Origin of the sequence: Salegentibacter chungangensis, assembly GCF_042678405.1 — a bacterium.
GTDB classification, from domain to species: domain Bacteria; phylum Bacteroidota; class Bacteroidia; order Flavobacteriales; family Flavobacteriaceae; genus Salegentibacter_A; species Salegentibacter_A chungangensis.
The window spans coordinates 288,357-346,027 of sequence record NZ_JBHTLI010000002.1; the positions used below are offsets into that span (position 1 = coordinate 288,357).

Below are 57,671 nucleotides of genomic sequence, written 5' to 3' on the forward strand. Positions count from 1 at the left end.
GGTACTTTTGAACTCTACAGTGAAGTGGCCATTGCCGATGCTTACCTGAAAGGCTACATCAAGCCTATGTTCATCAACACCAAACTTATCGAAAAAAATGATGAAGGCGGGATCTTCAAAAAACTGTGGGAAGGCTTTGTAGGATTGTTCAAGTTCGTGCTTAAAAACCAGGGTACCGATACCCTGGCAACACGCGTACCTCTGGAAGGAGATCTTAACAACGTGAAATCCGGGGTCTTACCAACCATCTTTAATATTTTTGAAAATGCCTGGATTGATGCCTTCAGAGGAACAGTAGATAAAGACATAGAGTTTGAGGATGCTCAGAAACATTAATCTTTCACATATTGCCTTAAAACAACAACTCCCGCTAAATTGCGGGAGTTGTTGTTCCTGATCTGAATCAGGTTTATTTTCTGAGTTTCTTTTTTGCTGCCTTGGCCGCGCGCTTCTCTTTTAGACTTAATACCGGCTCTTTTTTAGCCGAATTCTTCGAAGGTGATTTTTCTTTTCCCATAATTTCCAAGTGTTAGGATTCAACTTCTAAAAGTAGTAAATGTTTCAGTATAAAAGTCAATTATTTACACCTATCCCGGAAAGGGATTTAAAGCCAATAATTTCGTATTTTTACTGGTCTCCTCCCGCTGTTCAATTTAAACTTACAGCTATGAGATCTTCATTATTTATTTCCGTTTTAATAGCAGCACTTCTTTTTTCCTGTAAAGATAAGCCGGAGCAGGAGGAAAAAGTTCTTGTTAAGAAGGCCCCGACTTCAAAGTATTCCTGTGTGCCTGCGGTTACCGACACCCTTTGGTACAGCCAGGACAGGAAAGCCCCGCTCTTTGACGGGCTTAACGCCGTGAATTTTCCGATAAGCACAAAAAACAAGGAAGTCCAAAGGTACTTTAACCAGGGACTTGTGCTGGCTTATGGCTTCAATCACGCCGAGGCAGCCCGGTCCTTTTACTATGCTACCAAACTGGATCCCGAATGTGCGATGTGTTACTGGGGGTACGCCTATGTACTGGGGCCAAACTATAACGCCGGAATGGAAGCCGGTAATTATGAAAGGGCCTACGATGCCATTCAAAAAGCCAGAAAATTATCGGCTAATACTACCAAAAAGGAGAAGGCACTTATAGAAGCTATGGCCAAAAGATACACCGAAGAAGCTCCCGAAGACCGTACTGACCTGGACCTCGCCTACAGCAAGGCTATGAAAAAGGTAAGTGATAATTTTCCAAATGATCCCGACATCTATGCAATGTATGTGGAGTCCCTGATGGATATGCATCCCTGGGACCTCTATGACAAGGAAGGCAGACCTAAAGAATGGACCCCGGAGATCGTAAACCTGCTTGAAAAAGCTATAGAAACGAATCCTAAGCATCCCGGGGCACACCATTTTTACATTCACGCGGTAGAAGCTTCAAACACCCCGGAGCGGGCCTATAAATCGGCAAAGGCATTCGATGATGACCTCGTGCCCGGAGCGGGGCACCTGGTACATATGCCTTCTCACGTATACATAAGAACCGGGGATTATCACAAAGGAACCCTGGCAAATATCAGGGCGGTTGAAGCCGACAGTAACTATGTAACGCTCTGCCACGCGCAAGGAGCCTATCCCCTCGCCTACTACCCGCATAACTATCATTTTATGGCCGCTACTGCCACCCTGGAAGGCAATAGGAAATATGCCGAACTCGGGGCCAATAAGGTTTCTGAGCTCGTACATCCGGACCTGATGAAAGAGCCCGGCTGGGGAACTCTTCAGCACTATTATGTGATCCCTTTATACGTAATGGTGAAACTGGGGGATTGGGACGGTATTCTGAATTCCGGAATGAAAACCTATGGTCTGCCTTATCCCGAAGCCGTAAAACACTATGCCCGCGGAATGGCCTATTTGGGTGAAAAGCAGCCTGAGAAGGCCAAAGCCGAATTAAAATCGCTGCAAAAGCTGGGCAAAGATGAAAGTCTAAAGGAAGTAAGCGTATGGGAGATCAATACCGTGGACAACCTGGTGCAGATCGCTTCAAAAGTCCTGAACGCTGAAATTCTCGCTTCAGAAAACAACTATCAAGAAAGCATTGCTCTGCTGAAAGAGGCGGTGGCCATTGAAGATGCCTTGAATTATGACGAACCGCCGGACTGGTTCTTTTCGGTAAGACACCATTTGGGAGCGGTTCAAAATGAAGCCGGAAAATATCAGGACGCCATAGCCACTTACAAAGAAGACCTCAAAAAATTACCGAAAAACGGATGGGCCTATACCGGGCTTAGAATGGCTTATCAAAAGCTTGGGGATAAAGAGAATCTTGCAAAAACCGAAAAGCTGCTGAAGGAAAGCTGGGCTTATTCAGATATAAAGATCAGCAACTCCAGGATCAAATAAAAAAGCCACGCAAGCGCGTGGCTTTTTTTTATATTCTATTACAGTACTTACACGTGTAAAGCCCTGTTATCGGTAGCGGCAAGTGCAGCTTCCTTAACAGCTTCAGCGTAAGTTGGGTGAGCGTGACTCATTCTTGCTATATCTTCAGCAGAAGCGCGGAATTCCATAGCGGTTACCGCTTCAGCAATAAGGTCGGCGGTACGGGCTCCTATCATATGCACGCCAAGAACCTCATCGGTCTTCTCATCGGCAAGGATCTTCACCATTCCGTCTATATCCCCGCTGGCTCTGGAACGACCTAAAGCACGCATCGGGAATTTTCCTTCTTTATATTTCACGCCTTCTTCCTTCAGTTGCTCTTCGGTCTTACCAACAGCGGCAACTTCAGGCCAGGTGTAAACAACACCCGGGATCAGGTTATAATCTATATGCGGTTTTTGTCCGGCGATGGTTTCAGCAACAAAAGTTCCTTCCTCTTCCGCCTTATGAGCAAGCATAGCTCCTTTCACCACATCTCCAATCGCATAGATATTCTCTACATTGGTCTGAAGGCTTCCATTCACCTTCACTCTGCCTTTATCGTCCAATTCCACTCCGGCAGCGTCGGCATTAAGCCCGTCGGTAAACGGACGACGTCCTACAGATACCAGGCAGTAATCTCCCTTGATCTCTATCTCCTTGTCTTTCTTATCATCAGCTTTTACAATGATCTCGTCTCCGTTGCGCTCAACAGATTTCACCTTAGTCTTGGTATGGATCTTCACGCCTTGCTTCTTAAGAACTTTCTGAAGTTCCTTAGAAAGCGCACTGTCCATCGTAGGGATGATCCTGTCCATAAACTCAACTACGGTAACCTCGGCTCCAAGACGACAGTAAACCTGGCCTAATTCCAGGCCGATTACCCCACCTCCAATAACTATCATATGCTTTGGCACTTCCTCCAGCTTTAGAGCTTCGGTAGAAGTGATCACTCTTTCCTTATCAAGTTCGATGAAAGGAAGGTTGGCAGGTTTGGAACCGGTTGCGATAATGGTCTTTTTCGCCTCTATGGTTTCGGTTTCGCCATCGTTCTTTTGTATGTTGATGTGAGTGGCGTCCTTAAAAGAACCAACCCCTTCATAAACATCAATCTTGTTCTTATCCATCAGGAATTTCACCCCGTCACAGGTCTGGCTCACCACAGAAGCCTTACGCTCCATCATTTTCTCAAGGTTAAGCTTCACCTCTCCCGGGATTTCGATCCCGTGATCTTCAAAATGCTTCACGGCATCGTGATAATGATGTGAAGAGTCAAGCAGAGCTTTACTCGGGATACAGCCTACGTTAAGGCAGGTACCTCCCAGAGTTGAATATTTTTCAATGATTGCAGTTTTCATTCCCAGTTGCGCGCAGCGTATGGCAGCCACGTAACCTCCGGGACCTGAACCTATAACTGCAACATCATATGTACTCATAATACTATGTTTTTATGTTGAATTTGTAACAAATTGGAGACAAAAGTACGACTATTCTATACAATGACCAATGTGATATTGAAGGCTTCATAATTTTTTAAGAAAGCAGGTTCACCGCCGAAGTATTCTTGACCTTGCTAATGATGAAAGTGCTTAAAGTACTGCCTATGTGGTCAAGATTGGTCAGTTTTGTGACCATAAATTCACGGTATTCCTCCATATCTTTTACCAGAACTTTCAAAATATAATCATATTCCCCGCTTACGTGATAACATTCCAACACCTCCGAAAGCCGGGTCACCTCCTCTTCAAATTTGGTGAGGTAAGATTTGGTATGCTGAATGAGTTTTATCTGGCAGAAGACCATAAAGCCTTTATCCACTTTCTCAGGATTGACAAGGGCCACATATTTGGAGATCACCCCTTCCCGCTCCAGTCGTTTTATGCGTTCGTAAACGGCTGTCACCGAAAGATCAAGCAGGTTAGACAATTCCTTATTGGTCATTTTACTGTCTTCCTGCAAGTGTTTCAGGATCTTAAGATCTAATTTATCAAGTTTCATAGCCGAATATTTTTCAGGTTACAATTTCAAAAATAGAACAAATCAGATTTAAAATCTGAATTAATCACTATTAATAGTTTTATTTTCTGAATATGACATTAATCATTGACTTTTATTCAGATACTCGCGTCATTTGGAATAATCAAACTCAAAAACTATACGTGATGAAATACAAACCGGCAGATAATATTCAGGATCTACAATACTTTGGAGAATTCGGGGGCGTAAACCCGTCAATTTCCGATTCTTCGACCTATACCTTCCTTTCGGCAAAAACGATGTTCGACACTTTTGAAGGCAATGCCGAAGGTTGTTACCTTTATTCAAGGCATTCCTCCCCGTCCAATCTTTACCTTGGAGAAGCCCTGGCCGCTATGGAAGGTACCGAGACCGCCAACGTGGCCGCCTCGGGAATGGGTGCCATTACCTCTACCCTGTTACAGCTTTGCAAGGCGGGAGACCATATTGTCTCAAGCCGTACTATCTATGGCGGGACCTATGCTTTTCTGAAGAATTTCGCTCCAAAATTCAATGTACAGACTACATTTGTGGATATCACCAAACCCGAACTTGTAGAAGCCGCGATCACCAAGAACACTAAAGTGCTTTATTGCGAATCTGTAAGCAATCCTTTGCTGGAGGTGGCCGACATCGAAGGCCTTTCCATAATTGCCAAAAATCACGGACTTACCTTGGTGGTGGATAATACTTTTTCTCCGCTTTCTTTAAGCCCGAAAAAACTTGGCGCCGATATCGTGATCCACAGCTTAACGAAATTCATCAACGGCAGCAGCGATACTGTTGGCGGAGTGACCTGCGGCACCCAGGAATTCATCAATGCCCAAAGGAACGTAAATGACGGCGCAGGAATGCTGCTTGGCCCAACTATGGACAGCCTGAGGTCTGCTTCAGTATTAAAGAACCTGAGAACGCTTCATATCAGGATGAAACAGCACAGCAGTAATGCGCTTTATTTAGCTGAAAAGTTTGAAGCAGACGGGTTCAGGACGGTTTATCCCGGGCTAAAATCCCATCCCGGTCATAAACTTTACAAGAAAATGATGAACGAGGATTATGGCTTCGGCGGAATCCTGACGCTTGATGTAGGCAGCCTTGATAAGGCCAATGAGCTTATGGAGCTTATGCAGGAAAAAAACCTTGGGTATCTTGCGGTAAGCCTAGGCTTTTACAAAACCCTTTTCAGTGCACCGGGAACTTCCACCTCGTCTGAGATTCCGGAAGAGGAACAACGGGAAATGGGATTAAGCGACGGGCTGATAAGGTTCTCCATAGGTTTGGATAACGATATAGAGCGCACCTATCAAAGAATGAAAGAATGTATGGTAAAAACAGGACTTCTTGAAGCTGAGCTTGTCTAATTCTTGCATACTTTTAAGTAAAATCGTAACATTACAAGCCAAAATAAATGAAATAATCAAGAATATATGATTCATAGAATGAACCTCGCAGAATAATTGACTGAAAAAACGGCAATTACCTGTGAGGTTTTCTTTTTCTATGAAATAACGAACCCACACCAGATAAATGGAGAACCAAGCCGATACCCATCAGGATGAGAAAATTGTAAGCAATAAAGAGTTAAATATCTGGGAAGCCCTGATTCCCGTTTTTTCCCTCATAGGGATGCTCGCCTTTAACGTATTTGTATTTGGAGATGATGCGCTAAGCGGTTCCAACCAGTTCATCCTGCTTATGGGTGGTGCTGTGGCCGCGATAGTAGGCTATTTCAACAAAGTAGAATACAATAAAATGATAGATGAGGTGGCCGGGAACATCCAGAGTACCGCCGGCGCCATCCTCATTCTTCTTATGGTTGGTGCTTTGGCAGGGACCTGGCTGGTGAGCGGCATTATCCCTACAATGATCTATTACGGACTTCAGATCCTGAACCCCACTATCTTTCTGGCTGCCTGTGTGATCATCTGCTCGGTGATCTCAGTAGCTACCGGAAGTAGCTGGACCACTTCGGCTACAGTTGGTATCGCATTAATAGGTATTGCCGAAGCCCTGGGCATCTCGGTAGGAATGACTGCCGGTGCCATCCTTTCAGGAGCTTATTTCGGGGATAAACTATCTCCTTTAAGTGATACCACTAACCTTGCTCCGGCTATGGCAGGAACCGACCTTTTCACCCACATCAGGTATATGACCCTTACCACCGTACCAACAATCATAATCACTATCCTGATCTTCGTGGTAATTGGTTTTAACCTTGATACCACAGGAACTACCGATACTTCGGCCATTCTGAAATCCATAGAAGCTTCTTTTAATATTACTCCCTGGCTCTTCCTGATCCCGTTGATCGTAATAGGCCTTATAGTGAAAAAAGTATCGCCACTTATCGCCCTTCTTTTAGGAACCTTACTGGGAGCTGCCGCAGCGCTTATCTTTCAGCCCGGAGTTATTGCCGATATAGCCGGTACTGAGAAACTTGATCTTGTTAGCGGATACAAAGGAATTATGAACGCCATCACGGTAGACACGGCTGTAGAAACAGACAATGAGAGCCTTAACGACCTTTTCTCTTCAGGAGGAATGGCCGGAATGCTCGGTACCATCTGGCTGATCATTTGCGCAATGGTGTTTGGTGGAATTATGGAAGCCATTGGAGCCCTTTCACGAATCAGCAAGGCACTATTGAATCTTTTTCACACCACATTCGGTCTTTTTGCGAGTACGGTATTTAGCTGTCTTGCATTGAATGCGACTGCTTCAGACCAGTATCTGGCCATCGTGGTACCAGGAAAAATGTTCTCAAAAGCCTATCGCGATAAAGGTCTTGCTCCAGAAAACCTTAGCCGTACGCTTGAAGATTCGGGTACGGTAACTTCAGTACTCGTGCCGTGGAATACCTGCGGGGCATACCACAGCGGAGTTCTGGGAGTACCGGTAGCCTCCTATTTCGGATATGCATTCTTCAACTATCTGAGTCCGTTTATGACGCTTTTATATGCGGCCTTCAGTATTAAAATCAAAGAGCTCAGCACAAAGGATACTGCACCACAGGCGGCTTAAGAAGACCAAATAGAACAATTCTATGAAGTTTTAAACCTAACATAGCTAAAATTTATACTTAGATAAATTTTAAAAATTTGAATGTGTTTAAAAACTGCATTCAATCTGTAAATTTGCACACGAATCAGAAGAAATAATAACTTTTAAAAACTAAAAATAATATGGCATTAGTAGGAAAAAAATTTCCAAACTTAAGCGTAGACGCGATGAACGAAATGGGAGACACTTTCAAGGTTAATGTCCTTGAAGAAGCTCAGAAAAACAATAAAAAAGTATTGTTGTTCTGGTACCCAAAAGATTTCACCTTTGTTTGCCCTACCGAACTTCACGCTTTTCAGGAAGCTATGGAAGAATTTGAAAAAAGAAACGTTATGGTAATCGGCGCTTCTTGTGACACTCCTGAAGTTCATTTCGCCTGGTTAAACACTCCAAAAGATAACGGAGGTATTGAAGGCGTTAAATACCCAATCTTAGCCGATTCTAACAGAAACCTAAGTTCAAGACTTGGTATCCTTGATATCACTGCAGAGCACTACGATGAGGAAACCGGAGAAGTTACTCTTGAAGGAGATAACGTAACTTACCGTGCCACTTACCTTATCGACGAGGAAGGAACCATCTTCCACGAAGGTGTGAACCATATGCCACTTGGACGTAACGTAAAAGAATTTTTACGCTTAATCGATGCTTACACCCACGTACAGGAAAAAGGTGAAGTATGTCCTGCAAACTGGGAAGAAGGTAAGCAGGCTATGAATGCAGACCGTGACGGTGTTGCTTCATACTTAAGCTTAAACTAAAAAAAGGAAAAGACTTGTTATGGTAAAAGAATTAGAAAAAGATAATTTAAGCGAAATCGTAGAAAGTAATGATACCGTTGTGGTTCAGTATATGGCCGGATGGTGTGGTAACTGCAGACTGATGAAGCCTAAGTTCAAAAAACTTGCTTCTGAAAATGAAGATGCTACTTTCCTGATGGTTGATGCTGAAAAATATCCGGAATCAAGAAAGCTGGCTAAGGTAGATAACCTTCCGACTTTCGCGACTTTCAAGAACGGAGATTTCGTTAACCAGGTTCAAACCAACAAGTTTGACCCGCTAAAAGACTTAGTAAATGAAGTTACCAGTAATTAAGCATTTACAGCGTAATAATGATGCTGAGAAACTTCAGCACGCCATTGAAGTACTGGAAAGCTTTACCGAGCACAGATCCGTAACCGAAGAGGAAATGGATGTGGTAGGAGAGCTTATCACCAACCTTTGCGGGGCGGTGGAAGTACAGAAAATGGTAGATGAGGGTATGAAAGATACCGACGCTGCAAATACATTTGTGAAAAAAGTGTTAGGATCTATAGATAAATAGGCCAGCATTTTATCACTGAAATCAAGTAACACAAGGCTGCTTTCGAGGAAAGCAGCCTTTTTTTGTTTTATGATAATTTTAGTAAATCTCAGTTAGTTTAATCCTAAATTTATCAGGTACGAACCAATTCTGAAAAACCGATGTCGCAAATAAAATTCGGAGGCCAAAAAGTTACTACTTACGGCGCCCTGCCGGAAAAAGATGAGAAAGCACCTCATTTTGAGCTCCTGAAAGCTGACTTCACCACCGCCACTCTTGAAGACTTCAAGGGTAAGCGCGTTATAATGAATATTTTCCCCAGTATAGACACCGGTGTTTGCGCTACTTCGGTCAGAAATTTCAGCAAAAAGGCCGCAGACCTTAAAAATACGGTTGTCCTTTGTATTTCACGCGATCTTCCGTTTGCCCAAAGCAGATTCCTTAATGAGGAACATTTGAAAAATGTGATCAATCTGTCCGATTTCAGAGAGCGGAATTTCGGGAAAGACTATGGGGTTGAAATGATCGATGGTCCCTGGGAAGGCCTGCTTTCCCGTGTGGTGATCGTACTTGATGAATCGGGGAAAGTGATCCATAGTCAGCAGGTAGCAGATATTGACGATGAACCTGATTATCTTGCGGCTCTAAAAACACTTTTATAATGAGAGACAGTTTCCTCGGAAAACGCATAAGAGGAGGAGGCTATGCAATTAAAGGCGCCTGGTTGTTGCTAAAGCACGAACCCAGTATCCAGGTGCAATTTGCTATTGCCATCTTCGTAAGTATTGCCGGGTGGTTCTTTGAAATCACAAAAACCGAATGGCTTTTTCAGTTTACCGCCATAGGCCTTGTGATGGCTGCCGAAGGGCTCAATACCGCCATAGAAGCGATGGCCGACTTTGTTCACCCCGATTTCCACAGCAAGATTGGCCATATTAAAGATATCGCTGCAGGAGCAGTATTTATCACAGCCGTTACCGCGGTAATCATTGCTGCCTTCATCTATCTGCCTTATATTTTCCCAGATCTGTAGCTAAGATTTAATTCCATACAAAATAAGCGCAAAAAACTCCCGTTTTGGTCTAAAACAAACAGGTTTCTAAATTGAATTTTATTTTACTTATTTTAGAAGTACCTAATTTGTATTTTTGCCCAAATCACAAAAGCATATATGGCCAAAAAGAAGACCTCAACTAAAAAAACCACATCTAAGAAGTTAAAAAAACCTTCTTTAAAGCTTAACCGGCAACAGAAAGTGGTTTTGGGTAGTTTCCTGATGCTTTTCGGCCTTGCTCTTATCGTCGCCTTTATCTCTTTTCTCTTTAACTGGCAGGCAGACCAGAGTACACTTAACCAGTTTGCAGAAAGACAAGTGGAAGCACGCAACTGGCTTAGTAAGTTTGGAGCTTTGGTAAGCGACTTCTTTATTTATGATGGTTTTGGGGTTGCCTCTTTTATCCTTGCTTTTTTAGTAGCCTTTAGCGGGGTTCATCTTTTCTTCGGAATAAATTCCAAAAGCCTTAAGAACATCTGGTTCTGGGGGGTGTTGGTAATGATATGGCTTTCCGTATTTTTTGGCTTCTTCAGTGGAAGCAATGCGCTGCTGGGAGGAAAGGTTGGTTTTGAACTGAATGATTACCTGCAGGATTACCTCGGATTTTTCGGCACAGCCCTGCTCCTGCTCTTCCTTTTTACAGCATATCTGGCCATAAGACTCAAGCTTACTCCTGAACTTATTGGCAGTTATATCAGAACCAGAAAAAAAGACATCGACGAAGAGTTTAAAGGAGGGGGCGAAAATATCACGGAGACCGAAGAGGAACTGTCCTGGAAAGAAAAGGCCCTGGTCAGGGAAGAAGAAAAAGCTGCTGAAATAGATTTTGACACCAAACCGGAACCAAAGAAAGAACCGGAGCCTAAAAAGAATATTTCAGTTGAAGTGAACAATCCACCGGAAGAACCGGAGTCTAAGGACGATGTGGCAATGGAGGTTGAAGCCGCGCCAGAGGAAGAAGAATATGAGGATAACCTCAGCAATAAACTTGTTAAGGATTTCGGCGAATTTGACCCGAAACTGGAGCTGGGCAATTATAAGTTCCCTACTCTCGAACTATTAAAAGACTATGGCGGCGGGATTACAGTAAACCAGGAAGAGCTGGAGGAGAATAAGAACCGTATTGTAGACACCCTCAAAAACTATAAGATCGAGATCGCGCAGATCAAGGCGACCGTTGGGCCAACGGTTACCCTTTACGAGATCGTGCCGGAAGCGGGTATCAGGATCTCCAAGATCAAGAACCTGGAAGATGATATCGCCCTTTCCTTATCGGCTTTAGGAATTCGTATCATCGCTCCTATCCCGGGACGCGGAACCATTGGTATTGAAGTTCCGAACAAGAATGCGACCATCGTTTCTATGAGATCGGTGATCGCATCGCAGAAATTCCAGAATGCCGAAATGGAACTGCCAATGGCCCTTGGTAAGACCATTTCTAACGAGACTTTTGTGGTAGACCTCGCAAAGATGCCGCATATGCTTATGGCCGGGGCTACCGGACAGGGGAAATCGGTAGGACTGAATGCCATCCTTACCTCTTTACTTTACAGCAAGCACCCGGCAGAAGTGAAATTCGTGCTGGTGGACCCTAAGAAAGTTGAGCTGACCCTTTTCAACAAGATAGAAAGACATTACCTGGCCAAGTTGCCGGATACCGAAGACGCTATTATTACCGACAATACCAAGGTGATCAACACCCTGAATTCACTTTGTATTGAAATGGACAATCGCTACGAACTGCTAAAGGATGCAATGGTTCGTAACATTAAAGAATACAATGTAAAATTCAAGGCCCGAAAACTGAACCCTGAGAACGGTCATAAATTCCTGCCTTATATCATACTGGTGGTAGATGAGTTTGCTGACCTTATTATGACAGCGGGGAAAGAAGTAGAAACCCCTATTGCCCGGCTTGCGCAGCTTGCAAGGGCCGTTGGAATTCACCTTATTATTGCCACACAAAGACCTTCGGTGAATGTAATTACCGGTATCATTAAAGCGAACTTCCCTGCCAGGATCGCTTTCAGGGTAACCTCCAAGATAGATTCAAGAACCATCCTGGATGGCCAGGGCGCAGATCAGCTTATTGGCCGCGGGGATATGCTGTTTACGCAGGGGAACGAGTTAAAACGACTGCAGTGTGCTTTTGTGGATACGCCTGAAGTAGACAAGATCACCGAGTTCATTGGTTCTCAAAAAGCCTATCCCGATGCCCACCAGTTACCGGCCTACGAAAGTGAGGAAAGTGGCACAGGAGTTGATATAGATGTGAGCGAGAGGGATAAACTCTTTCGTGAAGCCGCCGAAGTGATTGTAACGGCACAACAAGGATCGGCTTCGTTGCTACAACGTAAATTAAAACTGGGCTACAACCGTGCAGGACGTATTATTGACCAGCTGGAAGCAGCCGGAGTGGTAGGACCATTTGAAGGAAGTAAAGCCCGCCAGGTTTTAGTGACCGATTTAGCAGCCTTAGATCAGTTATTAAATGAAGAACCAAACAATTAAAAAATCAAAATGAAAAAATTAGCATTATTAGTATTCGCTTTTATAGGACTTACTGTTCAGGCACAGAATTCACAAAAGGCCGAAAAACTTCTGGATGAAGTCTCTTCCAAAGTTAAAGGTTATGACAATATGGTCATCGACTTCAAGTATGCCCTGGAAAATACTGCCGAGAACGTGAAACAGGAGACCCGCGGGGATGTGAGCATCAAAGGAGACAAATATGTACTGAACCTGATGGGAACCACCCAGATGTTTGACGGCGAAAAAATATACACCATTATCCCTGAAGATGAAGAGATCAACATCTCTACCTATGTTGAGGAAGACGACAACAGCATTACACCTTCTAAAATGTTCTCTTTTTATGAGGAAGGATATAACTACGAATGGGACATTACCCAGGATGTAAAAGGTCGCAAGATCCAGTATATAAAATTAACGCCTAAAGACAGCGAGGCCGAGGTGAAGAATATTCTCCTGGGAATAGACAGCCAGACCAAGCATATCTATAACCTAATCCAGACCCAGGATAACGGAACCAAGATCACCATTACGGTAAAAAGTTTCAAGACCAATCAGCCTATCGCAAAGAATCTGTTTACATTTAATGAAGACAGATACGAAGACTACTACATTAACCGCTTAGACTAAGTTGAAGATACTAGACAGGTACATATTAACAAGTTACCTAAAAACCTTTTTTACAGTTTTTATAATCCTGATGTTCATCTTTGTACTCCAGACCATCTGGCTGTACATAGGTGAACTTGCAGGAAAAGACCTCGATGCCGAGGTCATTTTTAAATTCCTGTTGTACTTCTCCCCTAAGCTGGTGCCACTGGTACTACCGCTTACCATTCTGCTCACCTCCATTATGACCTTCGGGAATTTTGCAGAGAATTATGAGTTTGCGGCTATGAAGTCCTCCGGAATTTCCCTTCAGCGGGCAATGCGGGGGCTTACTGTTTTTATCCTCTTCGTAAGTCTGACTGCTTTCTTTTTCGCCAATAATGTGATCCCGGCGGCCGAATATAAATCGATCAATCTTCGAAAAAATATCGCCAAGCTTAAGCCGGCGATGGCCATTACCGAAGGCGTTTTTAATGAGGTTGGGAATATTAACATTAAAGTTGAAGATAAAAGCGGTGACAACGGACAGTATCTTACCGACGTGATCATTCACCAGAAGACCGATCGTACAGGAAACTTCACCGTAATGAAGGCCAATAAAGGGGAACTGGTGGGAAGCACTAATTCTGATGTGCTTTCGCTCATTCTGAAGGACGGGAACTATTACGATGAGATCCAGCCTACAGATTACAGAAAAAAACCCAACAAGCCTTTTGCTAAAAGTTACTTCAGGGAGTACACTATAAATATGGATCTTTCCAACTTTAATAATGTGGACCTTGAAGATGAGAACTACAGCAATACCCAGGGAATGCTTAAGATCTCTGAACTAAACGAAAGTATAGACTCTTTCTCTACCGAATATAACAAGAAGGTAAAGGATTTCTCCAGCTATATGTATAAACGCAGCGGAGTCACCTCTATGGATATCAACCTGAATCCTTCAGACTCTGTACAGGAGATCAAAAACAGTATTCTTGAAAAATACGACACCTATCAGGCTCAGCAAATCGTTAACCTGGCATTGGGGTCGGTAAACGGAGCAATTTCGCACATTATCCTGAAAAAAAGCGAGTTTAAAAAAAGTGCTAAACAACTGAATAAATTCGAGATCGCACTGCACGAAAAATATGCTTTGGCAGTGGCCTGTATCGTGCTGTTCTTTGTAGGAGCACCTCTTGGAGCGATCATCAGAAAAGGCGGAATGGGACTACCTATGGTAGTTGCGATCCTGCTGTTCCTCACCTATCATTTTATAGGGATCTTTGCCAAGAACTCGGCTGAAGACGGGAGTATCAGTCCGTTCTGGGCAACCTGGCTTTCCACGATCATTATGTTACCCCTCGGGATATTCCTCACTTATCGCGCAACAACAGACCAGGGTCTGTTCGTATTCGACAACCTGATAAATCCTGTCAGGAAGGTACTTAAAAAAGCAGGCCTTATCAGGAAAAAAACGAAATAGATTAAATACCTTTGCAGCCTGAAATTACAGCAATTATGACCCAGAAAAGAACCAAAGAAGACATTATAAAACTTCACAGTATTACCGAAGCAATAGATGATATTCGCGCCGGTAAAGTTATTATTGTTGTTGACGATATAGACCGTGAAAATGAAGGAGATTTTGTGGCGGCAGCCGAAAAGGTAACCCCCGAAATGATCAACTTTATGGCCACTCACGGCCGCGGGCTTATTTGTGCTCCCATTACCGAAAGCAGGTGTGAAGACCTGAAACTGGAAATGATGGTAGGGAAGAATACAGATCCTATGGAGACGGCCTTCACCATTTCAGTAGACCTGCAGGGAAAAGGTGTGACTACGGGAATTTCAGCTGCAGACAGGGCAAAAACCATTCAGGCACTTATAGATCCTGAAACAAAATCTACCGACCTCAACCGCCCCGGGCATATTTTTCCGCTGAAAGCTAAGACCGGAGGAGTGCTTAGAAGAACGGGACATACCGAGGCCGCTATAGATTTTGCAAGGCTTGCAGGTTTTGAACCTGCCGGTGTTATCGTTGAGATAATGAATGAAGACGGGACTATGGCCCGCCTGCCCCAGTTGCTGGAAGTTGCAGAACGTTTTGACCTGAAAGTGGTTTCTATAGAAGACCTTGTTGCTTACAGAATGCAGCACGATTCACTTATAGAAAAAAAGGAAGATTTCGATATCAAGACACGTTTCGGGGATTTCAGACTAAGAGCTTATAAACAAACCACCAATAACCAGGTTCACCTGGCCCTTACCAAAGGTCAGTGGAAACCTGATGAAGAAATTATGGTTAGAGTGAACTCTACCCTTGTCAATAATGACATTTTGGGAACCCTGACCAATGATGCCGATAAAAAACTGGATAGTATGTTCCAGGCCATCAACGAAGAAGGCCGCGGCGCGATCGTTTTTATCAATCCGGCAACACAGTCCTTAAACCTGCTCACCCGATTGCACGAATTAAAGGAACGGCAAAAGAAAGGCGAAGTAAAAGCTCCGCCGGTGATTATGGACAATAAAGATTTTGGTATCGGGGCCCAGATCCTTCACGACCTGGAGATCCATAAGATCAAGCTGCTATCAAATACCCGACAGACCAAACGTGTGGGAATGATAGGTTACGGGCTTGAAATTACCGAATATGTAAACTACTAGTCTATTTCAATAATTACTTCTTCTAAAGGACGTCTCACTTTTTTAAAGCTGGAGAACATATCGTCTTTGGCCCTGTAGCCAACGGGAAGTGCCAGTACCGATTTCAGATTATATCGATCAAGATTAAGTAATTCATCATATTTTTCAGGTTCAAAACCTTCCATAGGGCAGGCATCTATCTCTTCGGTCGCGCAAACCGTAAGCAGGGTTCCAAGGCTCAAATATGCCTGATTCACAGCCCAGCGTGTGATCTCATCTTTAGGTTTAGCCTTAAAATCATCCATCAGGAAATTCTTGAATGGTTTCAGGACTTCTTCGGGAGTTTCCCTTATGTGTTTAACCCTTTTAAAATACTGTTCGATAAAGTCGGGATCTATTTTATCCTCAATACAAATAACAAGAAGATGTGAAGCCGTACTAACCTGATCCTGGTTATAAGAATGGGCTTTCAATCTCGCCTGTAATTCCTTATCGTGAACAACAACCATTTTTATAGGCTGCAGGCCGTACGAAGTAGCCGTTAAATTAAAGGCTTGCTTCAGCACCTCTAACTTATCTTTCGGTAGGATTTTTTCAGCATCAAATTTCTTGGTGGCATAACGCCATTCCAATGCTTTAATATTTCCCATAATCACTATCTTTTCATTTATTTTACAAATTTAAGCAATGTAAAAGGCAGTACCCGCGTTAAAGCATAAAAAGTACCAATACACCAAATTATATTAGTTATCTTAGATAAAGAAAATATTGGCGAATATGAAGCAGATCAAGAAGGCGATCCTCGCATTAAGCTTAAGCCTGATCGTGGCTATTTTAATAGCCCTCGGCCTGGAGGCCTATATTGAGCAGGATACCGCAGCACTTGTTTATGAGGAAATTGAAAATGTACCAGAGACCAACACCGCCATTATTCTTGGTGCCAGTGTTCATTCTGACGGCAAGCTCTCTCCTATTTTAAAAGATCGTGTAGATGCAGCGATCAGCCTTTATGAAAACAATAAAATAGACAGGTTTCTGGTAAGCGGAGACCACAGGCGCGACGATTATAATGAAGTGAGTGCAATGAGCAACTACCTTACCGAGAAAGGAATTCCCAAAGATCGTATTATCCTGGATCACGCCGGTATAGACACCTATGACAGTATGTACAGGTCTGGTGAAGTTTTTGGAATAGAAGACGGAATAATAGTTACCCAAAGATTCCACCTCCCAAGGGCGGTATTTATAGCCAAAAACCTGGGCCTTAATTACTCTGGTTATGCAGCCCCCGCCGGGGGATATCAGCCGGATAACCGCATTAAAAGAAGGGAGAAACTGGCCAATTTCAAGGCGGTATGGGAGATTCTGCTAAAAAAGAAACCGGGCAGTCTGGAAAAAAGGATCAGCAGTAACTGAAAAGCTTCTTATATTTAAACCTCCAACAAAACCTAAATTTATGTTCACCTGGCTTATTCACCTGGTCGTAGATGCACTTGTTTTACTGGCACTTGCCAATATTATGCCCAGTGTACGGCTAAAAGGCTTTAAAACAGCGCTGCTTATTGCCCTGCTGATCGGGATTTTAAGCTTCCTTTTAAGCTGGTTACTTACGGTAATTCTGAACATCGCAACTCTTGGGATCTTCTATTTCCTTGGGCTTGGCTTTATTATCAGGATCATCGCCTATGCCATCATAATCGAAATTGCAGATAAACTAAGTAAAGATTTCAAAACAGTGGGCTTTCTGCCTTCTGTGTGGCTTGCCGTTGCCCTGGCACTGGTCGGAGCTATTGTAGATAGTCTTTTGTTTTAAAATCCGGCATTCCCGATTTTCCTATAACCTGCCCTACTTGGGCCATAACTAAATTTGATCTTTATTTGACCTTCACAATGATCAAATCTTCTATATTTAACCTCTTAATATGAGAAGGAAGAATATGATCAAACTTATAGTAACCGATATGGACGGGACACTCCTGAATGATTCTCACGAGCTGCACCCCGATTTTTGGAAGATTGAAGAGAGCCTAACTAAAAAAGGGATAATGTTTTCGGTTGCCAGCGGAAGGCAATTCTACAACCTGGAATCTAAATTCGAACAGATCAAGCACCGAATGATGTTTTTTGCCGAGAACGGAACTTATGTATCGCATAAAGGGAAAGAACTATACGTAAACCCTATAGATCACCAGGCAGCGCTGGATTTCATCAAGATGGGGCGTAAACTGGAAGATACCAAACTGGTGCTCTGCGGAAAGAATTCGGCCTATGTTGAAGATAACGATAAAGATTTTATTGCTGAAATCTCGCAGTTCTATAAAAAGCTGGAAGTAGTTGAAGACCTTACCAGGGTAGAAGATGTGATCTTAAAGGTTACGCTTTGCAACTGGAATGGGGTTGAAGATCATACCTACCCGCATTTCGTGAACTATACCGACAGGTTTAAAGTGGCTATCGCGGCCAAGGTCTTTATAGATATTACCGCGCTTGATGCCAATAAAGGGAACGCCATTAAAGAACTTCAGAAGGAACTGAATATTTCTCCTGAAGAGACCCTGGTATTCGGGGATTATCTGAACGATCTTGAGATGATGAAAAATGCGAAGTATAGCTACGCTATGAAGAACGCACATCCCGAGATCAAGGAAGCCAGCAACTATATAACCGAATACACCAACAATGAGAATGGCGTCTTAAGGACCATTGAAGACCTGGGATTGCTCAACTAAGCCTACGGAATAACTAAAAAAGCCCCGGAAATTCCGGGGCTTTTTTTAGTTACTTAATAATGATATTGGTTCTATCCAGGCCGGTGTTTCCGGTTTCGGGATCATAAGCATAGACGGCTATTTCATACAAGCCCGGCTCGAGCTTCGTCTCTACCGAAAATGTGCTGGTTTTATCTGCAAACTTCAAAGGTACTTCCCTTACCTGCTTTCCTTCGCTGCTGATCATTGCATTCACTTCATATTGATCAGCGTCCCAGATGCCGCCGGGTGTTACCGGGCAGCCACACATCATCACCACATTGGCTCTTATTTCAATTGGCTTATCTGAAGTAATTCTTTCGTGGGTTTGTGGTGAAAGCAGGTCCACTACAAAACCGGGAACCTCAAGCACGATCCCGTCTCCCGAAATATCTTTCCCCGGGAGCAGCCACAGCTGCGTACTGCTAAGCACCCTGGCCTGCCTCTTGTTATTGGGCGCATATGCTTCAACGCTTACAAAAACAGGCTCCTCCAGCTCCAGCTCGGCTTCAAAACCCGCCGTATTTTCATCCGAAAGATCCTGCCCGCGTTTTTGAGGCTCCTTCATTATACGTTTGGTGTCCCCCGTGCTCCCTGCAGTAGTCCCTTCTGCAAGAATTTCTCCGGATTGTGCGTCCCTGATCAGTATTCTGGCTCCGCCTATGGAACTGCCTATAAATTTTGCGTCTTTCGCCTTAGCCCTTACCATTACTTTGGTCGTTTCCTGAGCACTCATAGGCTGAGTTCCGGAAAGTAGCAAAAACAGGCTAAAAAGAACTAAAAGGTTATTTTTAAATTTCATTTAATCAAGATTAGTGTAAAATTCAGTTTAATTTTTCAGGTATTCTTCGGGAATCGGCAGGTTTTCTTTCTCGCTATCCCATATCATAGAATGAATCAGCCACTTATCGTCCTTTTTAAGCAACTGATAACTAATAATTCCGCGCTCGGCAATGCTGTCTTCCGAATTGATCCTGGCTTCATAAGTACTAAGGTGGTGAGCTATATTCCCGAAGAATTCGGTCTTACTAAAGACCTGCCTTTCCTCCAGGGCCCTTAGATTACCCTGTTCCACGTTCTCTTGGTGAGATTTCAGATATTCGTCAACCGGTAAACTCATTAAGCTGTCCCCTCTTTTAAAGGCTACCTGTGCTGCCGAGGTGAACTTAGACCTAAGATCCTTATAATCGGGCTTACTTCCTTCCTTAAAACTGAAGGCACGATAACTTTCCAGAACCGCATCCTGAATGGCTTTCGGACTTCTTTTGATCTCTTGATCACGCTCCTTATTTATTTCACTAAGGCTCTTTTCGGTCTTTTCAGTTTTGTTATTATCGCAGGCAAAACCTGAGCCAAGCAAGATAAGGCAGAAAATTGCTTTTTTGAACATATTGATAGGTTTTAGTTCCCAACTAATATAATAAAAAGCTACAGGTTTGCGGGAATACGGGCCTAAACGATCATTTCAGCATCTTCTACCGCTTCCGGCTCTTCTCTGAAGTTCTTAGGATCATCCAAATACTGCTTTACGTAATCTTTTAATGTTTCCAGTTCTTCATCATTAAGGTCATTGGCTTTCATATCTTCGGGCAGTTTTTGCCAGGGCTTCATATTCTCAAAATCATAACTACCAAAGACCATAAAAGGGGTACCGTTTTTCTTAATCTGGCCTCTTTCAATTTCCCACATTTTAGCCCAGTTATAAATAAACTTGGCATCGTCCATATACATTCTCACGCAGGCGTGACTTGCGGGGTAGCCTGGCAGTGCATATTGATGTGTTCCCACCCCTTCAAAGTTCATAAAATTGAAATAATATGGCAAGATCCAGGAATCATTAACACTGCTCACTTTTCTTTTAGCTTTGTAGTTTGCATAGTGGAGCCCGTTTGGGGTTTGGGTTGTTCGTTTTCCGGAACTCACAGGACCCCATTTTATCAATTCCCCATTTTCATATAAAGCAAAAGCCTGGATGCGCTGTGCAATAAGCACCGCCTGTGGCAGGGAATCCAGGATCTCCAGTTCTTCGGGGAAAGGACTATAGGTCATAAGGTCATTTGACAGGGTATCGGGGATCACAAGGCTGGTATTTGGCCTCACCCTGTGTTTATCTATACGGTTCAAAGCATAGATGATCTTCCTGTTCTCTTCGGAATATCTATTATTAAAACTGTCAATTTTGGCTTTGGTAAGCAGGCTGTCTATACGGTAATTCACCTTAGGACGCATTTTCTTTGGTTCAGCCTTTTCCAGTCTGAAGGCCTCTTTTACAGAATCCTTGAGCTGTTCATTTTTAATATCGGGCTGTGCAGGCCCTTCCAGTTGTGTGGTACAGGAAGTGGTGAATGCAGTCAAAAAGATTCCACCTGCCATAAACAAACATTTTCCTATTGATAATCTTTGCTCAAAAAGCTGTTTCCTGAATAGTTTCAAACCGAGGGAGTTTTTAAAGTTTAAAACAAAATTAGGTTCAGATTAGTCCAATATGTGCCAAGGCTCAGTTAATAATTTGTTGAATTTGTTTTAAAAAAACATCTTACTAAAAGTATTTCTCCTTATTTATCTTAAATTCTGATAAAATTTCTTAAAAGTATTAAGTGACTTTGTTTTTCATTAATCCTTCCGGGTTTAATCAAACCTGATGCCCTTTGTCGGTTATTAATAACTGATTCCTGTCATACTGCTCTCATAAAACTTTGGAATTATGTGCATTTAAACGCTTATTGTCGTATTTTTAAAGTGCTTTACCCAATGTATTAGATATGATCCATACCTAAATCAAATCATTATGAAAAAGAAGGTACCAGTCTCCCAAATAATGACCAGAAACCTCATTAAACTACACCTTGAAGATGAGCTTTCGGTGGCAGAAAATCTTTTTAAAAAAAATAAAATAAGGCATCTGCCGGTGGTTGAAGGCGAACATATTGTAGGAATGCTTAGTTATAATGACCTGATGCGGATCTCATTTGCAGATGCCATAGATGATGATGGGGAAAGTATAGAGACCACCGTATATGATATGTTCTCCATAGAAAGTGTGATGACCAAGAAAGTGATAAGTATTTCTCCCGAAACCACGATTAAAGAGGTGGCAGAGATCTTTACAAAGCAGGATTTTCACGCATTACCGGTGGTGGATAACGACAACCTTGTAGGTATTGTCACTACTACAGATGTAATTCGGTACCTGCTGGAACAGTATTAACTTTTGAGTGCTCATCAAATAAAAAAAGCGGCAGAAATTCTGCCGCTTTTTTTATTTGTACTGAAATTCAGGTTAGAATTAAAGCTTCTTAAGTCCTTTCATTTCGTCTTTACCTGCAGCCATAATGCTTATGGCATATCCGCCACCGGGCATCGATTTCTGAGATAATTTAGACTTGCTGTCCACGATCACCTTGCGGATATCATAAGACTGCGGATTGGTTTTATAATGCGCGTCTTTTCCGTCTGAATAAATAGTCGCGATATATTTCTTTCCTTTTTCAAGGAAATCGAATTTTATCTTTGAAGTTCTCACCTCATTTCCGTTCACATTCCCAACAAACCAGTTCTCACTGTCTTTAGCCTTTCTGGCCACGGTAATATAATCTCCGGGCTCGGCCTCAAGATAAATACTCTTATCCCAGTCTACTGCCACATCCTTGATAAACTGAAAAGCATCAGGGAATCTTTTATAATTGGCAGGAAGATCGGCAGCCATCTGCAACGGGCTGTACATCGTTACATATAATGCAAGCTGATTGGCAATAGTACTGTTCACGTGTGAATTATTGTCCGGGTTCAGCTTACTGATATCCATTTCAAAGATCCCAGGTGTATAATCCATAGGCCCTCCAATAAGTCTGGTAAACGGAAGTACGGTAACGTGGTTTGGTTTTGAACCTCCAAAGGCCTGGTATTCGGTTCCTCTTGCAGACTCATTCGCAATAAGGTTAGGCCAGGTTCTGGCGAGTCCTGTTGGTCTTACGGCCTCGTGGGCATTCACCATAATTTCATATTCGGCAGCCTTTTCTATCGCATACTGGTAATGGTTTACCATCCACTGGCTGTAATGGTTTTCCCCTCTTGGAAGGATGTCTCCCACATATCCGCTTTTTACGGCATCGTAACCATACTTTTTCATAAACTGGTAAGCCGTGTCCAGGTGACGCTCATAATTTCTTACCGAAGAAGAGGTTTCGTGATGCATAATCATTTCCACTCCTTTGCTTTCGGCATACTCCTGGATCTCTTTCACATCAAAATCGGGGTATGGGGTCACAAAGTCAAAAACATAATCTTTAGAATGCCCGAACCAGTCTTCCCAACCAATATTCCAGCCTTCTACCAATACGCCGTCAAATCCGTGCTCGGATGCAAAATCTATATATTCCTTCACGTGCTTGGTATTTGCCGCGTGAGTGTCATTGGGCCTGGCAGCTTCAAAATCGGTCTCTCCCAGTCTTACCGCAGAAAATTCATCAGTATAATGCCAGGTGCTTTTCCCGGTGATCATTTCCCACCATACTCCCACATACTTCATAGGTTCTATCCAGGAAGTGTCTTCTATCTTAGATGGCTCGTTAAGGTTATAGGTTATTTTAGAGGCAAGTATATCACGGGCATCGTCACTTACTATTATGGTTCTCCACGGTGTATGCCTAGGGGCGATCATAAAAGCTCTGTCCCCGTTAACATCGGGCGTCAGCCAGGATTCAAAGATCATATTCTCATCGTCCAGGTTAAGGTGCATCACCGGATAATCCACAAGCGCTGCCTCGTGCAGGTTGATGTATAACCCATCATCAGACTTCATCATTAAAGAAGTCTGTACTCCTGTTGGAGAAAAGGAAGTCTGGGAAAGGTTTGCGGTAACCGCAGATTCCATCTTCTCCCTTATTTCGGAAAGTTTAGATTCGGTATAGTCATACTCCTGGGTATCATAGTCTCCTGCAATCCAGAAAGCAGTATGGTCTCCTGCCATTGCAAACTGGGTCTTTTCATCATCTATAACGAAATGCCCCAGCTTCTTTTGCTGTGGAAACTCATATCTCAAGCCAAGACCATCGTTAAAAAGGCGAAAACGAACGATCATTTCACGGCCTCCAGAATCTTTCTGTTTCAGCGTAACTGCAAGTTCATTATAATGATTGCGTATCTCTTTCTGCTCTCCCCAAACCGGGGTCCAGGTATTATCAAAACTGGAAGTTTTTGTATTTTTCACTTCAAAATTCGAAAGCAGGTCTGCCTCTTCTTTCAGGTCAAAGCCTAATATACTGGTCTTCACTACAGCTTTCCCCTTATAGTCCAGGCTATAGGCAGGGATACCATCTTCCTGCAGGGAAAAGTTCATTTCAAGGTTGCCATCGGGCGATTCAAGTTTTTGGGCAATGGCCATATTGTAGAGGCCAAGGCACAGGAACGAGAATAACAAGATTTTCTTCATCATATCAATTTTAAGTTGCTTTAGTTTCCGGGTAGAGTTTTAAGATTTCAGTGGTCACCGCAATCATCCGGATTTAATTTCGATCATTGCAAAGCTATCAATTTTATTATCATTCCCACTCACCCCAAATGCACCCAGACTTATAAATGAAACAAAGTTTATCTCAAAAACCATTAAATTTGAGTAATAATTATTCCTATGAAAAATCTAAAACAGACTATTCTTGGTGCCGGTGGGGCTATCGGAACCGAGCTGGCGAAAGCCTTAAGTGAATACACCAATGATATTCGCCTGGTAAGCAGGCACCCGAAAGCGGTAAATGAAAACGACGAACTTTTCCCCGCCGATCTTCAGAATACGGGAATGGTACAAAAGGCCGTGAAGGGTTCTGCCGTGGTCTATCTGTGCGCGGGGCTGGAATATAATTTTAAAATCTGGAAGAAAAGCTGGCCGAAAATAATGGCCAATGTGATAAGTGCCTGTATAGCAGAAAATGCCAGGTTAGTATTTTTTGATAATGTCTATATGTACGACAAGGGCGCAATGGGAAATATGACCGAAAACGCTCCCATAAATCCGCCCAGCAAAAAAGGAATGGTTCGGGCAGAGATTGCCCAAATGCTGATGCAGGAGGTAAAAGAAGGGAATCTGAAAGCACTTATTGCACGATCGGCAGATTTCTATGGTCCGGGGGTGAAAACCAGTATGCTCACCGAAACGGTCATCAAACCGATGATAAAAGGCAAAAAAGCGAACTGGCTTGGCGGAACACATTATAAGCACTCCTTCACCTATACGCCTGATGCTGCCCTGGCAGTAGCCCTGCTCGGGAACTCAGAAGAGGCTTACGATCAGGTGTGGCATCTTCCTACCGCTGGTGAGCCTCCAACAGGTAAGGAATGGACAGAAATGGTGGCAAATGAACTGAATACCAAAGCCAAAGTACAGGCCGTCCCGAAATGGATGGTAAAGATCATTGGCCTGTTTATTCCAATTATGAGAGAAATGCCCGAAATGATGTACCAGTACGACCGGGATTATATCTTTAGAAGTGATAAGTTTGAAAAGGCTTTCAGTTTTAAACCCACGCCTTATCGGGAGGGCGTAAAAAAAGTGGTCGAAGCTGAAATAGCCCGAGAAAAGATTTCCTGAAATGAAGCTTTTCTTTTATTGCTTTTAATTCCCTGAAATACTATTTTAATCCTCCAACCGAAGAAATTCCAAATGAAAATTCTACATACCGCCGACTGGCATATCGGCAAAAAACTTCAAAAACACGACCTCTACGCCGATTTTGACCTGTTTATAGGCTGGCTTTGCGAGACCATTGAAGAGGAAGAGATAGACCTCCTGCTTGTATCAGGAGATGTGTTCGACCTGGCAAATCCGTCTTCAGAAGCCAGGAGCCAGTATTACAGGTCCCTGATGGCCCTTCGAAAACTTGACTGCAAGATCATCCTCACCGGCGGGAACCACGATTCCCCGGCAATGCTGGATGCACCAAAAGAACTGCTTCGGGAGCTGGATATGCACGTAATTGGCGGGCTTCCTGAAAACCTGGAAGAAGTGATCATCCCTGTTCAGAATAAAAAAGGGAAGACGGAGATACTAATCGCCGCACTACCCTACCTTCGGGATGCCGACCTGCGCGGAGCCAGCGAAGGCATTACCTATGACGACAGAATTGAAGCGATCCGCCAGGGGATTCAAAACACCTTTGAGAGTGCCGGCGATATTTGTAAAAGAGAATATCCCGGAATTCCAGCCCTGGCAATGGGCCATTTGTATACCGCCGGCATTGAACCCTCGGAAAGCGAAAGGGATATCCAGATAGGAAACCAGGCCGCTTTTGAGGCTTCAAGATTCGGAGAATTCTTCAATTATATCGCCCTGGGCCATATTCACAAGCCTCAGCGGGTAAATGCAGCGGTTCCTGCATTTTACAGCGGCTCCCCTATTCCGTTATCCTTCAGTGAACGCAGTGACGAAAAACGAGTCTTGATCCTGGATACCGAAAAAGGCTGGGATCCCGAAAGTGTTGCTATTCCTCCTTTCCGAAGACTGTTGAAAGTAACCGGGAGTATTGGGCAATTGAAACACAAGCTGGAATTCCTGGAAGACGAAGGTCACCTGGATTCGCTAATCGAGGTTGAGCTTATTGAAGACCAGTATGACGCCCATAAGATCTATCAGCTGGACGAACTGGTCACCAATTTCCATAAGCCGGGATACGAGATCGTTAAACACAGGGCCAGTTTTAAGCAAAAACTAAGCGGGGCCTCTGAACTCTATGATGAACAACAGCAACTGGAAGATCTTAAACCGAAGGATGTCTTTACCGAACTTATTGCGGGGCACGAATATGACGAGGAGACCAAAAAAGAGATTATGAGTGCTTTCGATGAGATCCTGGAAGAAGTACAACATCAGCAAAATGCAGGTTAGGTTATGAAGATACTTAAGATAGAATTCAAGAATATCAATTCCCTGCGAGGGAAACACGAAATTGATTTCACCTCCGGGCCCTTCAGGGCCAGCTCCCTGTTCGCTATCACCGGTCCGACCGGAAGCGGAAAAAGTACCATCCTGGATGTGATCTCCCTGGCGTTATTTAATAAAATCCCTAGGCTTAGTAAAGTATCTAAAAATGAAATTGAGCAAACTGGTGCAATCCTAACTAGAAATCAAAAAGAAGCTTATGCCAAGGTCACTTATTTAACACCTTCTGGGAAATTCTCTTCAGTTTGGAGTATATCAACAAACCGAAACGGGAACCTTAGGGATCACGAGATGGATATTTTCAATGCGGATACAGGCGATTTGATAGAATCAAAAAAATCTGAAGTTCCCGGGAAGAATGAGAAACTCATAGGTCTTAATTATAATCAGTTCATAAAATCTGTAGTATTGGCTCAAGGTGAATTTGCTCAGTTTTTAAAAGCCTCAAAAGGTGAGAGGGGAGAACTGCTTGAAAAAATAACAGGAACCGGCATTTATAGACAATTAGGCAGCAAAGTGTATGAAAAAAATAAACTAGTAAATCAAGACATACAGAGAGAGCAGCAGGAATGTGAGATCATCGAAAAACAGCTTCTAAGCGAAGAAGAGCTGAAACAAACCAAAACCGATCTGAAAGAAAAGGAAACTTCAGAAAAGCTACTGGAAAAGGAAAAAGAAAGCCTTTCTAAAAGTCTTGAGCTGAAAAAAAATATCAAGGTCCAGTCAGCAAAGATCCACGAGCTGGAAGAAGAAAGCTCAAAGGCTGAAAAACTCCTGAAGGAATTTGAGGATGAGAACGGGGAAGCCTTAAAACAACACGAAAAAGTTCAGCCGTTTTCTGATGAGCTTCGCAAACACCAGCAGTTAATAGAGACCAGAGATGAGCTTATTAAGGAACTTGAAACGGCAGGAAAGAACAGGGAGCAGAATTCAAAACAGCAGCAGGAACTAATAGAAAAAGTTTCGGGTTTTATCCGAAAGGATATACATTCAGAAAACCTTGAAAATGAACTGCAACAGTTTGTAAACAAGGTGACTTCCCTGCAGGAGCAGCGAAAAGAGAAGGGCAATGAATATGCCCAAATCCGCACGCAGTTAAAAGCGGAATTAAGGGACAGCAATTTTCAACTGAATGAACACAACCTTGAAGCAGGAATAGCTGAACTGAAACAGCTTTCGACAGCCTCCTGGGAAAGGTTTGAAGATTTAAGCAATAAGCTCTCCCATTTCGAACTTGAAAACGCGACCGAGGAAAAGCAAAAGCTTCAGAAAAAACTAAGCCTGGCAAGAGAGGCCCTGCAGGAATCAGAAAAGCTGAACACACTTTCTGAGGAGCTGGATAAGAGAACACAGGAAGAGGCTGAAATTCGCAAAAAATCAGAAAGTCTTCCGGAGCTGATAGAAAAAACAGGAAATAAACTAAGCCATTCAAAAAAGGATCTCGACAACCTGGAGCTTAAAAAGCAAAACCAGATGCTAAGGGCCAGCCTGGAAGAACATCGTATGAATCTTAAAGATGGGGAAGCCTGTCCGCTTTGCGGATCGATTCACCATCCGTTTGCCGAAGACCTTCCGGAAAAAGATGATTCCCTTGAAAACCAGATCAAGAAGAAACAAAAAGAATACGAACTGCTCAATGAGCAGTATACAAGCGCCAAGACAAACCTGAAACATCAGCAGGATCGCCTGGAAGAGCTAAAAAAGGCAACTTCAGAGCTAAAGAATAAAGAGACCACAGGCAGAAAAGCTTTCAATGAAAAGTACGGTAAGCTCTATGAAACAGGAGAAACCCCGGACTGGAGATCACTTTGTTCCCGCTGGGAACAGGAGGTTACAGGGCTGGAAACTTTTGAAAAACAAAAAAACAGCCTGAAGGCCTTGAATTCCGGAATCCCTTTAATGGAGAAGCTTTTCGGGCTAATGCAAGAGGGGAAAAAAATAAGTGAGCAACTCTCCTCTGTTTACAAAGGACAGGGTATTCACCAGGACAGCAGGATGCTTCAGAATTCCTGGAACCGCCTTACCACTGAAGCAAAAACCATTTCAGAACGGGAAAAAGAACTTCAGGATAAGACCAAGAGCAGGAAAGAAGAAATCAGCAAACTTGAAGCAGAAACATTACCGAAGATCAGGGAACAGGGCTTTGAAGATTTGAAGGCGGCTTCGGCAGCATTAATGCCCGATGCCAGGTACAATACGCTTCGTACTCAACGTGAAACATTCCGCAGACAGATAGAAAACCACCAGGCTTCCATAAAGCTGCTGTCTTCACAATTAGGGGAGCTTAAAAAACAGGATTCCGAAAAAACCAAAGAGGAAGTGGAGGAATTACTGGATGCAAAACTTAAGGAATTCAATAGTATAAAATCTGCGTGCGAGGAGCTTCGCCGCAAGCTGAACAACCACAATGAAAACCTGCAGCGCCTGGAAAATATCCGGCTTGGAATTGCCGCAAAGGAGAAACAAACCCGGCGCTGGAGACTGCTGAATGAGCTGATAGGAGATTCGCAGGGTAAGAAGTTCAATGAATTTGCGCAGGACCTCACCCTTGGGCAATTGCTCATCCTTGCGAATAAGAGATTGCAGAGCCTCAGTGACCGTTATAAGATCGATAAGCCTGCAGAGGATGAAGATGACGGGCTTGTGGCTATAGATGAACATATGGGCGGCCAGAGAAGATCTGTAAAAACACTATCGGGAGGAGAGACCTTTATTCTAAGCCTTTCGATGGCTTTAGCATTGTCTGACCTGGCTTCCAAAAATGTGGAGATCAACAGTCTCTTTATTGACGAAGGTTTTGGTACGCTGGATCCCGAAACCCTGGACCAGACACTGGACACCCTGGAAAAACTACAGGCAGAATCCTCAAAAATGATAGGCATCATCAGCCACGTGGACTCTCTGAAGGAGCGCATTGCAACACAAATTCGATTGCAGCGCAACGGACAGGGTTACAGTCAGTTGGAAGTTAAAGGATAAAAAAAGGAGGCACTTGCCTCCTTTTTTGGTTTTATTCTTTCTCAATTCTGCTGAAATCGAGATCCTGGAAATCGAAACTGAAATCGGTTAGCGGTGAGACCGGCTCCATCCTGAAGCCTTTGGCCCTTCCCTCTTTATCAAGGCTAAAAATGGTAAAGGCATCGGCTTTAAGGGTGCGGTCATTCCATTTCACCACGAAGGTGATTCCTTTATAAAAGCTCATTTCTCCTTTAAAATCGGCGATATTTTCCGATTCAAAGTAAAGTTTGCCTTCCTTTTTAGTGATATTCACTTTTCCAAACCAAGGATCATTATAAACCCCTGTATAATTGTCAAGGTTAATCTTTTCGGTTTTCGTGGATTTTTGAGCTTTTTCAATATTTTCCCAAACCGCTGCTACCACAGAATCGGCTTTCTTTTCCCTTTTCAGCCTGGCATCATTATATTGGGTAATTCGGTCTTCGCCTTCAATACCAAAATAGGAATCTTTAATGGAGTTGGTGATGGATCTGAACGCTGAACCAGATTGCTGATTGGTAAGCACAATGATCCCAAGGTCCATTTCGGGGATCATTGTCACCTGGCTTACAATTCCAAGCAGACCACCGGTATGAGTAACCTGAAGATGTCCCTTCACATCGCTTAAAAACCAGCCCAGCCCGTATGCCGTAAAATGAGTATTATATGGACTTCTGCCCGCTCTTACAATGGTCTGCGGAGTCCACATCTCTTCATGTACCTTTTCGCTGAACAATTCCCTTTCAAGGTCTTCTCCATACTTCCCGTGATTAAGCTGGGCCTGTACCCATTTGCTCATATCTTCTACCGAAGAATAGATCCCGGCAGCAGCATTAGCCACTTTGGTAAAGCTCAGGCCCACTGGGATAAGTTCCCCGTCTACCGGCGCGTGACCATCAATTACATTTGAATAATCCTCTATCCTGTGCCAGGACATAGCCGTTCGCTCCATATTGAGCGGCTTCAGGAAGTTTTCTTTTATAAAGGTTTCATACTCCTGCCCGGAAACCCTTTCCACGACTTCGCCTGCAACAATATACAGCAGGTTATCATAATCGTATTTCGATCTGAAGGAAGACACAGGCTTCAAAAAACGCAAATTATGAATAACCTCATCCTTCTTCAGCACATTCGATGCCGGGAAAACCATCATATCTCCGGCACCAAGGCCAAGTCCGCTTCGGTGAGTAAGCAGGTCCCTAACCGTGAATTCACGGGTCACATAGGCATCATACAATTTGAATTCCGGAATAATATCGGTAACCGGGGTATCCCATTCCAGTTTTCCCTGGTCTATAAGCACCCCAAGGGCTGCACTGGTAAAGGCTTTGGTGTTGGAGGCCACTCCAAACAGCGTATGTTCATTCACTTTCCCTCCTTTTTCAAGAGAACGGGTACCGTAACCTTTTTTGTGCACCACCTTATTATCCTTGAGCACCGCAACTGCGATACCGGGAACATTAAAGGTTTTCATTGTCTTTTCGACCAGACTGTCTATCTGGCTTTCGCTAAGCCCCTGTTGAGCCGAAATAAACTGACTAAAGCTAAATAGCAAAATGCTCAACATAAGTGAGCGCAAATAGATTTTCTTCATAATTAAGATTGATAAAGGGCTCTAAAGTTATTAAAACTTTTCAATCTTAAAGGAGGTGAAAAACTAAGCTTTTACAAGGTTCAATTTAATTAATCGGTAACACGTAATAATAGATAGAAAGAAAGTGACAGAATGTTCCGAAAAGCACAAACATATGGAAGATCGCGTGATTGAATTTTATCCTATCAAGGCTGAACAATATAGCACCGATGGTATAGGAGATACCGCCTACAAAAAGCCAGGTCAGTCCCGCTGTAGGCAGATTCTCTGCAAGTGGTTTTATTGCAAGAATCACGATCCATCCCATTACGACATACATTAATGTTGAGATCCTTTGGTATCTTCCCGTATAGAATAATTTTAAAATAATCCCTGCCAGGGCCATTGCCCACACCACTCCGAACATCAGCCAACCAATTTCCCCGTTAAGGGTCACCAGAGCAAAAGGAGTATAAGTTCCGGCGATCAACACATAAATAGAAGCGTGATCCAGAATATTCAGGCTGTATCTCAGCTTATGGGTTTTCGCGCTGTGATAAAAGGTAGAGGCTGCGTATAAAAGAATCATACTGGCTCCAAAAATACTGAAGCTTACCATTGGAAGGATCTCTCCCAGTTCGTTTGCCCGCATCACCAGGAGTACCAACCCGATAATGCTGAGCACAAATCCAAACCCGTGAGAAAGCACGTTAAATCTTTCTTCTTCGGGAGGATAGAAATGATTGGGTAATTTTGTTTCCATATCGCATTTTTTTTTTGAGGTAAAGGAATTCCGGGAGATGAGTGCCTATTAAATTTACGAAAAAATCAAAAAATTTTAAAGACATTATTCCTCAAAAATACATACGAATACACATAAAAAACCCTGCCAAAGTTTCAACCAGGGCAGGGTTCAAAAACAAACGGAAGGAATTTACACTTTCTCTTCCAGGGATTTCCCTTTGGTCTCAGGAAAATATTTTAATACGAAAATCAGTTGCAGCACCATAGCAAAGGCAAAGAAACCGAATGCATAGGTCCCTCCATTGGTCAAGCTTGTTACCACCGGGAAGATCCAGGTTAAAATTGCAGCCCAGGCCCAGTGTACAAAAGTACCGAAAGACTGGCCGGAGGCTCTAACCTTGTTCGGGAAAACCTCTGAGATAAACACCCAGATCACGGCTCCCTGCGAAAAGGCGAAACTCGCTATAAAGACCAATATCGGAACAATTAAAAATGTAGAACCAACAGCTGAACTGTTTAGGAGATACGCGGTAGTCACCAAACTTAAGATCATCCCTATGGTTCCCAATAACATCAGCTTTTTACGCCCAACCTTATCGATATAATTCATCGCGAGGATGGTAAACAACATATTCACGAATCCTACCGAGGCAGCCTGTAAAAAGGCAGAATCTTCAGCAATACCGGACATTTCGAATATCCGGGGAGCATAATACATAATCGCATTGATCCCTGAACACTGATTGAATGTTGCCATCAGGAAGACCAGAATGATAGGTCGCAGATACTTTCGTTTAAATAGTCCTTCTTTATTGTTATTATCTTCCTCCAGCGACCTTCTGATATTTGCAAGGGTCTCTTTTGGAGAACTGTCCCCGATCTGGCGAAGCACCTCCTGTCCTTCTTCAAATCTCTTTTGCAGGATGAGCCATCTTGGGCTCCTTGGTATCTTAAAGATCAGCAGGAAGAATAAAAAAGCAGGAACAGCTTCTACTCCCAACATCCACCGCCAGGCGTCTGTTGGGATGTAGAGCTTTAGAAAATAATTGGAAAGGAAGGCCAGTAAAATTCCGAATACGATACTGAACTGGAACAGGCCTACCAATCTCCCCCTGTAATTTGAAGGAGATATTTCTGAAATGTACATAGGGGCGATCACTGAGGAGGCTCCTACTCCCAGGCCACCGAGAAAACGGTAAAACAGGAACAGTTCCCAGCTTTCGGTGTAGGCACAGCCGAGCGCCGAAAGTCCGAAAAATACTCCTATAACCAGCAAGGATTTCTTCCTACCCCATTTTTGTGCGGGCATAAAAGCCAGCAATGCACCTACAATAGTTCCTATTAATGCAATGGAATTTGTAAATCCGTGAGAGAAGGAGTCCAGGTCAAAATAAACCTTTAACCCCTGTTCGGCTCCCGAAATCACTGCGGTATCAAAACCAAATAAAAGCCCGCCTAAACTGGAGACTATAGCTCCGGTTAGTAACTTCTTTTTTAAAACCATTAAAATCTTAGATTGTGCAGACTACCAGCCTGTTATTGATCGTCTTCGTCTTTATCTTCTTCGTGGTCCTCTTTGTCTTCCTTATCTTCGGCTTTTACTACGCCAACCATACTATCGGCTGTACCATAGTACAGGTACCAGGCATCGTTGAAATGCACAAGGCCTTCAATAAAAGTAGTCCCGTCTTTGTACTGCCCCGATTTCTCAAAATCCAATTCCGGCTTAATGAATGGTTTATCGGCACGATCAAGGATCTTCCAGGGCTCATTGGCATCATATAAAGCCTGTCCTCCTGTATATATTCTATTTCCGAGTTCTTCCACACCAATGTTCTTTGAATTACCGGCATTGTAAAGTACTACGATCCCGTCTTCGGTAAGAATTGGCGGTGGTCCTGCTTCTACTAACCAGGAATCAAAATAGCCCGGACGCGGACTGAGCACCGGAGAGATATTTCCTTCATAATCTTCTACCGGCTCCCAGTTCACAAGGTCTGTTGAGCTTGCCAGCCAGATATGAGGCACTCCAAAATACATCCAGTACTTCCCGTTAATCTTGGTAGCAACCAGCTTCCCGTCTTCATTAAGTTTGCTTACAATAGCTCCGGATTTGGTACTCATATCATTGTACTTCCCGTCTTTGTAATCTTCGAAAGCCGGGCCGTGCTTCTCCCAGTTCTTCAGGTCATCTGAAGTTGCAACAGCCAAACGGGGAGTGTCCCTGTTCCACTGTGTGTAAGTCAATATATACTTCCCGTCTTCGGTCTCTACAATTCTTGGGTCTTCAGTTCCCCCGGTCCATTCATATTTTTTCTGATCGTCATTATCAGGATAAAAAACCGGCTTTTCTTTTCGGATGTAGGTTACACCATCTTCCGAAGTTGCCAGTCCCAGTCTTGAGGTATGGGTTCCTATACCATCTTCTCCCACTCTTTCTTCAGCTCTGTAAAACACATTTATCTTTCCGTCTTTAACAATGGCTGCAGGGTTAAAAGTTGCCATAGATTCCCAGTTCACTACTTTTCCTGTCATAGGATCGTTGAAAGTAGAAAGGGTGTCTTTTGAAATAATTGGTTTGCCCTGGGTGAATCGCTGGAACGGCCCCAGCATCCATTCTTTTTCTTTGGTTTCCTGCCCTACCATTTGAATGCCGCTAATACAAAACACATACAGTAAGGCTACACTTAATAAGCTAAATCTTTTCATATTTCTATATTTTTTCATTTTTCCGGCTACCCGAAGGCAGCCGGATTTATTGATTTTTTAGTATCCTGGATTCTGAGATATTTGTCCTCCAGACTTATCGATCTCCCCTTGTGGAATTGGGTACAGGTAATTGAAGTCCTGGAAGTTCTTCCCAAGATCGGTAAGCACTTCGTCTGCAATCTCCCATCTCTTAAGGTCCATAAATCTTTGGGATTCGAATCCTAATTCCACTCTTCTTTCGTGCATAAGTGCTGCCAGAGCCTCGGCCTGAGATAAGCCTTGCCCTGAATAAGGCGGTAAAGCACCGGCCGGAGTCTCACTTCCGTCTACAGTCTGAGTATTTCTGGCTCTTTCACGAATCTCATCTACAATGGCAAGCCCTTCTTCCACCTGCCCAAGCTGAATTAACGCTTCGGCTTTCCATAGCAATACGTCGGCATATCTTATGTAGATCTTGTTCCCGGGAGAATCTGCATTCCCTTTGAAAGCTCCATCGGTAGAACCTAACAGCTTATGTACCTCCTGAGCTTCCACATCTACGGTATATCCCAGACGCGGATCGTTCTCTTCAAATGCCGCCACAAAATCTTCGGAAGGAGCAACAAAACCCCATCCCATTAGAGCAGCAAGCCCGTTACCTTTACTTGGGTTCACACCCTGCTTATGGTCATAGGCAAAGATCACTTCATCTTCGCTGAATTCTTTGGTTACATCAAAAGAATCGAAATAATTATCATTCAGGGAATAGAAGCCCCAGGACTGAAGCTCATCAATATGAGAGATCACACTGTTCCATTCACCCTGATATAAAGCTACTTTTGCCTGCATAGCTTTGGCAGCTCCAATAGAAACCCTCCACGGCTCTGAAGCGCTTGAGTATTTTTGCTCCGGCAGCATAGAAACCGCCATTCCAAGGTCTGATTTTATAAATTCTACCACTTCGGCCTTTGGAGTTCTGGTAGTCACCTCGTAGGCTTCAGAAAAATTCTCCAGAGGCTCGGTCAACAATGGTACATCACCAAAGTTGTTCACCAGGTCGAAATAATAAAATGCTCTAAGGAAATAAGCTTCTCCAAGAAGCCGGTCTCTTGTAGCCGCATCCATATCTATATTTGCGATCACCTCATCCTGTTCAAGGATATTTATCGCCTGGTTTGCCCTGGCAATACCTTCGTAATCGTAACTCCACTGGCCATTAAAGGCCCCGTTCATAGAGGTGAAGTTAAAAGCCGCGATCTGATCCATCCAGGCCTGGTCTCCGTCAGGATTCCATTTCTTTTCCATATCTCCGGAAGCGATATCCTGAAGAATGAAATCGTTTCTCAAAACAGTAGCATCATCCCAGTTCCACTCCCCAATAATATTCAGGGTACTGGAAAGGGTTTGATAGGTTGAGTTTACACTGGAAGTAACCGAAGATGCGGTTGGTTCTGCATTTATTTGCTCTTGTGTGATAAGCCCTATCGGCTCTTTCTCCAGGTAGGAGTCACAGCCGCTGATCAAAACGGCTGAAGCAATTATTAATATTTTAGGAATATGTCTCATTATATTCAATTTTTTGTTTCTGATTAATTCGATTTAGAAGCGTGCATTTACACCGAACAATACGGTTAAAGACTGCGGATATGTTCCCATATCGATCAGGTCTGTAGATTCTGGATCAAGACCTGAGTAATCTGTAAATGTAAGCAGGTTCTGTCCCGAAACGTAGAATCTGATATTTCCGAGACCTGATAACTTATCGGCATCAAGGCTATACCCTAATTCCACATTCTTAAGGCGCAGGTAAGAGGCATCTTCCACAAAGATATCAGATACTTTACTGCTTCCGTTATCGCTAAAGCTCACTCTTGGGATGGTGTTGGTAGAGCCTTCTCCGTCCCACGCATCCAGTACTCTGTCTGAATAATTGAACGGACGCGTGTCATAATCAATGATCTTTTTAAGGTCGTTATACCTGTCTACATCTTCTACTCCCTGAAATAACATGCTAAAATCAAAAGCCTTGTAATTCAGGTTAAGGTTCATCCCGTAGGTTAACTTAGGATTAGGGTCTCCTATGAAATCACGGTCGTTATCGTTAATGATCCCATTCCCGTCAAGATCCTTAAACTTGATATCTCCCGGTTGTTGTGGTGGGTTAGCAGTTCCAGATAAATGTTGATCAACTTCAGCCTGGTTCTGATAGATCCCTTCCTGAACAAATCCGTAATATGCATTTAGCGGATGCCCGGCCTGAGTTCTTGTCACCCTTCCGTTAATATACGGCAGGTTTGAGTGTAAAGACTGTACCTCGTTCTTAAGGGTTGCCATATTTGCACTGATCTCGAACTTAAGAGGATTGTCAAAATTCCTGTAAGAAAGAGCGAATTCAAACCCACTGTTCTCCACTTCTCCCGCATTAAGGTAAGTTGGTGATACATCACCTACAAACTGAGGCAGGGAAATTGGTAACAGAATATCTGAAGTATTCTTCTTGAAGTAGTCTGCACTACCATAAATTCTGTTCTTTAGCAGTCCGAAATCGATACCCACGTTGGTTTGCGTGGTGGTCTCCCACTTAAGGTCAGGATTTCCATACCTGCTTATCAGGTACCTGTCGGCATCCCTTCTGTAAAGTGTAAGGTAAGCATAGTTTGGGATTTCCTGGTTACCCAGTTGCCCCCAGCTTCCTCTAAGCTTCAATTCTGAAAGCCAGTCGGTATCCTGCATAAACTCTTCTTCGGTGATCATCCACCCTGCAGAAAGCGACGGGAAATACCCCCATTTATTCTCTTCAGCAAAACGGGAAGAAGCATCTGCCCTTAGATTGGCCGTTAACATATACCTGTCGTCATACACATAAGTTGCTGAAGCGAAATATGAGAACAATGCCCATTCTTCAGCAAGACCACCATTCCAAAGATCACGGTCTGTACCTCCAAAATCAATATATCTGAAATTAGGGTCTGTAAAGTCATATCTTAACCTTGAAGCGCTTAGGTTAGCAGATTCATTCATAATAAATTCTGTACCTAAAAGAGCACTTATCGAATGCTGGTCAAATTCCTTATCAAAATGAAGGCTGTTGTTCCAGGTGATGGTAAAGTCCTGACCCCTTGCTTCAGATAATGAACTTGGACGATTTTGTCTTCCAAGCCCCTGGTCTATAGCCGCCCCGTTTCCGTCGTCATCTCCAAAGTTTCTGTTGAAGGCTTTGGAATGGAAAAAGTTAAGGTCTGCACCAAAGTTGGTCTTAAATCTTAGCGACTTGTCCTTCAGGACATCATATTCGGCAAAAACATTTCCGAAGGTCTTGAAAGTAGATGTTTTATCATCGGTAAAGTAAGCCAAAGCTATAGGGTTCTGGCTGTATTCATATTTACTGCTCTCATAACTGTCTGGTCCCTTGTAAAAAGGAAGGTCGGTAAAAGGATCTTCTTCAGAGTAAGTAGGGTCTGAAGGATCCTTGAATACCGGAATATTCGGTGGTCTTAAAAACGCGTGCCTGATGATCCCCGGGGCATCTCCCTTAGAGGAGATCCTGTCCTGAGTATTATAAGACACCTGTACGTTAGCTCCAACCTTTATACGGTCCAGCACCTGAGAACTGATATTAGTACGTAAATTCAATTTTCTGAATTTATCGTTCCCGTAAACTACTGTACCGTCCTGGCTGAAGTAACCTCCGGAGATCATGTAATTGGTTTTTTCATTTCCTCCTGAAGCCGAAACATTTACATTATGTGTTCTCCCCAGTTCGAAAAGTTCGTCAAGGTAATCTACATCACCAAAGTCTGAACGGCCAATGTCCTCGGTATAAGGATTGGTGCCGTCATAACCTGCATTATTCCAGGCCTGCTCAACGGTTTGCATATACTGGTCGGTATTAAGCATAGTAGGCAGGTTGATTACTTTCTGGATACCTCCGTAATAATCTACTTTAAACTGGCCGCCTTGCTTACCTTCCTTGGTCTTAATAACAATAACCCCACCGGCAGCTCTGGAACCATAAATGGAAGCCGCTGCGGCATCTTTAAGAACCGTCATCGACTGGATGTCTGTAGGATTAAGGAAAGATATCTCTCGGCTGGGAATCCCGTCAATAATATATAGCGGGTTGTTGTTCCCAATGGTTCCGTTACCCCTTATTCTTACTTCTATCTCATCTCCGGGAGCTCCGGTACTTTGGGTGATGTTCACCCCGGCCACCTGCCCCTGCAGGGCCTGTGTTACTTCTGAAACCCTTCTGGATTCCAGTTTACCAACATCTACAGAAGAAATAGCTCCGGTAATGGTAGACTCTTTCTGGGATTTATATCCTACCACCACAAGTTCATCAAGTTCTGCTATATCTTCCTTCAGGGTTACATCTATACTATTACGTCCGTTAACCGCTACTTCAAAGGTCTGGTATCCCACATAGGAATAAACCAAAACCGCATCACTGCCGGAAACTTCAATAGAATATTCCCCGTTAAAATCTGAAACGGTACCATTAGAGGTGCCTTTCTCCACAACCGAAACCCCGGGTAAAGCACCACTGGCGTCGGTAATCACCCCTGTAACCGTTTGCGCATAAACTGCGCCTCCCGTACATACAGCCCATATCATCAACAGGCTGAAAATCATATTTTTTTTCATCATAATAAACCTTTCAAAAGATTAGTAATAAAGTTGATTTTTGTCATGCTATTTATCGATTAAAAATTCTTATTAAACATTTTATTAGGTTTTCAGGTTAAACACTTCATAATTCCGTATTGCGCTGAAAATTCTTATCATTCTTCTTATTGCCCGTAATCGGGATCCATTTCCGGATCGCGAAGGCCGGCAAACTCATTAGCCATCAACACAAAAACGTTCCAACTCAGGCCTCTTGTAGAATCCCACCACTCGTCATAATCATTCCATTTGGTAGGAATAAATTCTTTGCTATAGGGCCAGTTCGGGTTGAGATGAATCTCTGCCCATAACCGATTCTTCATTCGTTTTTCGGCTTTTTCCCAACCGTGTTTAAGACCGGTAACATATGCGGTGTATTCGGCACGCAACCAGCTACCACCATTATAGTAATATCCGTCCCGGGCGTGGTTCCCGTAGTTATTTTCACCAAACTCCCCGAAAGGCTGATACTCGGCATCCATATAGGTATACCCATCATCTGTTAGCCTGATGCAAATAGGCGCTGTAGTTCCAATTTCGGGATAAGGAGCATTTTGGGTTTTGTTCAGGGCCGGGATTTGATCAAGGTGGTTTTGCACCATTTCGTCAGTCAGCATAGGTTCATCAAAAACCCAAAGGGACAGAAATTCAGGTATAAGATCGGTAAAACTTATCAGATCTGGATAGTCCTTATCAAATAATAAATGCTTTCGCTCCTCATCATAAAAATTCAGATATTCCTTTTCAGCCTTTGCAATATAACCTTCATCTATCGCTACTCCCAAAGCTTTAATGGTCTTCAGGGCAACAGCGAACATCCCCTGGTTGGCAGCCATTCTTTGCGTTTTCGGGTTGTAATCCATCACATCTATCTGGCTCATAGAAAAGTGAGAAGCACATATCCCATCACGATTTTCATCAAATTCATTGAGAATATAGTCAGCCGCAAGCTCAATCTTTTCCTGAGGCAGTTCTGCACCGAAACGTCTTTTATTCAACAATCCCCAAACAAGCCACTCTATAGTCGCCTCATTGTCCTTAGCTTCTATCGAGCCCATATAAGGAGTGATGATAGTGCCTATGGCGCCGCGAGGGGTCTGGGTTTTAGCCCATTGATCCCAAATAGAAAGATTGAGCTCCTTATTATGGGTTGAAATCACCGACCAAAATGAATCTCTGTTGTACATATCTGGCGAGTAATTCATATTAGGGACATTAAAAGGCGTAAAATCTTCAACCGAAGTAATCCAGGTCATCATCTGAAAATTTGCATAAAGCATCTTTTCAACTTCAGAGCCTTTAAAGCCCATTCCTTCAGCAAGCCTTGTCTTTGTTGATATTTTAAATTGTTTCTGATCTTTCCAGGGCTCCGAAAAAATATAGGTCACCTTTTCCACAGGCTCTCCTAAATTCAGCTTATTATAGGATTTTTCAAACGGTTGATTTTCGGCTATTTCAAGATCCTTTAGCTTTAATGTAACCTGTTGCGGATTATTTACACCTACGAACATCATAATACTGTCCTTCTCGATGTATGGAACAAGAACACTTCCTTTAAACCGGGTCCATTCCTCAGTATTTACAGGGAAATTATCAATATATTTGATCCCGTGTTCCAGTTCTTTGGTTCTTTTACCGTTTTTCACCCTGTATAATTTCAGGGAAACGGGAGCATTAGCTTTAGCGAGGAATGAAACAGTATACACCTTCTGGTCCCTCATAGGTGTCATTAGTTCAATCCCCGCTTTGCTATTGTCTTTAAATTTAAGTTCAGTTATACTGTCCTTTCTCTCAACTTCAAGATTCCCCACTTTTGAGAAGGTTTCCGGCAGCTCAAGCTTTTCAGCCGAGCCCCTGTCAAGAACATCCACACCCCCGAAAGTATACTGTATATAATCTTTTCCCGAGCCCTGCTCCTTTTGAGTGGCTACGGAAAGAAGACGGGCATCAGGAAGCACCCTCATCCCGATCATCCCGCCGCCACGGCCGGAGAATCTTCTTCGGGTTGTCCTTGTGAAGTGATTTTTATAGCCTGGGTCTGTTAAAAACCCAACCACATTTCCTTCAGGGGTTATAAATCCTGCCGAAGGATATAGTTCATGAACCAGGCCACCGGGAAAATCCTCGTGCTCAAAGGTCACGTAACGCTCCGGACTTATTGCCGGAACATTTTTCTGAATAAGACTGTAATAAAGAGCAGGTATTGAAGGCTGAAAAAGTTTCACGGTCTTCTTTATAAGATTTGAACTTACCTGATGGTACCTAACCTCTACCGATAAATTTGAATCAAATTCATCCAGATAAATATCCTTTTGAAGACTTATTCCTGTCTCTGTCTTCTTATATGAAGAAGCACGAAAATCTCTAATCTCATCCTCAACACTTAGATCAAGATTGGAAAGTTTCAATGAAAATTCTCCATCCCCGGACAACAGCGGTTTCCCAGCCTCCAGCACCTTTACATAATAACCCGACTCCTCATCTCCGGCAACTTCTAAATCCAGTTCCTGGGAAAAACCTGTAAATGGAACCCCCAAGATTGTCAGGATCAATAAAAACTGTAAAGTTCGGTAATTGGATGTCATAGTTAATTAGTGTTAAATTTTTCCTAAGCTCTTCATCAAACAAACTTCAAAATTCAGCTGCTCACTATATCGTTTTAGTGATGACGGGCATTAACAGCAGCCCGATCAATAAAACGTTTTAGTAAATCGTTTTACTAGGTAGCGAATATATACATCATGTTTCTATTTACCAAACTATTATGGCAGATGAAAGGCTATTTCTATTGAATGATGATTAAAAAGGAGAATTTAAATTGAATTATTCTCAGAAATAAGGTGAGATGAATTTCGTTCTATCAATCTACCCTTCAAAACTTTCTGAAATTTAACAGATTCTTTAAAATCTGACTTGAGTAAATTTAAGGTTCCTTTAATAAGTTCATTGGCCAGTTCGCTTACCGGCTGGGAAATTACACTGATAGATGGAGAGTAAAGCTCAAACAGGTCCCGGTCGTCAAAGGTTAGCACCGAGACATCATCGGGAATTCTAAGGGACTCCTCTTTTAATACCTTAAGCCCGCTTATCGCAAGGCTGTTGGTCGCAAAGAGTAAAGAATCAATTTGCGGATTTCTCTTAAGAAATTCGCGTATCATCTCTTTTCCTTCCGCGGTTTTTACATCATCAAAAGGTATTAAAACAGAACGATCCTTTTGACCATTGGCAGCAACCACATGCTGATACCCCTGCAATCTTTCCTGAGTTGGCGAAATATCAGATTTAAGTCCCACAAAGCCTACATTCTGATATCCGCTGTCAAGCAGATATCGTGTTGCGCGCTTCGAACTGTCCAGGTTATCCAACACCACATAATTATGCTCAAGATCGTTATAGTACCTGTCAAACACCATTACCACCTGTTTCTTTTCGTTAACGAGTTTTTCCATCTCATCTCTGAATCCTTCAGGAGGAGTGATAATGAAAGCATCTACCTGCCGGTCCTTGAAAAGGCTGAGCAATTCCAGGGCACGTTCCTTTTTATTTTCTGTACTGCAGTAAATGATCTTATACCCGTTTTCAAATGCAATTTCCTCCATCTCTTTTGCAATGGCTGAAAAAAACGGGTCAGAAATATCTTCAGCCATAAAGACTATGGTCTTGGATTTTCCGGTTCGCAAGGTCTGGGCAGTTGAATTAGGTTTATAGCCTACTTCTTCAATATAGTCCTCTACCTTTTTTATGACCTCTTTACTGATTTTGTTCTCAGCTTTCTTATTGATGATAAAAGAGATGGTGGTGATAGAGATCCCTAACTCCTTCGAAATATCTTTGATCGATATTTTTTGCTTTTTTCTCATTTAGGTTCGGATTAAGGCCCTGCCTGTGGCAGCGCATTAAATTACAGAAGCAATAGTGTAGGGACCAGAAGTTTTATATGTAACTTACAGCAAACTTCCTTTAATAATTAACAAATGTATTAAAATCTTAAACATTTTAAACAAAGCCTTCTGCAAGTTATCACCAACAAGTCGTATTTCATCTTTTACAGAATTTAGCCAGTTCCATATTTTATTGATTTTCGTCCTGATTTAAGAAGCATTCCTATGGCTGTTCCTGCCTAAATTCCAGTGCCTTTACCAGGTAAATTATCTATATTACAACAATAGGTTCCCGGATACTTCCAATAATCCAAACTTGTCAGTAAATTCATTCAACCTGCCTGAAAACGATGGGTTGTCAATTTTTTTTCAGCTCTAAGCGTAAATTCCTCCCGGCCTCTGACATATATGGTTATTTTTCAGTATTTTAGATAGATTTAATTTTGATTAAAACCTCAACGCATGAAGAAGAGAGCAGATTTTTTTAAAAAGTCCCGGGCAGGCCTAGTATTATTCCTTTTCATTTTAGGATTCGCGGCACCCCTGGGAGCGACAGACCTTCACGGACTTTCTAATGGAGCCGAATACAATGAATATAAAGGAAAAGTAGTTAACAGCCGCACGGGAGACCCGGTGGCATCGGCCTATCTTGTGGTTGATAACACCAATCTTTCCAGTGTCACCAATTCTGATGGGGAATTTTCCCTGAAGGTTCCCGTGGATATGCTGGAAGCCACAGTTACCGTCTCTTATCTTGGCTACCAAAGCAAGAGTCTTCCTTTAAGCTATTTTAAAGAAAGCGGAACGCGTATAGAACTGGACGAATCGGTGCAGGAGTTGGATGAGGTTGCCCTCTTCACCTCCACCAATGCCTATTCCCTGGTAAAAAAGATGCTGAAAAAGCGGGGCGAGAACTATTTAAATGATCAAACGCTGATGACGGCATTTTACAGGGAAACCATTCAAAAAGGCCGACGGAACATCTCTTTATCTGAAGCCGTGGCCGAGGTCTACAAGCAACCTAACCGCTCGGCGAAAAAAGATGATGTGGCCCTGATCAAAGCCAGAAAAAGCACGGACTATAAACGCCTTGACACCGTGGCCCTGAAGTTGAGAGGAGGTCCGTATAACACCCTTTATATAGATGTGATGAAGTATCCGGAGTTTCTCTTTGATGAGAACAGCCTGGATAATTTCAAATTCAGCTTTAACAAGCCAACAAGGATCAACGATCAGTATTTATACGTGGTAGATTTTGAGGAGATCAACCGAAATCTGCCCTGGTATTATGGAAAACTTTTCATTGATGCCGAAAGCCTTACCCTGGTTAAAGCTACATACAGCCTGAATGTAGATAACAGGAAAGCCGCGGGCGATATTTTTGTGAGTAAAAAGCCTTCCGGCGTAAAAGTCTATCCCGTGGAGGTAAATTACCGGGTAGATTACCGCAAAGCCGACGGCAAATGGTATTACGGTTATGGCAATGCCCAGCTGGAATTCGTGGTGAACTGGAAGCGCAAGATCTTCAATTCCAGGTACAAGGTAAACAGTGAAATGGCTGTGACCGACTGGAAAAACACTTCGGAAGATAAGATCAAAAAGGACAAATCTTTCATCAAGCCGTCTGTGGTGATGGTAGATGATGTTTCAGGCTTTGCCGATGTAGACTTCTGGGGCAGTAATAATATTATAGAACCGGAAAAATCCATTCAGAACGCGATCGAAAAAATTCAGCGTAAACTGGAAAGAGAAGAAGATTAAAAAACAACCAGCCGATTAAAAAGAACCCGTCACGAAAAGGACGGGTTTTTTACGGATGCCAGAGCAAACTGCAGCAACAGGCAAATATTGTATAAAAATGTAATTATTCTGCGAATAGCCAGGTTAAGTTATCGAACAACCCTGCTAATGCAGTAAAACTGCCGGTTCGTGCAGTGAGCTACTTCAGTTTCAAAACATTAGAGGTAAAATATGCTTAACTTGCATACAAGGACTACAAAATTATGAAGGCACTTATTGTTGATGATGAAATTCTGGCCAGGAAAAGAATTTTAAACCTGTTGACGAGTGTAGATAAGATCACGGTTATTGAAGAATGCTCCAACGGCAAGACGGCTATAGAAAGGATCAATAAATTAAAACCGGATCTCCTGTTCCTGGACATCAACATGAAAGACATGAACGGGTTTGAAGTGCTTCAGAACGTGAACATCTCGCCCAAACCCATAGTGGTCTTCGTTACGGCGTACGACCATTATGCTCTGAAAGCCTTCGATTTTGAAGCCTTCGATTTTTTATTGAAACCCTATCGCGATGACCGATTTTACAGAACTATAGATAAGCTGCTGAAATTGTCGCAGCCGGAGATAGATCAAAACTTTGAAAAGAAGATGCAGGAATTCTTCAAACTGAACGCACAGAAGAATGAATCCCAAAACTCCTCTTTCAGGCTCCCGGTAAAACAGGGTCACCGTACCATTTTACTAGATCCTTCAGAGATCAAGTATATATGCGCATCGGGATATTACGCTGAAATATTTACCGAGGATAAGAAATACCTGTTAAGGGAATCTTTGAAAAACCTCATCAAATTACTGGATAAAAAAAAGTTCTGCAGGGTGCATCGCTCCGCGATAGTCAATATAGATTACATCAAGGAAATTGTGCATTCAGATTATTCAGAAATAGATGTGAGAATGAAGGACAATAAATTAATACGTGTTAGCAAATCGAATAAAAAAGATTTTCTGCACCAATTGGGTATGTAAGATGAACCTATTAAAATTTAAAAGAAAGTATATAGACGGCAGACTCATCCTTCTGTTAGCTGCCTTTTACACCCTTTATTACATAGTTTTTCTCCTCAAGTTAAGTTATATGAGGACCTACGAATATGAAGAGGTGCACTATTCCTTAATCTACCTTATTCTCCACGTTTATCTCATAGACTATATTATTGTAATAGCTTACATGTCCCTGATCGCGGTAAGCACCAAACGGCTCATAGTGAAAAAGGTGCCCTGGAAAAAGATCATTTTACTCCATCTTGTTCTTTCGCTGTTCATAGGGGTTATTATCCAGGCCACGGTTATGCTCTACAGCCTGCTTATAGGGGAAATGAGCTTTAGCGATATAGATATTGGAAAGAATATCACCCGCTATATGTATGTTTTGGATCTTAACTTCCTCATCTACTTCGCGATGATCTTTATAATTTACGTTTACTACTATATCCAGCAGGTTCGCGAAGCCGAAGAAAAAAGAGGTCTGCTGGAAGCCCAGTTGCTTAACACCAGAATGAAGATGCTTAAATCTCAGCTGCAGCCTCATTTTCTTTTTAACACCCTGAACAGTATTTCCAGCCTTATAGATCTTGACACTAAAATGGCCAGGGACACCATTGCCGACCTCAGCGATTTTTTGCGGGAGATCCTTTATCACGGTGACTCTAAGTTCATTAGCCTGGAGAAAGAATTAACGGTATTGGAATACTACCTGAATATTGTTAAGGTAAGGTTCTCTGATCATCTTATAATTGAAAAGCATATCGACAAGGACCTTATGAACGTCAGGATTCCTGCCTTAATTCTTCAACCCATAGTTGAAAACTCCATCAAACATGGTTATTCCTACGATCATACCGATCTCAGGATCGTGATTAGCGTCACTTCAGATAACAAACATATTATTCTGAAGGTCGAAAATGACGGAAAACCGATCTCCCAGGAACTGGAACACCTTATAGATAAAGGCGTAGGCATTTCAAATCTGAAAGAAAGACTTACCAACCTTTATCCCAATACCGATTGTTTTACAATGAGGAACAAACCTGACGGTACTGGCGTGGAGACCATCATCAGGCTTCCTAAAAAGAACTGATCCAGGCTTAAATTCACCTGAAAACAATCCCATTATCATTTCCAAATAGAGCTATTTATATCCTCCCTATGGACATCAGGTTCAGTTCGAGAAAGTTTCTGAATACAATCTTCACTCCTACTTAAATGAGTTAAGCCCAAAAGCAATACAGAGATTACCGCTGAAGTTATTCAGGATTAATATTAAGGAGTTTCTTTGGTTGTTTATTGGCGCTCTGCTACTCTTCCAGAAGACAAACTACTTTATATTAAATAAGAGCCTCTTTTAAACACCAAGATTGGTTTAACTATAGGTTTACAGATCATCCAGAAATGCTTCGTAAGGTCTATCCGGTAGTATATAAAGCCAGGGTTAAAATACAAGAACCCCGGTGAGAAAATGGATTCTCACCGGGGTTCTTCAGTTCAGGGTTTAAGCTCCTAGTTATTCGCTACAGCTATACCTTCAAGTCTCATAGGGTCTATTTTCACCCTTGCGGTCTTATTACCGTTCTCAAGTTTTATACGGTAAACAGCCCTGTCTATTCGGTCACTTTTACCGCTGGCCACATATTTATTGGATACCATAGTCCAGCCTTTGTGGCTATTATAAAGTTCGTTTCTCACGGCAAGAGGTAACATGATATTCTTAAGTTTTTGATTAGTACGAACCAATTCGCCGTCGTTATCAAAGTCAGCTTTAAGATGTCCCTTGCTGCTTAAAAAGGTAACCACATAACTGTCATACTCTTCCCCTGTCTGATCTATTACGCTTTGAATATCAAAGTTTTCTTTCATAAACTTAATGGGGTCTTTTGTGAACTCTCCTGCGTAGTCTTCTTCAACGTTGAAGGTCAATTCAGAAAGGTTGGTACTCAGTTTAACGGAACTTGGCACAATTACTTTTGCTTCTTCAAGTTGGGTGATCTCCTGGGCTTTTCCTGAAAAGGCCAGAAACACTAATAGTGCTGAAATGATTAAGGTTTTCATAATGTTAAGGATTAAAGGATTATACTTTCGTTTTTTGATTAATGCACTGATCTTTTTATCAATCAGATACCCGAATATACCCAGATAAACCCCTGTTCTGAAGGAAATGAAGTGAATGACTAAAATCTGGTAATCAAGCTGTTATTTAATGAAGTAGAATTTTGAAGCCATTCTCCAAAAATACCTAAACTTCACATTAACAAACAACTATCCTTACAAGTCTTCCAATTTAAGAAGAGGAATTTTCCAAACCTGACGAAGGTCATTTTTAATTGGAGGTGATATGTTCATTTTTGTCTCTAAGGCAATTTTAAGATGATAGATGAATCTGTTTTAATGGAGTTTGGTGCCCGGAAATCCTGGTACCCTAAAGGGGAACTGATCTTCGGTGAGGGAGAATTGGCCAAATGCTACTTTCAGATCATCAGCGGGGAGGTAAAAATGAACAATTACAATTACGACGGCAAAGAGTTTGTTCAGGGAATTTTTTACAAGGGTCAGAGTTTTGGTGAACCTCCTCTTTTTGGAGACCTGAAATATCCAGCCAATGCAGAGGCGATTACCGAGGTTGAACTCTATAAACTTGCAAAGCCCCACTTCTTTCAATTACTTGAAGCAAATCCTGAAATCCATCTTGAACTCACCAAAACCCTTGCAAGCCGACTTTTTTACAAGGCTATAATCGCCTCAGAGCTTTCCACCCAGGAACCTGAGCATCGTATTCTGAGATTACTGGATTATCTAAAAAAATATGTTCATCAGTTAAAGGAACCATTCTCATTTAAAGTAGACCTTACCCGGCAACAAATTGCAGATCTCACCGGATTACGGGTAGAGACAGTTATCAGGGCAACAAAATCCCTTGAAAAGAAAAATGAGGTGCTGATCTCTAAGCGAAAGATCTACCGCTAAGATTTCGGATAAAAATACCTGAAAGACTAACCGGAAATAAAGCGCTGAAGAGGAAAATGTATAAATGAAAATTCTCCAACATTGGTAATCCCAGCCAGACGGACAGCCCTCTATAGAAGAGTAATGCCTCAGAGCCTATAAAAGCCAGCAGGTATAGCCTCATTAAAAGCGGAGATAAAGCAATCAACCTCCAGAAATGCAAAAATACCAATAAGGCAAGTGAAATCACTCCTAGAAAGGTCCAGTGCAAATAACCTATAATAAAATCGTGTGTTTTATAGGCCAGTTCTGCAAAATATGGAATTGCTGAAAGCAGCTGCATAAGTATCTTCAGCATCAGAAAAATTCCCGCAATTCTAAGCAGCTTAAAACCAAAATCCCCCGAAAGGCTTTTCAGTTGCTCCAAAGTAGGCCTGATCATATCAAAAAACCAGTAAAAGGCCGCTACCTGCACAACAGCTCCTGCACCTGCAAGTAAATAGATTACTACAGACGGCTTCAGCCACAGGCAAGAAAGAAAAAAGCTCAGGATGATACCCAGGTTCACTGAAAGAAAAAATCGTTTAAAATGAGAAGGCTTTAAATTAAGGTTATTAGACTCCAGGTAGTATAGCAGGAATCCACATAATGCCATTATAAACCAGCCATTGTACTGAAAATGTAGATAGAAGTAGATGGACAGTTTATACCAAATAGAAGTTTTCCCCAGAGTGGTCATAATGGCGCCAAGGGCCCAGGGACCAATGCTCGAAATCACCATGTAGTATAAAGAAGCTTTTATACACTTCCAGGAGGCAGTATTTTTAAATCTTTCAGGAATATATTTAATAAAAAACCACGCATAGAAATAGCTCACTATTAAAAAGAGGGTCGAAAAAATAATAGAAAACATAGCATAGCCCTGAAAAGGAAAACTAAAAAGCATTCCAAGGATACAGATTTGTGCCAACCAGAATAGTCTGCGGTATAATCTTACTATTCCGGCATCCTTTAGAAATAAGTGATAAATAATACCGGTTACTGCAACAAACACCCACCCCAGTAATGCAATATGCGAATGCGTATGCACAATAAACCTGAAAGTTGCCGGCAGATCTGCTATAAAAAAAAGTCTAAGAAAAAGCCCCAAAACAGCGACCAGCAGAAAATAACCCAGACCAACCAGAATATGCTTTTTTATATCTACCATATTAGGATTCCAATTTAAAAAATTTAAATTTTAAGAAATAAAAAGGTCGCCTCAAACAGCGACCTTTTTATTTCTATAGGTTAGTTATGATTAATTAAAAAGTTCCTTCTCAAGTTTCAGAGCCTTCGGGAAAAGGATATTATTTTCCAGATGTACATGTAAATGCAGATCTGTCTCAAACTCATCCAATTTGGCATACATTGCCCTGTAGGTGTTACATGCGCCTTCAGGCGGAGTATAATTATTGCTCAATTCGGCAATCTTCGCCAGCAGGTCTCCGGCGGTCTCGTGCTCATCTTCCATCATTTTTATAGGGTTTTCGGCTGTACCAAAAGCAGGACGCTGCAGTTCTCTTTCCTCCTCTTTTGCCGAAATCATTTTTTTGATGAAGGGAAATAAAATAAGCTCTTCCTTCTTCATATGGCTGGCGAGTTCCCTGGCTACACGATGGAAAAGATTTTCGATCTCAACAACTTCAGGATGACGTTCCCCGTGCACCTTAGAAACCCTGGCGGTATATTGCAGCAACAAGGGGATGCTTTCTTCCACATAAGAGTGGTGTACGTTTACGATATGATCAGTAAGAAAATCTATTTTCCATTTATTGTAGTCAAGATTCCTGTCGGTACTGCCATTTACATTAACTAATTCTTCTTCAATTTCAGTGAGATCAAGGTTCTTTTTTCTACAGGCTTCTTCAATACTTATACCTCCGCCGCAGCAAAAATCTATCCCGTGCTTTTTAAAGATGTGTGCCGTCTTGATATTTTCGGTAACCAGGTCGGCAACGGTTCTGTTTCTTAATGTCTCCATCGCTTAATTTATTTAAGTTTACAGGTGTAAAGATCAGGCAGTACCGCATCAATTTTTATGAGCCTGCTCATAAACTAAAAATCTTTTTTCGAAGAAACCTTAAGGATTCTGAAAACCGGTAAAAGCACCCACAGGATAAGCATCCCAAAGGAAGTCAAGGCTCCCAGGTAAGTCCCGAAAAATTGTTTGAATACCGCTCCCGTATAACCCAGCAAAGCCGAAATATCCAGTTTAAGGAGGATAAGTATCCTGGACAGGTCTATGGGGTTTAACATACTGGCAATAAGTGAAAATTTATCTAACGGGTAATCCTGAAAATAGACCAGAGAAAGAAGAAAAATTCCATCATAAACCACCGCCAGAAAAAGCCAAAGCAGAATAGCATAGCCGAAACCTTTGATCTTATTTTCGTTGGATAGGGCAATGTTAAAGGCCAGGGCGGTAAAAATAAAGGTAAGTAACACCCCGGTTACCAGCAGAGAGATAAAATTCCAGATCACTGCCGACTGGAATAGTCCGTACAAAACAAAGGGTAAACCCAGCCCAAGGACCAGGCTCATGGAAAGGGAAACCGCCACACCTAAATATTGACCAAGAAACACCGAACTTCGCTTTACCGGCTGGGCAAGCAACAGCTCGGTGAACTCCCTGGAATTATAATAATACATTACCCCGAAGATTGTCCCTATTAAAGGCACCAGGATTATTATCACATTCATAAGGGTGATCACCGCATTTGAAAGGTCGTTGTTTAGAAATAGTAAGGTCACTCCGAGAAGCAGGTAGAAGAAAAAATACACATAGCTCCAGCGGCTTCTGAAAAGATCGTAAAAACTGTATTTTAATATCTTAAGCATTATTGTCTTTTAATATAGTTGCAATAGCGTGTTCAAAATCTTCCTGTCCCGTCTTTGTCTTAAGTTCAGAGATACTACCGTTAAAGTAGATCTTCCCTTCCAGTAGAAATACGATCCTGTCCGAGATCTCCTCTACAAAACTCATAATATGACTGGTGATCAGGATTGTTTTTCCCTTCTCCTTTTCCCTTTGAATTAGCTCCTTAAGCCGAATAAGGGAAATAGGATCCAGCCCGGAGGTAGGCTCGTCCAGAATTATTAAAGGGCTGTCGAACATAAAAGTGAGCACCAGATTGACCTTTTGTTTGGTTCCTCCTGAAAGTTTGTTCAGCTTCTTATCCAGGAATGGCTGAAGTTTAAAGAACTCTATAAGTCCTTCGTCCTGAGGTTTCCTTCCCCTGAGGTCCTTGATCATTCCGATTAGTTCTTTAACGCTAAGGTTACCTGGAAAGTTGGCTATTTGAGGCAGATAATCTATCTCTCTTCTGTATTTCCAATTGTTCTTTACCGCCTGTCCGTTAACCACAATATCTCCTTTTTGGGGCACTACCATCCCAAGGACACTTTTAATAAGGGTGGTTTTACCCGAACCGTTAGGTCCAAGAACGGCAATAATCCCTTTTTGATCTATATCCAGGTCAAGGCCGTCAAGGACGGTTTGAGATCCGAATTCTTTATGTAGGTTCTTTATACTTACCATTGTACTTTTTTCATTCTGGGGTTCTCATCAACAAGTTCGGCCGGAGTAAAAATGGGACTAACCTTCTCCGAAAAGTTCAATATATCTATAAACATGCTCCTTAGCAGGATAATGGCTTCCGGGGTCTTATTAACCAGGTAGGAAAACAATTTCACCGGCCTGTAAGGCACATCTCCTATTCCGTCTTTATCAAGATCATAACCGGAATAATCGCTCCAGTAATTATTGTCGAACTTATTTTCATTTATATGCCCTGCATACGCCAGGTCAAATGAATTATAGAGAAAATTATTTTCTGAAAATACATTCTGATAACAGGCGCCGTGCACCTTTATGGCGTAGCCGTTATTAAAGAATTCGTTCTGAACATAGTCCATACGGGTGGTCCCGTCGGCATTAATGGCGATGGTATTATCTTCAAAAACATTATGCTTTAATTCGGCGTCGGTGATCTCTTTCAGCAACAGGCCATAAGATGCAGCTCCCCAGTTCTTTTTAAAATGATTTCCCGTCATTTCAATAAACTTAGAGAACATTACCGCAACCCCGGCACCGTTATTCTCAAAGGTGTTATTTATATACCTATCGTGATTGGAAAACATAAAATGTAATCCGTAACGCAGGTTATCTTTACAGAGGTTACCGGAAATACTGCATTCATTCACAAATTCAAGATAAATTCCGTCACGCATTCCCTTAACCCGGTTATTGTCTATTCTGATATTATTGCAATGCCATAAATGAACTCCGTTACCGGAATTTGCTTCTTCATTTGCCTCTCCTTGTATAGTATTTTCCAGGATCACCCCGTTACTGGATTTTTCTATGAGAAGACCAAAGAATACATTTTCCATTTCAATATTCTCTATCCTGAAATCCTTTGAGCCTGCAATAAGAATCCCTGCAAATTCTTCTAAATAACTTCTGCCAACGTTAATGATCTTAAGGTTCTGAATACTGAAGTTTTCTGCTCTTATACTAAAGGCTGTCCCCTTATTTCCGGCGTCTACTACGGCTCCCGCTTCCCCTGTAAGGTGAAGAGACTTGTTTATAATAGTGATGTCATATTCCTTATAAATCCCTTTCCTTATCCTTATGGTATCGCCGTTTTCGGCTATATTCACAGCATCCTGAATTGAAGTGATCCTGCAGGATTTACAGACCTCAATTTCGGAAGCCGAGACCGTGAAAGCATAAAGGCTAAAAAGAAAGAATATTAGATTTCTCATTATTCGGCAGACTTATCTTTCAATGAAATGGAGTCTTCCAAAAGGAAATGATCCTTTAGTTCCTGCCATTTAAATACGGCTGATTTACCGGGGTCGCTAAAATCGTCAGCATTTTTAAGGGCTGCCAGATTTGCTCCCATAGGGCTGTTTATAGCATCGCTGATGATGAAAACAGCAGTATTGACTTCCAGCATAGTCCCAGGATCAGAATAATCAGCAACCATCACTTTTGCCAGGTCATTCTCATTTTGATATTCAAGAATATCCTTTACAAGACATTCAATGGCATCGTATTTAAACTGTTTCCCTTTAGAAGTTACTATTTGTGCTGAATGGGCCTTGCTTACTATGGTCATTTTACAATACTGACATGCATCCTGCCCATATACTATTGGCTCCGGCTGCAGGCTGCAGGAAAGAAAGCTCAGACTAAACAGCAGCAAAAGGAATATTTTAGATGTCTTTTCCATAGCTTATGAAATTTAAAAACTTCTTTTTTCCTTTTTACCCAGGAAGAACGCTCCCAGGGTAAGCAGCATCCCTAAAAACATCAGGTATGCTCCGGCCCTCGGATAAGAATGAGCCGTAAAGTTCAATATCTTTTCAGTCCCGAATAAAGGGGGCTTATAGCTTAGGGGGTTCCCGGCTTCATCGGTAAGTTTGATAATCGCTTTAGGATCAAGGTCTGTCCCGTAATCCAGAAGCCAGTTATTAAAATCCATCATTCCCAGGGTTCCTAGGACAAGCATTAGAATAAACCAGCCAAGAAACCAGTACGGGCTTATTTTTCCCAAAAGGCCAAATACGCCAAGAAAAACACCAAGAGCAGCCATTCCCCCAATTACCATAGGAAATATTCTGAATTCCCACATTTCGGCTGGAGTTGGAATCTTTTTCATACCAATATAGTGGTTAACCCCGTCTATATTTTGAATATCAAACTCCTCTTCTCCTTCAATTCCGCTTATATAGATATTCATTCCCATAGGATCCGGATACTGCGGGGCACCAAGTCTTATGTTCCAAAGCGGAAAATAGAAAAGGCCCAGCAACAAAAGGGATCCGATAATCATTAATAGTCCTGACTTTTTCATTTGTAATGTTTTAGAAGAGAAAGCGGGGGCAGTGTTTTGGGGCTCCCCCGCCTTCTCAGTCATCTGAAAACAACCGATTTTCAACTAATTAAATCGTTATTAATCTTCACCTAATCCCCAGGTAAGAGGCACATTGGAGTTTTTAGCTGAAACCCTAACATAACCCTGCATTTCCTGGTGTAATGCTGAACAGAAGTCGGTACAATAGAATGGCCATACCCCTTCTCTCTTAGGTTCCCAGATAAAGGTTTTGGTACCACCAGGCATAATTAACTGTTCTGAAGTGTTAGCTCCTATCATCGCAATCCCGTGTGGTACATCATAGTCCTGCTCAAGGTTGGTCACGTGGAAGTATACTTTATCCCCAACTTTGATACCTTCAATGTTATCTGGCGCAAAGTGACTACGGATCATCGTCATATAAACGTGAACCTCATTACCATTACGTTCTACCCTGGCTTCACTTTCATTCTTGACCGCGTGCTCGTGCTCATTTTCATCAAGCTTGTAGATCTTCTTAGAGTTTTCTTTTACGATACTGGCCTCGATACCGGCAGCATAGTGTGGCTCCCCTACGGTTGGGAAGTCAAGTAAAAGTTCCATTTTCTCTCCCGATATATCATAAAGCTGTGCCGAATGGTTCACTTCAGGTCCTGTTGGAAGATAACGGTCTTTGGTAATCTTGTTCATCGCCACCAGATACTTCCCGAAAGGTTTTCTGGAGTTTCCACCAGGGATCATAAGGTGACCCACAGAATAGTAAGTTGGTTTTCGGTCTACCACTTCCCAGGTATCCAGTTTCCATTTCACCACTTCAGAAGAAATAAAGAATGTTGTATAAGCATTTCCCTTTCCGTCAAACTCGGTATGCAGTGGTCCTAATCCTGCCTGTTTCACACTTCCGGCACGAACGGCTTCAAAATCCAGCACCGGTACTCCGTAAGCTTCTCCGGCATAGTTCTCCTCTTCGATAGCCTTAAGCATCTTAGAGAACGAGTGTATGGTTAGGTCTGCTGAAAGTTTCCCTGCACCCACAATGTACTCTCCGGAAGGATCCACGTCACATCCGTGAGGAGACTTCGGAATCGGAAGAAAATAAATGGCTCCCGGCACATCAGTTGGGTTTACGGAAACCACTTCTTCCTTCATTGTGGTTGTAGCGGTTTGGGTATGCTCATCGAAAACATTGTGCGCATACTTTGCTTTGATCTTCTCTCCCCCACCATTTTTTACATATTCCTCGATCTTTTTCCAGTTGATGGCAGCTATATAATCTTTATCATTTTGAGATGCGTTCACCTCCAGCAAACTGTGAGCTTCTTCAGTATTATAAGTAGTAAAGAAGAACCAGCCGTGAGATTTATTTCTTCCCGGGTGAGAAAGGTCATAGTTAAAACCAGGCATTGCAATCTGGAATTCAATATTCATTCTTCCCGTTTCAGGATGTACAGAAATAAAGGTAAGAGGCCCTTTAAAATTACCCTTCATTTCACTGATAGGCATATCTTTTTGAGGGCTTGGAACAGCAAATCGGGTTCCGGCCACCACATACTCGGTATTTTCGGTCACAAAAGAAGAACTGTGGTTTCCGGCAGAATTCGGAACTTCAATGATCTCTGTGGTCTCAAAAGTAGTTAGGTCTATTCGGGCTATACGAGGAGTATTGTTCTCGTTAATAAAAACCCAGCGCCCGTCAAGCTCCCCCTTGGTTTGTGAAATATCAGGGTGGTGAGAATCTCCCCAGGGAACAAATCCAAAGGAAGTATTTAACATCGCTTTGGTCTCTTCGTTATATCCATAGCCTTTCTCGGCATCCTGTGAGAATACAGGAATCACTTTTAGCAACCGGCCAGATGGCAGCCCATAAACAGAAAGCTGTCCGCTGAAACCTCCGGAGAAAAAACCGTAATATTCATCGTGCTCACCTGGGGCTACATAAACCCGCTCGGCGGCGTTGGCCGCTAAGGCCCCCGACTTTTCTTTTTCGCCTTTTTCTTCTGAGTTACAGGACTGAAGGAACAGACCTAACACAGCAAGAGCGATTAAATGAAGAATTCTTTTCATAAGATTAATATTTATAATTAAAAAGGAGTTAGTGTATATTGGGAGCCAAATTTAGTCTTGAAGAATAAGTTTAAATATGACCGCCGTCATCATTAATTATCATTGCTTCTAAAATATTCCAGAACAGCCCGGGCATCTGCCTCACTAAGGTTCTGATTTGCCATTACCGCCATATTAGATTCTATCACCAATTGCTTTGCAATAGGGTCTTTAGCGATCATCTCTTCAGGATTAAGGATCATATTCATAATCCACTCCGGGGAGCGTCTTTCTGAAACTCCGCTAAGGGCAGGACCAATGAATTTTTTATCCATTTTATGGCAGGCAGAACACATATTTTTAAACACATTCTGGCCGTGAGCTGCCATCTCCTGATCTATGGATTCCGGAACGTCTAAAGATTGAACAGGGCCTATTCCTTTATTAGAAAGATCCTTTGTTTCTGATTTATTCTCTTTTTTTACTTCTTTTTTGGTTTCAATAGAAGAATAGTCTCCTAATTTCATTTCTTCTTTTTCTTTCTTTTCAGAATTACCGCATCCCGTTGCCAGCAGGAGTAAAAAAATTAAGTAGCTACTTTTTATTACACTTTTCATGATTTTTGGATTAAAAATTATAACATGATAAAAGTACCCCATAAGCCGGGGTTGGTTTATGACCTCAGTCATAAGAGAAAAATAATTGAGAAGGTCTTTATTTTAAAGGAACTCCGGTTTTTAATCCAAAAAGGGACACAAGGTAAAAGAGAGGAGTTTTTACAGTCATTAATAAAAAATAGCCGATGTCTCCATCGGCTATTTTACCCTATTACCTATTAAAAAAACCAACTAATAAATACGCATAGGTTTAATTTTCAGGAAGGATCACCTTATCCACTACATGTACAATCCCATTACCGGCCTCTACACTTCCAAGGATCCTGGATCCGCCAATATATACATCTTCACCTTCAACAGTAACTTCTACGCTCTGGTCACTAGCCTGACCCAGTTTCTTGAATTTTTTTAAAAACTCCTTATCATATTTCCCCGGGGTAACGTGATGCTTAAGGATATATGCAAGTTTTTGTTTGTTTTCGGGCTTTAGCAGATCTTCTACCGTGCCTTCAGGAAGGGCAGCAAAA

50 protein-coding genes (2 of these 50 cut by a window edge) are annotated in these 57,671 nt (G+C 42.4%); 24 read left to right on the forward strand and 26 right to left on the reverse strand.

The annotated features are described in order from the left end of the window. Window positions 1–336 carry the 3' portion of a DUF748 domain-containing protein gene (locus tag ACFQ3Q_RS11915; RefSeq protein WP_380746129.1) on the forward strand. It extends 750 nt beyond the left edge of the window, so only the last 336 of its 1,086 coding nucleotides appear in the window; its start codon lies beyond the left edge, outside the window; it ends in the stop codon at window positions 334–336. A 331-nt stretch (window positions 337–667) separates the two neighbouring features. Then, window positions 668–2,398 carry a hypothetical protein gene (locus tag ACFQ3Q_RS11920; protein ID WP_380746131.1) on the forward strand — a complete coding sequence of 577 codons (1,731 nt, stop codon included), beginning with the start codon at window positions 668–670 and terminating at the stop codon, window positions 2,396–2,398. 47 nt (window positions 2,399–2,445) lie between these two features. Here the strand turns inward: ACFQ3Q_RS11920 and lpdA are convergent, their stop codons facing one another. Together lpdA and ACFQ3Q_RS11930 are read right to left on the reverse strand one after the other, a co-directional pair. Then, a complete protein-coding gene (gene lpdA, locus ACFQ3Q_RS11925) occupies window positions 2,446–3,852 on the reverse strand; it encodes a dihydrolipoyl dehydrogenase (RefSeq protein ID WP_380746133.1) in 1,407 nt (468 codons plus the stop codon). Between the two features lie 97 nt (window positions 3,853–3,949). Beyond that, window positions 3,950–4,414 (reverse strand): Lrp/AsnC family transcriptional regulator, encoded by a 465-nt coding sequence (locus ACFQ3Q_RS11930; protein WP_380746135.1) that lies wholly within the window; start codon window positions 4,412–4,414, stop codon window positions 3,950–3,952. Between the two features lie 164 nt (window positions 4,415–4,578). On the opposite strand from ACFQ3Q_RS11930, the gene ACFQ3Q_RS11935 reads away from it, so the two are divergent. The 11 genes from ACFQ3Q_RS11935 to ribB all read left to right on the forward strand — a co-directional run bounded on the left by ACFQ3Q_RS11935 (window position 4,579) and on the right by ribB (window position 15,639). Then, window positions 4,579–5,793: an aminotransferase class I/II-fold pyridoxal phosphate-dependent enzyme gene (locus tag ACFQ3Q_RS11935; RefSeq protein ID WP_380746137.1), complete on the forward strand. Its 1,215-nt coding sequence runs from the start codon at window positions 4,579–4,581 to the stop codon at window positions 5,791–5,793. 166 nt (window positions 5,794–5,959) lie between these two features. Continuing rightward, complete coding sequence (gene nhaC, locus ACFQ3Q_RS11940; RefSeq protein ID WP_380746139.1) at window positions 5,960–7,453, forward strand: Na+/H+ antiporter NhaC; 1,494 nt, start codon at window positions 5,960–5,962, stop codon at window positions 7,451–7,453. Window positions 7,454–7,614: 161 nt separating this feature from the next. Next, window positions 7,615–8,253 carry a peroxiredoxin gene (locus ACFQ3Q_RS11945; RefSeq protein WP_380746141.1) on the forward strand — a complete coding sequence of 213 codons (639 nt, stop codon included), beginning with the start codon at window positions 7,615–7,617 and terminating at the stop codon, window positions 8,251–8,253. 19 nt (window positions 8,254–8,272) lie between these two features. Continuing rightward, window positions 8,273–8,587, forward strand: coding sequence for a thioredoxin family protein (locus ACFQ3Q_RS11950; RefSeq protein ID WP_380746143.1), 315 nt, complete (start codon window positions 8,273–8,275; stop codon window positions 8,585–8,587). Beyond that, entirely contained in the window at window positions 8,568–8,816 is a 249-nt protein-coding gene (locus ACFQ3Q_RS11955; RefSeq protein ID WP_380746145.1) for a DUF6952 family protein, read from the forward strand. The genes ACFQ3Q_RS11950 and ACFQ3Q_RS11955 overlap by 20 nt, the downstream gene beginning before the upstream one ends. Before the next feature lie 140 nt (window positions 8,817–8,956). Continuing rightward, a complete protein-coding gene (gene tpx / locus ACFQ3Q_RS11960) occupies window positions 8,957–9,457 on the forward strand; it encodes a thiol peroxidase (protein WP_380746147.1) in 501 nt (166 codons plus the stop codon). Next, window positions 9,457–9,828 carry a diacylglycerol kinase gene (locus tag ACFQ3Q_RS11965; protein WP_380746149.1) on the forward strand — a complete coding sequence of 124 codons (372 nt, stop codon included), beginning with the start codon at window positions 9,457–9,459 and terminating at the stop codon, window positions 9,826–9,828. The genes tpx and ACFQ3Q_RS11965 overlap by 1 nt, the downstream gene beginning before the upstream one ends. A gap of 138 nt (window positions 9,829–9,966) precedes the next feature. Further along, on the forward strand, window positions 9,967–12,360 hold the full coding sequence (locus ACFQ3Q_RS11970; protein ID WP_380746151.1) for an FtsK/SpoIIIE family DNA translocase: 2,394 nt from the start codon (window positions 9,967–9,969) through the stop codon (window positions 12,358–12,360). 9 nt (window positions 12,361–12,369) lie between these two features. Then, window positions 12,370–13,011 carry a LolA family protein gene (locus tag ACFQ3Q_RS11975; protein ID WP_380746153.1) on the forward strand — a complete coding sequence of 214 codons (642 nt, stop codon included), beginning with the start codon at window positions 12,370–12,372 and terminating at the stop codon, window positions 13,009–13,011. A 1-nt stretch (window position 13,012) separates the two neighbouring features. Beyond that, window positions 13,013–14,455 carry an LptF/LptG family permease gene (locus ACFQ3Q_RS11980; RefSeq protein ID WP_380746155.1) on the forward strand — a complete coding sequence of 481 codons (1,443 nt, stop codon included), beginning with the start codon at window positions 13,013–13,015 and terminating at the stop codon, window positions 14,453–14,455. A gap of 35 nt (window positions 14,456–14,490) precedes the next feature. Beyond that, on the forward strand, window positions 14,491–15,639 hold the full coding sequence (gene ribB, locus ACFQ3Q_RS11985; protein ID WP_380746157.1) for a 3,4-dihydroxy-2-butanone-4-phosphate synthase: 1,149 nt from the start codon (window positions 14,491–14,493) through the stop codon (window positions 15,637–15,639). Here ribB and ACFQ3Q_RS11990 read toward each other — a convergent pair. Beyond that, complete coding sequence (locus tag ACFQ3Q_RS11990; protein ID WP_380746159.1) at window positions 15,636–16,268, reverse strand: NAD(P)H-dependent oxidoreductase; 633 nt, start codon at window positions 16,266–16,268, stop codon at window positions 15,636–15,638. The genes ribB and ACFQ3Q_RS11990 overlap by 4 nt on opposite strands. Before the next feature lie 127 nt (window positions 16,269–16,395). Between ACFQ3Q_RS11990 and ACFQ3Q_RS11995 the strand changes: the two genes are divergently transcribed. The 3 genes from ACFQ3Q_RS11995 (at window position 16,396) to ACFQ3Q_RS12005 (ending at window position 18,347) form a co-directional block, all read left to right on the forward strand. Beyond that, on the forward strand, window positions 16,396–17,034 hold the full coding sequence (locus ACFQ3Q_RS11995) for a SanA/YdcF family protein (RefSeq protein WP_380746161.1): 639 nt from the start codon (window positions 16,396–16,398) through the stop codon (window positions 17,032–17,034). Window positions 17,035–17,074: 40 nt separating this feature from the next. Further along, window positions 17,075–17,431, forward strand: coding sequence for a phage holin family protein (locus tag ACFQ3Q_RS12000; RefSeq protein ID WP_380746163.1), 357 nt, complete (start codon window positions 17,075–17,077; stop codon window positions 17,429–17,431). Between the two features lie 109 nt (window positions 17,432–17,540). Beyond that, on the forward strand, window positions 17,541–18,347 hold the full coding sequence (locus ACFQ3Q_RS12005; protein ID WP_380746165.1) for an HAD family hydrolase: 807 nt from the start codon (window positions 17,541–17,543) through the stop codon (window positions 18,345–18,347). Between the two features lie 49 nt (window positions 18,348–18,396). On the opposite strand, the gene ACFQ3Q_RS12010 is transcribed toward ACFQ3Q_RS12005, so the two are convergent. From ACFQ3Q_RS12010 to ACFQ3Q_RS12020, 3 genes are all read right to left on the reverse strand, one after another. Next, window positions 18,397–19,167 (reverse strand): hypothetical protein, encoded by a 771-nt coding sequence (locus ACFQ3Q_RS12010; RefSeq protein ID WP_380746167.1) that lies wholly within the window; start codon window positions 19,165–19,167, stop codon window positions 18,397–18,399. A 27-nt stretch (window positions 19,168–19,194) separates the two neighbouring features. Continuing rightward, the gene (locus tag ACFQ3Q_RS12015) at window positions 19,195–19,755 is read right to left on the reverse strand and encodes a hypothetical protein (protein ID WP_380746169.1); all 561 of its coding nucleotides are present in this window, start codon (window positions 19,753–19,755) and stop codon (window positions 19,195–19,197) included. 62 nt (window positions 19,756–19,817) lie between these two features. Continuing rightward, on the reverse strand, window positions 19,818–20,738 hold the full coding sequence (locus ACFQ3Q_RS12020) for a L,D-transpeptidase (RefSeq protein WP_380746171.1): 921 nt from the start codon (window positions 20,736–20,738) through the stop codon (window positions 19,818–19,820). 415 nt (window positions 20,739–21,153) lie between these two features. Here ACFQ3Q_RS12020 and ACFQ3Q_RS12025 point away from each other — a divergent pair, with 415 nt between their 5' ends. Beyond that, window positions 21,154–21,573, forward strand: a complete 420-nt coding sequence (locus ACFQ3Q_RS12025) for a CBS domain-containing protein (RefSeq protein WP_380746173.1) — start codon at window positions 21,154–21,156, stop codon at window positions 21,571–21,573. 78 nt (window positions 21,574–21,651) lie between these two features. On the opposite strand, the gene ACFQ3Q_RS12030 is transcribed toward ACFQ3Q_RS12025, so the two are convergent. Next, window positions 21,652–23,796, reverse strand: coding sequence for a glycoside hydrolase family 97 protein (locus tag ACFQ3Q_RS12030; protein WP_380746345.1), 2,145 nt, complete (start codon window positions 23,794–23,796; stop codon window positions 21,652–21,654). A 198-nt stretch (window positions 23,797–23,994) separates the two neighbouring features. On the opposite strand from ACFQ3Q_RS12030, the gene ACFQ3Q_RS12035 reads away from it, so the two are divergent. The 3 genes from ACFQ3Q_RS12035 to ACFQ3Q_RS12045 all read left to right on the forward strand — a co-directional run bounded on the left by ACFQ3Q_RS12035 (window position 23,995) and on the right by ACFQ3Q_RS12045 (window position 29,274). Next, a complete protein-coding gene (locus ACFQ3Q_RS12035) occupies window positions 23,995–24,948 on the forward strand; it encodes an NAD-dependent epimerase/dehydratase family protein (RefSeq protein WP_380746175.1) in 954 nt (317 codons plus the stop codon). Window positions 24,949–25,020: 72 nt separating this feature from the next. Continuing rightward, a complete protein-coding gene (locus ACFQ3Q_RS12040) occupies window positions 25,021–26,241 on the forward strand; it encodes an exonuclease SbcCD subunit D C-terminal domain-containing protein (protein ID WP_380746177.1) in 1,221 nt (406 codons plus the stop codon). Window positions 26,242–26,244: 3 nt separating this feature from the next. Next, a complete protein-coding gene (locus tag ACFQ3Q_RS12045; protein WP_380746179.1) occupies window positions 26,245–29,274 on the forward strand; it encodes an SbcC/MukB-like Walker B domain-containing protein in 3,030 nt (1,009 codons plus the stop codon). 31 nt (window positions 29,275–29,305) lie between these two features. On the opposite strand, the gene ACFQ3Q_RS12050 is transcribed toward ACFQ3Q_RS12045, so the two are convergent. The 8 genes from ACFQ3Q_RS12050 to ACFQ3Q_RS12085 all read right to left on the reverse strand — a co-directional run bounded on the left by ACFQ3Q_RS12050 (window position 29,306) and on the right by ACFQ3Q_RS12085 (window position 42,822). Then, window positions 29,306–30,886, reverse strand: coding sequence for a serine hydrolase (locus tag ACFQ3Q_RS12050; RefSeq protein ID WP_380746181.1), 1,581 nt, complete (start codon window positions 30,884–30,886; stop codon window positions 29,306–29,308). 85 nt (window positions 30,887–30,971) lie between these two features. Then, window positions 30,972–31,628: a PAQR family membrane homeostasis protein TrhA gene (gene trhA / locus ACFQ3Q_RS12055; protein WP_380746183.1), complete on the reverse strand. Its 657-nt coding sequence runs from the start codon at window positions 31,626–31,628 to the stop codon at window positions 30,972–30,974. Between the two features lie 171 nt (window positions 31,629–31,799). Then, window positions 31,800–33,113: a sugar porter family MFS transporter gene (locus tag ACFQ3Q_RS12060; protein WP_380746185.1), complete on the reverse strand. Its 1,314-nt coding sequence runs from the start codon at window positions 33,111–33,113 to the stop codon at window positions 31,800–31,802. 32 nt (window positions 33,114–33,145) lie between these two features. Beyond that, the gene (locus ACFQ3Q_RS12065; RefSeq protein WP_380746187.1) at window positions 33,146–34,318 is read right to left on the reverse strand and encodes a glycoside hydrolase family 130 protein; all 1,173 of its coding nucleotides are present in this window, start codon (window positions 34,316–34,318) and stop codon (window positions 33,146–33,148) included. A gap of 57 nt (window positions 34,319–34,375) precedes the next feature. Next, entirely contained in the window at window positions 34,376–35,863 is a 1,488-nt protein-coding gene (locus ACFQ3Q_RS12070; protein ID WP_380746189.1) for a RagB/SusD family nutrient uptake outer membrane protein, read from the reverse strand. A 33-nt stretch (window positions 35,864–35,896) separates the two neighbouring features. Continuing rightward, the gene (locus ACFQ3Q_RS12075) at window positions 35,897–38,944 is read right to left on the reverse strand and encodes a SusC/RagA family TonB-linked outer membrane protein (protein WP_380746191.1); all 3,048 of its coding nucleotides are present in this window, start codon (window positions 38,942–38,944) and stop codon (window positions 35,897–35,899) included. A gap of 143 nt (window positions 38,945–39,087) precedes the next feature. Continuing rightward, complete coding sequence (locus tag ACFQ3Q_RS12080; RefSeq protein ID WP_380746193.1) at window positions 39,088–41,547, reverse strand: hypothetical protein; 2,460 nt, start codon at window positions 41,545–41,547, stop codon at window positions 39,088–39,090. A 228-nt stretch (window positions 41,548–41,775) separates the two neighbouring features. After that, entirely contained in the window at window positions 41,776–42,822 is a 1,047-nt protein-coding gene (locus tag ACFQ3Q_RS12085; protein WP_380746195.1) for a LacI family DNA-binding transcriptional regulator, read from the reverse strand. A gap of 483 nt (window positions 42,823–43,305) precedes the next feature. On the opposite strand from ACFQ3Q_RS12085, the gene ACFQ3Q_RS12090 reads away from it, so the two are divergent. The 3 genes from ACFQ3Q_RS12090 to ACFQ3Q_RS12100 all read left to right on the forward strand — a co-directional run bounded on the left by ACFQ3Q_RS12090 (window position 43,306) and on the right by ACFQ3Q_RS12100 (window position 46,722). Further along, window positions 43,306–44,604 carry a carboxypeptidase-like regulatory domain-containing protein gene (locus tag ACFQ3Q_RS12090; protein ID WP_380746197.1) on the forward strand — a complete coding sequence of 433 codons (1,299 nt, stop codon included), beginning with the start codon at window positions 43,306–43,308 and terminating at the stop codon, window positions 44,602–44,604. A 242-nt stretch (window positions 44,605–44,846) separates the two neighbouring features. Next, window positions 44,847–45,611 carry a LytR/AlgR family response regulator transcription factor gene (locus ACFQ3Q_RS12095; protein ID WP_380746199.1) on the forward strand — a complete coding sequence of 255 codons (765 nt, stop codon included), beginning with the start codon at window positions 44,847–44,849 and terminating at the stop codon, window positions 45,609–45,611. 1 nt (window position 45,612) lies between these two features. Next, the gene (locus ACFQ3Q_RS12100) at window positions 45,613–46,722 is read left to right on the forward strand and encodes a sensor histidine kinase (protein ID WP_380746201.1); all 1,110 of its coding nucleotides are present in this window, start codon (window positions 45,613–45,615) and stop codon (window positions 46,720–46,722) included. Between the two features lie 419 nt (window positions 46,723–47,141). On the opposite strand, the gene ACFQ3Q_RS12105 is transcribed toward ACFQ3Q_RS12100, so the two are convergent. Then, a complete protein-coding gene (locus tag ACFQ3Q_RS12105; protein ID WP_380746203.1) occupies window positions 47,142–47,690 on the reverse strand; it encodes a hypothetical protein in 549 nt (182 codons plus the stop codon). Between the two features lie 315 nt (window positions 47,691–48,005). Here ACFQ3Q_RS12105 and ACFQ3Q_RS12110 point away from each other — a divergent pair, with 315 nt between their 5' ends. After that, window positions 48,006–48,602 (forward strand): Crp/Fnr family transcriptional regulator, encoded by a 597-nt coding sequence (locus ACFQ3Q_RS12110; RefSeq protein ID WP_380746205.1) that lies wholly within the window; start codon window positions 48,006–48,008, stop codon window positions 48,600–48,602. Here ACFQ3Q_RS12110 and ACFQ3Q_RS12115 read toward each other — a convergent pair. The 10 genes from ACFQ3Q_RS12115 to ACFQ3Q_RS12160 form a co-directional block, all read right to left on the reverse strand. Continuing rightward, a complete protein-coding gene (locus ACFQ3Q_RS12115) occupies window positions 48,580–49,791 on the reverse strand; it encodes a hypothetical protein (RefSeq protein ID WP_380746207.1) in 1,212 nt (403 codons plus the stop codon). The genes ACFQ3Q_RS12110 and ACFQ3Q_RS12115 overlap by 23 nt on opposite strands. 90 nt (window positions 49,792–49,881) lie before the next feature. Continuing rightward, window positions 49,882–50,604, reverse strand: a complete 723-nt coding sequence (gene ric / locus ACFQ3Q_RS12120; RefSeq protein ID WP_380746209.1) for an iron-sulfur cluster repair di-iron protein — start codon at window positions 50,602–50,604, stop codon at window positions 49,882–49,884. A gap of 74 nt (window positions 50,605–50,678) precedes the next feature. Beyond that, the gene (locus ACFQ3Q_RS12125) at window positions 50,679–51,461 is read right to left on the reverse strand and encodes an ABC transporter permease (RefSeq protein WP_380746211.1); all 783 of its coding nucleotides are present in this window, start codon (window positions 51,459–51,461) and stop codon (window positions 50,679–50,681) included. After that, complete coding sequence (locus ACFQ3Q_RS12130; RefSeq protein ID WP_380746213.1) at window positions 51,454–52,161, reverse strand: ABC transporter ATP-binding protein; 708 nt, start codon at window positions 52,159–52,161, stop codon at window positions 51,454–51,456. The genes ACFQ3Q_RS12125 and ACFQ3Q_RS12130 overlap by 8 nt, the downstream gene beginning before the upstream one ends. Continuing rightward, a complete protein-coding gene (locus ACFQ3Q_RS12135) occupies window positions 52,155–53,390 on the reverse strand; it encodes a nitrous oxide reductase family maturation protein NosD (RefSeq protein WP_380746215.1) in 1,236 nt (411 codons plus the stop codon). Before ACFQ3Q_RS12135 ends, ACFQ3Q_RS12130 begins: the two co-directional genes overlap by 7 nt. Then, complete coding sequence (locus ACFQ3Q_RS12140) at window positions 53,390–53,860, reverse strand: nitrous oxide reductase accessory protein NosL (protein WP_380746217.1); 471 nt, start codon at window positions 53,858–53,860, stop codon at window positions 53,390–53,392. Before ACFQ3Q_RS12140 ends, ACFQ3Q_RS12135 begins: the two co-directional genes overlap by 1 nt. A gap of 12 nt (window positions 53,861–53,872) precedes the next feature. Further along, window positions 53,873–54,484: a hypothetical protein gene (locus ACFQ3Q_RS12145; RefSeq protein ID WP_380746219.1), complete on the reverse strand. Its 612-nt coding sequence runs from the start codon at window positions 54,482–54,484 to the stop codon at window positions 53,873–53,875. A gap of 99 nt (window positions 54,485–54,583) precedes the next feature. Continuing rightward, a complete protein-coding gene (gene nosZ / locus ACFQ3Q_RS12150; RefSeq protein WP_380746221.1) occupies window positions 54,584–56,548 on the reverse strand; it encodes a Sec-dependent nitrous-oxide reductase in 1,965 nt (654 codons plus the stop codon). Window positions 56,549–56,640: 92 nt separating this feature from the next. Beyond that, a complete protein-coding gene (locus ACFQ3Q_RS12155) occupies window positions 56,641–57,144 on the reverse strand; it encodes a c-type cytochrome (RefSeq protein WP_380746223.1) in 504 nt (167 codons plus the stop codon). Window positions 57,145–57,394: 250 nt separating this feature from the next. Beyond that, window positions 57,395–57,671, reverse strand: partial view of a fasciclin domain-containing protein gene (locus ACFQ3Q_RS12160; RefSeq protein ID WP_380746225.1) — the end only. The gene runs 296 nt beyond the window's last position; only the last 277 of its 573 coding nucleotides appear in the window; its start codon lies beyond the right edge, outside the window; the stop codon is at window positions 57,395–57,397.

Coding starts and splice junctions, on each gene's coding strand:
- ACFQ3Q_RS11920 (WP_380746131.1), top strand. CDS start 668: ATGAGATCTTCATTATTTATTTCCGTTTTAATAGCAGCACTTCTTTTT.
- lpdA (WP_380746133.1), bottom strand. CDS start 3,852: ATGAGTACATATGATGTTGCAGTTATAGGTTCAGGTCCCGGAGGTTAC.
- ACFQ3Q_RS11930 (WP_380746135.1), bottom strand. CDS start 4,414: ATGAAACTTGATAAATTAGATCTTAAGATCCTGAAACACTTGCAGGAA.
- ACFQ3Q_RS11935 (WP_380746137.1), top strand. CDS start 4,579: ATGAAATACAAACCGGCAGATAATATTCAGGATCTACAATACTTTGGA.
- nhaC (WP_380746139.1), top strand. CDS start 5,960: ATGGAGAACCAAGCCGATACCCATCAGGATGAGAAAATTGTAAGCAAT.
- ACFQ3Q_RS11945 (WP_380746141.1), top strand. CDS start 7,615: ATGGCATTAGTAGGAAAAAAATTTCCAAACTTAAGCGTAGACGCGATG.
- ACFQ3Q_RS11950 (WP_380746143.1), top strand. CDS start 8,273: ATGGTAAAAGAATTAGAAAAAGATAATTTAAGCGAAATCGTAGAAAGT.
- ACFQ3Q_RS11955 (WP_380746145.1), top strand. CDS start 8,568: ATGAAGTTACCAGTAATTAAGCATTTACAGCGTAATAATGATGCTGAG.
- tpx (WP_380746147.1), top strand. CDS start 8,957: ATGTCGCAAATAAAATTCGGAGGCCAAAAAGTTACTACTTACGGCGCC.
- ACFQ3Q_RS11965 (WP_380746149.1), top strand. CDS start 9,457: ATGAGAGACAGTTTCCTCGGAAAACGCATAAGAGGAGGAGGCTATGCA.
- ACFQ3Q_RS11970 (WP_380746151.1), top strand. CDS start 9,967: ATGGCCAAAAAGAAGACCTCAACTAAAAAAACCACATCTAAGAAGTTA.
- ACFQ3Q_RS11975 (WP_380746153.1), top strand. CDS start 12,370: ATGAAAAAATTAGCATTATTAGTATTCGCTTTTATAGGACTTACTGTT.
- ribB (WP_380746157.1), top strand. CDS start 14,491: ATGACCCAGAAAAGAACCAAAGAAGACATTATAAAACTTCACAGTATT.
- ACFQ3Q_RS11990 (WP_380746159.1), bottom strand. CDS start 16,268: ATGGGAAATATTAAAGCATTGGAATGGCGTTATGCCACCAAGAAATTT.
- ACFQ3Q_RS11995 (WP_380746161.1), top strand. CDS start 16,396: ATGAAGCAGATCAAGAAGGCGATCCTCGCATTAAGCTTAAGCCTGATC.
- ACFQ3Q_RS12000 (WP_380746163.1), top strand. CDS start 17,075: ATGTTCACCTGGCTTATTCACCTGGTCGTAGATGCACTTGTTTTACTG.
- ACFQ3Q_RS12005 (WP_380746165.1), top strand. CDS start 17,541: ATGAGAAGGAAGAATATGATCAAACTTATAGTAACCGATATGGACGGG.
- ACFQ3Q_RS12010 (WP_380746167.1), bottom strand. CDS start 19,167: ATGAAATTTAAAAATAACCTTTTAGTTCTTTTTAGCCTGTTTTTGCTA.
- ACFQ3Q_RS12015 (WP_380746169.1), bottom strand. CDS start 19,755: ATGTTCAAAAAAGCAATTTTCTGCCTTATCTTGCTTGGCTCAGGTTTT.
- ACFQ3Q_RS12020 (WP_380746171.1), bottom strand. CDS start 20,738: ATGGCAGGTGGAATCTTTTTGACTGCATTCACCACTTCCTGTACCACA.
- ACFQ3Q_RS12025 (WP_380746173.1), top strand. CDS start 21,154: ATGAAAAAGAAGGTACCAGTCTCCCAAATAATGACCAGAAACCTCATT.
- ACFQ3Q_RS12030 (WP_380746345.1), bottom strand. CDS start 23,796: ATGAAGAAAATCTTGTTATTCTCGTTCCTGTGCCTTGGCCTCTACAAT.
- ACFQ3Q_RS12035 (WP_380746175.1), top strand. CDS start 23,995: ATGAAAAATCTAAAACAGACTATTCTTGGTGCCGGTGGGGCTATCGGA.
- ACFQ3Q_RS12040 (WP_380746177.1), top strand. CDS start 25,021: ATGAAAATTCTACATACCGCCGACTGGCATATCGGCAAAAAACTTCAA.
- ACFQ3Q_RS12045 (WP_380746179.1), top strand. CDS start 26,245: ATGAAGATACTTAAGATAGAATTCAAGAATATCAATTCCCTGCGAGGG.
- ACFQ3Q_RS12050 (WP_380746181.1), bottom strand. CDS start 30,886: ATGAAGAAAATCTATTTGCGCTCACTTATGTTGAGCATTTTGCTATTT.
- trhA (WP_380746183.1), bottom strand. CDS start 31,628: ATGGAAACAAAATTACCCAATCATTTCTATCCTCCCGAAGAAGAAAGA.
- ACFQ3Q_RS12060 (WP_380746185.1), bottom strand. CDS start 33,113: ATGGTTTTAAAAAAGAAGTTACTAACCGGAGCTATAGTCTCCAGTTTA.
- ACFQ3Q_RS12065 (WP_380746187.1), bottom strand. CDS start 34,318: ATGAAAAGATTTAGCTTATTAAGTGTAGCCTTACTGTATGTGTTTTGT.
- ACFQ3Q_RS12070 (WP_380746189.1), bottom strand. CDS start 35,863: ATGAGACATATTCCTAAAATATTAATAATTGCTTCAGCCGTTTTGATC.
- ACFQ3Q_RS12075 (WP_380746191.1), bottom strand. CDS start 38,944: ATGATGAAAAAAAATATGATTTTCAGCCTGTTGATGATATGGGCTGTA.
- ACFQ3Q_RS12080 (WP_380746193.1), bottom strand. CDS start 41,547: ATGACATCCAATTACCGAACTTTACAGTTTTTATTGATCCTGACAATC.
- ACFQ3Q_RS12085 (WP_380746195.1), bottom strand. CDS start 42,822: ATGAGAAAAAAGCAAAAAATATCGATCAAAGATATTTCGAAGGAGTTA.
- ACFQ3Q_RS12090 (WP_380746197.1), top strand. CDS start 43,306: ATGAAGAAGAGAGCAGATTTTTTTAAAAAGTCCCGGGCAGGCCTAGTA.
- ACFQ3Q_RS12095 (WP_380746199.1), top strand. CDS start 44,847: ATGAAGGCACTTATTGTTGATGATGAAATTCTGGCCAGGAAAAGAATT.
- ACFQ3Q_RS12100 (WP_380746201.1), top strand. CDS start 45,613: ATGAACCTATTAAAATTTAAAAGAAAGTATATAGACGGCAGACTCATC.
- ACFQ3Q_RS12105 (WP_380746203.1), bottom strand. CDS start 47,690: ATGAAAACCTTAATCATTTCAGCACTATTAGTGTTTCTGGCCTTTTCA.
- ACFQ3Q_RS12110 (WP_380746205.1), top strand. CDS start 48,006: ATGATAGATGAATCTGTTTTAATGGAGTTTGGTGCCCGGAAATCCTGG.
- ACFQ3Q_RS12115 (WP_380746207.1), bottom strand. CDS start 49,791: ATGGTAGATATAAAAAAGCATATTCTGGTTGGTCTGGGTTATTTTCTG.
- ric (WP_380746209.1), bottom strand. CDS start 50,604: ATGGAGACATTAAGAAACAGAACCGTTGCCGACCTGGTTACCGAAAAT.
- ACFQ3Q_RS12125 (WP_380746211.1), bottom strand. CDS start 51,461: ATGCTTAAGATATTAAAATACAGTTTTTACGATCTTTTCAGAAGCCGC.
- ACFQ3Q_RS12130 (WP_380746213.1), bottom strand. CDS start 52,161: ATGGTAAGTATAAAGAACCTACATAAAGAATTCGGATCTCAAACCGTC.
- ACFQ3Q_RS12135 (WP_380746215.1), bottom strand. CDS start 53,390: ATGAGAAATCTAATATTCTTTCTTTTTAGCCTTTATGCTTTCACGGTC.
- ACFQ3Q_RS12140 (WP_380746217.1), bottom strand. CDS start 53,860: ATGGAAAAGACATCTAAAATATTCCTTTTGCTGCTGTTTAGTCTGAGC.
- ACFQ3Q_RS12145 (WP_380746219.1), bottom strand. CDS start 54,484: ATGAAAAAGTCAGGACTATTAATGATTATCGGATCCCTTTTGTTGCTG.
- nosZ (WP_380746221.1), bottom strand. CDS start 56,548: ATGAAAAGAATTCTTCATTTAATCGCTCTTGCTGTGTTAGGTCTGTTC.
- ACFQ3Q_RS12155 (WP_380746223.1), bottom strand. CDS start 57,144: ATGAAAAGTGTAATAAAAAGTAGCTACTTAATTTTTTTACTCCTGCTG.